This window comes from Micrococcus sp. iso_229, assembly GCF_058072725.1.
Map to the genome: position 1 here is coordinate 1592648 of NZ_CM176514.1, position 56170 is coordinate 1648817.

At 75.0% G+C, this 56170-nt stretch carries 50 protein-coding genes (2 of these 50 cut by a window edge); 23 read left to right on the forward strand and 27 right to left on the reverse strand.

Annotation, left to right across the window (positions count from 1 at the left end; all coding sequences use genetic code 11):
* Positions 1-922 carry the 5' portion of an NAD(+) diphosphatase gene (gene nudC, locus AC3RKA_RS07310; protein WP_396831511.1) on the reverse strand. Its footprint begins 68 nt before the window's first position, so 922 of the gene's 990 nt are visible here — the first part of the coding sequence; it begins with the start codon at positions 920-922; the stop codon falls past the left edge of the window.
* Positions 923-994: 72 nt separating this feature from the next.
* Here nudC and AC3RKA_RS07315 point away from each other — a divergent pair, with 72 nt between their 5' ends.
* Entirely contained in the window at positions 995-2101 is a 1107-nt protein-coding gene (locus AC3RKA_RS07315) for a phosphotransferase (RefSeq protein ID WP_489727044.1), read from the forward strand.
* Here AC3RKA_RS07315 and AC3RKA_RS07320 read toward each other — a convergent pair.
* From AC3RKA_RS07320 to AC3RKA_RS07330, 3 genes are read right to left on the reverse strand one after another with little or no spacing between them, the layout of a single operon-like run.
* Entirely contained in the window at positions 2076-5606 is a 3531-nt protein-coding gene (locus tag AC3RKA_RS07320; protein WP_489727045.1) for an ATP-dependent helicase, read from the reverse strand. The two genes, AC3RKA_RS07315 and AC3RKA_RS07320, sit on opposite strands and share 26 nt — an antisense overlap.
* A complete protein-coding gene (locus AC3RKA_RS07325) occupies positions 5594-9034 on the reverse strand; it encodes an ATP-dependent helicase (protein ID WP_489727046.1) in 3441 nt (1146 codons plus the stop codon). The genes AC3RKA_RS07320 and AC3RKA_RS07325 overlap by 13 nt, the downstream gene beginning before the upstream one ends.
* Positions 9031-9441, reverse strand: coding sequence for an MGMT family protein (locus AC3RKA_RS07330; RefSeq protein WP_002854936.1), 411 nt, complete (start codon positions 9439-9441; stop codon positions 9031-9033). The genes AC3RKA_RS07325 and AC3RKA_RS07330 overlap by 4 nt, the downstream gene beginning before the upstream one ends.
* A 44-nt stretch (positions 9442-9485) precedes the next feature.
* Here AC3RKA_RS07330 and AC3RKA_RS07335 point away from each other — a divergent pair, with 44 nt between their 5' ends.
* The gene (locus AC3RKA_RS07335) at positions 9486-10172 is read left to right on the forward strand and encodes a 3'-5' exonuclease (RefSeq protein ID WP_002854938.1); all 687 of its coding nucleotides are present in this window, start codon (positions 9486-9488) and stop codon (positions 10170-10172) included.
* A 28-nt stretch (positions 10173-10200) separates the two neighbouring features.
* On the opposite strand, the gene hemL is transcribed toward AC3RKA_RS07335, so the two are convergent.
* Together hemL and hemB are read right to left on the reverse strand one after the other, a co-directional pair.
* The gene (gene hemL / locus AC3RKA_RS07340) at positions 10201-11526 is read right to left on the reverse strand and encodes a glutamate-1-semialdehyde 2,1-aminomutase (RefSeq protein WP_002854940.1); all 1326 of its coding nucleotides are present in this window, start codon (positions 11524-11526) and stop codon (positions 10201-10203) included.
* The gene (gene hemB / locus AC3RKA_RS07345) at positions 11523-12509 is read right to left on the reverse strand and encodes a porphobilinogen synthase (protein WP_002854942.1); all 987 of its coding nucleotides are present in this window, start codon (positions 12507-12509) and stop codon (positions 11523-11525) included. Before hemB ends, hemL begins: the two co-directional genes overlap by 4 nt.
* A 203-nt stretch (positions 12510-12712) precedes the next feature.
* On the opposite strand from hemB, the gene AC3RKA_RS07350 reads away from it, so the two are divergent.
* The 4 genes from AC3RKA_RS07350 (at position 12713) to AC3RKA_RS07365 (ending at position 16145) form a co-directional block, all read left to right on the forward strand.
* Entirely contained in the window at positions 12713-13141 is a 429-nt protein-coding gene (locus AC3RKA_RS07350) for an organic hydroperoxide resistance protein (protein ID WP_002854944.1), read from the forward strand.
* Between the two features lie 57 nt (positions 13142-13198).
* On the forward strand, positions 13199-14590 hold the full coding sequence (locus AC3RKA_RS07355) for an aldehyde dehydrogenase family protein (protein WP_002854945.1): 1392 nt from the start codon (positions 13199-13201) through the stop codon (positions 14588-14590).
* Positions 14591-14681: 91 nt separating this feature from the next.
* A complete protein-coding gene (locus tag AC3RKA_RS07360; RefSeq protein ID WP_002854946.1) occupies positions 14682-15764 on the forward strand; it encodes an NYN domain-containing protein in 1083 nt (360 codons plus the stop codon).
* A 99-nt stretch (positions 15765-15863) separates the two neighbouring features.
* Entirely contained in the window at positions 15864-16145 is a 282-nt protein-coding gene (locus tag AC3RKA_RS07365) for a hypothetical protein (protein WP_002854949.1), read from the forward strand.
* A 27-nt stretch (positions 16146-16172) separates the two neighbouring features.
* Here the strand turns inward: AC3RKA_RS07365 and AC3RKA_RS07370 are convergent, their stop codons facing one another.
* From AC3RKA_RS07370 to hemE, 6 genes are read right to left on the reverse strand one after another with little or no spacing between them, the layout of a single operon-like run.
* The gene (locus AC3RKA_RS07370) at positions 16173-17012 is read right to left on the reverse strand and encodes a uroporphyrinogen-III synthase (RefSeq protein WP_002854951.1); all 840 of its coding nucleotides are present in this window, start codon (positions 17010-17012) and stop codon (positions 16173-16175) included.
* Between the two features lies 1 nt (position 17013).
* The gene (gene hemC, locus AC3RKA_RS07375) at positions 17014-18147 is read right to left on the reverse strand and encodes a hydroxymethylbilane synthase (RefSeq protein ID WP_002854953.1); all 1134 of its coding nucleotides are present in this window, start codon (positions 18145-18147) and stop codon (positions 17014-17016) included.
* Positions 18148-18151: 4 nt separating this feature from the next.
* Positions 18152-19501 carry a ferrochelatase gene (locus AC3RKA_RS07380; RefSeq protein WP_002854955.1) on the reverse strand — a complete coding sequence of 450 codons (1350 nt, stop codon included), beginning with the start codon at positions 19499-19501 and terminating at the stop codon, positions 18152-18154.
* Entirely contained in the window at positions 19501-20217 is a 717-nt protein-coding gene (gene hemQ, locus AC3RKA_RS07385; RefSeq protein WP_002854958.1) for a hydrogen peroxide-dependent heme synthase, read from the reverse strand. The genes AC3RKA_RS07380 and hemQ overlap by 1 nt, the downstream gene beginning before the upstream one ends.
* 50 nt (positions 20218-20267) lie before the next feature.
* Complete coding sequence (locus AC3RKA_RS07390) at positions 20268-21776, reverse strand: protoporphyrinogen/coproporphyrinogen oxidase (protein ID WP_002854959.1); 1509 nt, start codon at positions 21774-21776, stop codon at positions 20268-20270.
* Positions 21773-22996: a uroporphyrinogen decarboxylase gene (gene hemE, locus AC3RKA_RS07395; protein ID WP_002854961.1), complete on the reverse strand. Its 1224-nt coding sequence runs from the start codon at positions 22994-22996 to the stop codon at positions 21773-21775. Before hemE ends, AC3RKA_RS07390 begins: the two co-directional genes overlap by 4 nt.
* 137 nt (positions 22997-23133) lie before the next feature.
* Here hemE and AC3RKA_RS07400 point away from each other — a divergent pair, with 137 nt between their 5' ends.
* The 5 genes from AC3RKA_RS07400 to AC3RKA_RS07420 all read left to right on the forward strand — a co-directional run bounded on the left by AC3RKA_RS07400 (position 23134) and on the right by AC3RKA_RS07420 (position 29259).
* Positions 23134-24486 (forward strand): glutamyl-tRNA reductase, encoded by a 1353-nt coding sequence (locus AC3RKA_RS07400; RefSeq protein WP_002854963.1) that lies wholly within the window; start codon positions 23134-23136, stop codon positions 24484-24486.
* Positions 24487-24511: 25 nt separating this feature from the next.
* Entirely contained in the window at positions 24512-25168 is a 657-nt protein-coding gene (locus AC3RKA_RS07405; protein WP_002854964.1) for a TetR/AcrR family transcriptional regulator, read from the forward strand.
* Between the two features lie 120 nt (positions 25169-25288).
* Entirely contained in the window at positions 25289-25513 is a 225-nt protein-coding gene (locus AC3RKA_RS07410; RefSeq protein WP_002854967.1) for a DUF3107 domain-containing protein, read from the forward strand.
* A gap of 69 nt (positions 25514-25582) precedes the next feature.
* On the forward strand, positions 25583-27148 hold the full coding sequence (locus AC3RKA_RS07415; protein WP_002854969.1) for an RNB domain-containing ribonuclease: 1566 nt from the start codon (positions 25583-25585) through the stop codon (positions 27146-27148).
* 251 nt (positions 27149-27399) lie between these two features.
* On the forward strand, positions 27400-29259 hold the full coding sequence (locus tag AC3RKA_RS07420; RefSeq protein ID WP_489727047.1) for a DEAD/DEAH box helicase: 1860 nt from the start codon (positions 27400-27402) through the stop codon (positions 29257-29259).
* A gap of 118 nt (positions 29260-29377) precedes the next feature.
* On the opposite strand, the gene AC3RKA_RS07425 is transcribed toward AC3RKA_RS07420, so the two are convergent.
* Positions 29378-30238 carry a PHP domain-containing protein gene (locus AC3RKA_RS07425; protein WP_002854723.1) on the reverse strand — a complete coding sequence of 287 codons (861 nt, stop codon included), beginning with the start codon at positions 30236-30238 and terminating at the stop codon, positions 29378-29380.
* Positions 30239-30303: 65 nt separating this feature from the next.
* On the opposite strand from AC3RKA_RS07425, the gene AC3RKA_RS07430 reads away from it, so the two are divergent.
* Together AC3RKA_RS07430 and AC3RKA_RS07435 are read left to right on the forward strand one after the other, a co-directional pair.
* Positions 30304-31902: an aminopeptidase P family protein gene (locus AC3RKA_RS07430; RefSeq protein WP_002854725.1), complete on the forward strand. Its 1599-nt coding sequence runs from the start codon at positions 30304-30306 to the stop codon at positions 31900-31902.
* Positions 31903-31935: 33 nt separating this feature from the next.
* Positions 31936-33741, forward strand: coding sequence for a pyruvate kinase (locus tag AC3RKA_RS07435; protein ID WP_489727048.1), 1806 nt, complete (start codon positions 31936-31938; stop codon positions 33739-33741).
* Between the two features lie 6 nt (positions 33742-33747).
* On the opposite strand, the gene AC3RKA_RS07440 is transcribed toward AC3RKA_RS07435, so the two are convergent.
* Positions 33748-34524 carry a YflT domain-containing protein gene (locus AC3RKA_RS07440; protein ID WP_489727049.1) on the reverse strand — a complete coding sequence of 259 codons (777 nt, stop codon included), beginning with the start codon at positions 34522-34524 and terminating at the stop codon, positions 33748-33750.
* A 92-nt stretch (positions 34525-34616) separates the two neighbouring features.
* Between AC3RKA_RS07440 and AC3RKA_RS07445 the strand changes: the two genes are divergently transcribed.
* The 3 genes from AC3RKA_RS07445 to AC3RKA_RS07455 are packed head-to-tail and all read left to right on the forward strand — an operon-like array spanning position 34617 to position 37868.
* Positions 34617-35885, forward strand: coding sequence for a magnesium transporter MgtE N-terminal domain-containing protein (locus tag AC3RKA_RS07445; RefSeq protein WP_002854731.1), 1269 nt, complete (start codon positions 34617-34619; stop codon positions 35883-35885).
* A gap of 40 nt (positions 35886-35925) precedes the next feature.
* On the forward strand, positions 35926-36723 hold the full coding sequence (locus AC3RKA_RS07450) for a DUF1003 domain-containing protein (protein WP_489727050.1): 798 nt from the start codon (positions 35926-35928) through the stop codon (positions 36721-36723).
* The gene (locus AC3RKA_RS07455; protein ID WP_060775289.1) at positions 36720-37868 is read left to right on the forward strand and encodes an Mrp/NBP35 family ATP-binding protein; all 1149 of its coding nucleotides are present in this window, start codon (positions 36720-36722) and stop codon (positions 37866-37868) included. Before AC3RKA_RS07450 ends, AC3RKA_RS07455 begins: the two co-directional genes overlap by 4 nt.
* 48 nt (positions 37869-37916) lie before the next feature.
* Here the strand turns inward: AC3RKA_RS07455 and AC3RKA_RS07460 are convergent, their stop codons facing one another.
* Together AC3RKA_RS07460 and AC3RKA_RS07465 are read right to left on the reverse strand one after the other, a co-directional pair.
* Positions 37917-38528, reverse strand: a complete 612-nt coding sequence (locus AC3RKA_RS07460) for a twin-arginine translocase TatA/TatE family subunit (RefSeq protein ID WP_049158825.1) — start codon at positions 38526-38528, stop codon at positions 37917-37919.
* Positions 38529-38588: 60 nt separating this feature from the next.
* On the reverse strand, positions 38589-39461 hold the full coding sequence (locus AC3RKA_RS07465; RefSeq protein WP_002854737.1) for an anti-sigma factor family protein: 873 nt from the start codon (positions 39459-39461) through the stop codon (positions 38589-38591).
* Positions 39462-39657: 196 nt separating this feature from the next.
* On the opposite strand from AC3RKA_RS07465, the gene AC3RKA_RS07470 reads away from it, so the two are divergent.
* Positions 39658-40308 (forward strand): O-methyltransferase, encoded by a 651-nt coding sequence (locus AC3RKA_RS07470; RefSeq protein ID WP_036316483.1) that lies wholly within the window; start codon positions 39658-39660, stop codon positions 40306-40308.
* Between the two features lie 78 nt (positions 40309-40386).
* On the opposite strand, the gene AC3RKA_RS07475 is transcribed toward AC3RKA_RS07470, so the two are convergent.
* From AC3RKA_RS07475 to AC3RKA_RS07485, 3 genes are all read right to left on the reverse strand, one after another.
* Positions 40387-40557, reverse strand: a complete 171-nt coding sequence (locus AC3RKA_RS07475; protein WP_002855133.1) for a DUF3117 domain-containing protein — start codon at positions 40555-40557, stop codon at positions 40387-40389.
* A gap of 180 nt (positions 40558-40737) precedes the next feature.
* Positions 40738-41115 (reverse strand): cell division protein DivIVA, encoded by a 378-nt coding sequence (locus AC3RKA_RS07480; protein ID WP_489727051.1) that lies wholly within the window; start codon positions 41113-41115, stop codon positions 40738-40740.
* On the reverse strand, positions 41079-41882 hold the full coding sequence (locus AC3RKA_RS07485) for an LOG family protein (RefSeq protein ID WP_126860715.1): 804 nt from the start codon (positions 41880-41882) through the stop codon (positions 41079-41081). The genes AC3RKA_RS07480 and AC3RKA_RS07485 overlap by 37 nt, the downstream gene beginning before the upstream one ends.
* Positions 41883-42060: 178 nt before the next feature.
* On the opposite strand from AC3RKA_RS07485, the gene AC3RKA_RS07490 reads away from it, so the two are divergent.
* The 4 genes from AC3RKA_RS07490 to AC3RKA_RS07505 all read left to right on the forward strand — a co-directional run bounded on the left by AC3RKA_RS07490 (position 42061) and on the right by AC3RKA_RS07505 (position 45406).
* Positions 42061-42795: an amino acid ABC transporter ATP-binding protein gene (locus tag AC3RKA_RS07490; RefSeq protein ID WP_098471790.1), complete on the forward strand. Its 735-nt coding sequence runs from the start codon at positions 42061-42063 to the stop codon at positions 42793-42795.
* Between the two features lie 47 nt (positions 42796-42842).
* Positions 42843-43736: a glutamate ABC transporter substrate-binding protein gene (locus AC3RKA_RS07495; RefSeq protein WP_002855148.1), complete on the forward strand. Its 894-nt coding sequence runs from the start codon at positions 42843-42845 to the stop codon at positions 43734-43736.
* Between the two features lie 105 nt (positions 43737-43841).
* Positions 43842-44522, forward strand: a complete 681-nt coding sequence (locus tag AC3RKA_RS07500; RefSeq protein ID WP_136940287.1) for an amino acid ABC transporter permease — start codon at positions 43842-43844, stop codon at positions 44520-44522.
* Entirely contained in the window at positions 44519-45406 is an 888-nt protein-coding gene (locus tag AC3RKA_RS07505; protein WP_036334403.1) for an amino acid ABC transporter permease, read from the forward strand. Before AC3RKA_RS07500 ends, AC3RKA_RS07505 begins: the two co-directional genes overlap by 4 nt.
* A gap of 37 nt (positions 45407-45443) precedes the next feature.
* Here AC3RKA_RS07505 and dapE read toward each other — a convergent pair whose 3' ends face one another.
* Positions 45444-46580 carry a succinyl-diaminopimelate desuccinylase gene (gene dapE, locus AC3RKA_RS07510; RefSeq protein WP_002855155.1) on the reverse strand — a complete coding sequence of 379 codons (1137 nt, stop codon included), beginning with the start codon at positions 46578-46580 and terminating at the stop codon, positions 45444-45446.
* Positions 46581-46649: 69 nt separating this feature from the next.
* On the opposite strand from dapE, the gene dapD reads away from it, so the two are divergent.
* Together dapD and AC3RKA_RS07520 are read left to right on the forward strand one after the other, a co-directional pair.
* The gene (gene dapD, locus AC3RKA_RS07515) at positions 46650-47615 is read left to right on the forward strand and encodes a 2,3,4,5-tetrahydropyridine-2,6-dicarboxylate N-succinyltransferase (protein ID WP_002855156.1); all 966 of its coding nucleotides are present in this window, start codon (positions 46650-46652) and stop codon (positions 47613-47615) included.
* A 448-nt stretch (positions 47616-48063) separates the two neighbouring features.
* Entirely contained in the window at positions 48064-48621 is a 558-nt protein-coding gene (locus tag AC3RKA_RS07520; protein ID WP_002855157.1) for an endonuclease domain-containing protein, read from the forward strand.
* A gap of 96 nt (positions 48622-48717) precedes the next feature.
* Here AC3RKA_RS07520 and AC3RKA_RS07525 read toward each other — a convergent pair whose 3' ends face one another.
* From AC3RKA_RS07525 to AC3RKA_RS07555, 7 genes are all read right to left on the reverse strand, one after another.
* The gene (locus AC3RKA_RS07525) at positions 48718-50004 is read right to left on the reverse strand and encodes a citrate synthase (protein WP_002855158.1); all 1287 of its coding nucleotides are present in this window, start codon (positions 50002-50004) and stop codon (positions 48718-48720) included.
* Positions 50005-50152: 148 nt separating this feature from the next.
* Positions 50153-51304 carry a succinyldiaminopimelate transaminase gene (gene dapC, locus AC3RKA_RS07530; RefSeq protein ID WP_002855159.1) on the reverse strand — a complete coding sequence of 384 codons (1152 nt, stop codon included), beginning with the start codon at positions 51302-51304 and terminating at the stop codon, positions 50153-50155.
* 6 nt (positions 51305-51310) lie between these two features.
* The gene (gene fdxA, locus AC3RKA_RS07535) at positions 51311-51637 is read right to left on the reverse strand and encodes a ferredoxin (RefSeq protein ID WP_002855160.1); all 327 of its coding nucleotides are present in this window, start codon (positions 51635-51637) and stop codon (positions 51311-51313) included.
* A complete protein-coding gene (locus AC3RKA_RS07540; protein WP_002855161.1) occupies positions 51634-52200 on the reverse strand; it encodes a hypothetical protein in 567 nt (188 codons plus the stop codon). The genes fdxA and AC3RKA_RS07540 overlap by 4 nt, the downstream gene beginning before the upstream one ends.
* A complete protein-coding gene (typA, locus tag AC3RKA_RS07545; RefSeq protein ID WP_002855163.1) occupies positions 52193-54103 on the reverse strand; it encodes a translational GTPase TypA in 1911 nt (636 codons plus the stop codon). Before typA ends, AC3RKA_RS07540 begins: the two co-directional genes overlap by 8 nt.
* Before the next feature lie 114 nt (positions 54104-54217).
* Complete coding sequence (locus AC3RKA_RS07550; RefSeq protein WP_144824828.1) at positions 54218-56098, reverse strand: ABC transporter ATP-binding protein; 1881 nt, start codon at positions 56096-56098, stop codon at positions 54218-54220.
* Positions 56095-56170 carry the 3' portion of an ABC transporter permease gene (locus tag AC3RKA_RS07555; protein ID WP_144824875.1) on the reverse strand. The gene runs 1076 nt beyond the window's last position, so the window shows 76 of its 1152 coding nt (coding positions 1077-1152); its start codon lies beyond the right edge, outside the window; its stop codon occupies positions 56095-56097. Before AC3RKA_RS07555 ends, AC3RKA_RS07550 begins: the two co-directional genes overlap by 4 nt.

Consider the following 56170-nt stretch of genomic DNA (forward strand, 5'->3'; position numbering starts at 1 on the left):
TGGACACGGCCCCGGGCAGGGTGACGTCGCCCTCGCGGGCCAGATGCGCGAGCTCCTCCCGCTCGAACCAGCGCACGGAGAGGATCTCCTCGCCGTCCGGGACCGGCTCGGCGCCGGCCGGGGCCAGCGCGGTGAAACCGAGCATGAGCGAGCGTGGGAAGGGCCACGGCTGGGAGCCGCGGTAGCGCGGCTGCGTCACCGTGACCCCGGACTCCTCCGCGATCTCCCGGACCACCGCGTGCTCCAGGGACTCCCCCGGCTCCACGAACCCGGCCAGGCAGGAGTACAGCCCCTCGGGCCACGCCGCGTTGCGGCCCAGCAGGATCCGCCCGGCCGGGTCGGTGACGGCCACGATCACCGCCGGGTCCGTGCGCGGGAACTGCTCCCGGGAGCAGTCGCGGCAGCGGCGCACCCAGCCGGCCGCCTCGACGTCCGTGGCGCCGCCGCAGAACGCGCAGAAGCGGTGGGTGGCGTGCCAGTTGGCGTTCGCGACGGCGGCCACGAACAGCCCGGTGTCCGCGTCGCTGAGGGCGGCGGCCGCGTCGCGGAGGCCGACCCACACGGCGTCCGCGAGCGCGGTGGCCGCGTCCTCGGGCAGGGCCGCCGGCGGCTCGACGGGGACGGAGACCACCTCGCGCTCCCGCCCGTGCGGGCCCCGGTCCGCCGCGGTGCCGCGACCCAGATACGCCGCCTCGGCCGGCACGGGCCCGGAGGGTGCGGTGAAGACGAGCCGCCCGTCCGCGACCGGCGCGCGGCCGCCCTGCAGCCACAGGACCTCCGTCCCCTCGTGCGCCCAGGCCGCCGCCAGGTGGCCCGGGTCGAGGCGGGCCACGGCACCGCGGTCCAGCTCCTCGCGGGCCAGCGGCAGGGCCAGGGGTGGTGCGGCGGTGGGGTCGGACGACGACGGGGGGCAGGAAGCCATGCGTCCAGGCTAGCGACCCGTCTCCGGTGCGCCCGGCGACGGGGGCGGGCGTTCCGCGCCTAGGCTGGAGGGGTGGATCGTCAGCCCCTTCGTCTCGCAGCCCTGGCCGCCGCGGCCGTCCCCGGCCTCGCCCCCGTCTCCGTGGAGGCGAGCCCGGACGACCCCGCCGACTTCTCGACCGCCGTCGTCGTGGACGGTGAGGGCCAGCGGTGGCGTGTCCGCTCGCCCCGCACCCCGGAGGCGGGCATCCGTCTGGAGACGGAGCTGCAGGTGCTGGCGGGCCTGACCCCGGCGGTGCGCGCCGGCCTGCCGTTCCGCACGCCCTCCGTGGCGGGCGCGGTGCGGCTCGAGGGGCTGCGCACCTTCGTCTACCAGGACATGCCCGGGCGTCCCGTCACCCTGGACGGGCTGGCCCGGCTCGGCGAGCCCGCGGTGCAGGACGTGGGCCGCGTGCTGGCCGCGATCCACACGCTGCCCTCGGACGTCGTGGACCACGCGGACCTGCCCTCCTACACGGCGGAGCAGATCCGGCAGCGTCACCTCCACGCCCTCGACCAGGCGGCCACCTCCGGCCGCGTGCCGCCCCTGCTGCTGCGCCGCTGGGAGGAGGCCATGGAGGAGGAGGCCCTGTGGCGGTTCACCCCGGTGCCGGTGCACGGTGACCTGCACGAGGACAACCTGCTCCTCGAGCGCGGCCGCGTGGTGGGCGTGACGGGCTGGACGGACCTGCATGTGGGCGACCCGGCCGACGACGTCGCCTGGCTGGCCGCCGCCACGGACCCGGACCTGGCCGACCGCGTCCTCGACGCCTACGCGGCCCGGCGGGCCGACGCGGGGGCCGCCGACGACGGCGACGCGCACCTGATGCGCCGTGCGGCGCTGCTCGCCGAGTTCGCCCTCGCCCAGTGGCTCACGCGGGGCCTGGACCGGCACGACGAGGCAATGGTCGCCGAGGCGGAGGCCATGCTGGCCGAGCTCGCGAGCGACGTGCGCGCCGCGCAGGAGGCGGCCGCGCGCCAGGCGGAGGCCGACGCGGCCGCCGACGCCGCCGAGGACGCCCGGGATGCGGCGGAGGACGCCCGTGAGGCCGCGGCCGCGAGGACCGCGGACCCGGAGACGGGGCCGGTGCCCGCCGTCGAGGTGGTGCGGCCGATCAACGGCGGGCCAGGGCGTCCGTGATGTGACGCTCGAGCTCCTCCTCCCCCGGCAGGTCCGGGAAGGAGCGCTCCTGCCCGTGGGCCACGTACACGAAGCTGGCCCCGATCCGTTCCAGCGGGATCCCGTGCAGCCGTGACCAGGCGAGCCGGTAGACGGCCAGCTGCAGCGACTTGAGCTCGAGGTCGCGGCCCCGCGGCACGGCGCCGGTCTTCCAGTCGACGAGCTCCCAGTCGGCCTCGGGGTCGAAGGGCAGGCGGGGGTCGCCGCCGGAGCGGTAGATCGCGTCGACCCGGCCGCGCAGCGTGATCCCGCCGACCGTCGTCTCGACCGGGGCCTCGACGAAGGCCGGGGTGCGCTCCGCCCAGCGCGAGGAGCGGAACCACTCCTGCATGGGGCCGAGGTCGAGGGCCTCGTCGACCCACAGGTCCGCGGCGTCCTCGGCCGAGTCGATGTCCAGCATGCCGGTGGCCCCGAAGCGCTCCTCGAGCCACGCGTGGAACGCCGTGCCGCGCCGCGCCGCGTGCGCGGGCGGCCGGGGCAGGGGCCGGCGCAGCTGCTCGGCCACGGCCTGCGGGTCGGCGGCGAGCTCGCCGTAGAGGGACACGGAGACGTGCTCGGGCAGGGCGGTCTCCCCGCCCGTCCCGGCGACGTCCCGACGGCGCAGCAGCACCCAGTCCACCTGGCGGGCCAGCTCCGGGTCGTCCCCGAGCGCCGCCGGGTCCGCGGCGTGCACGGCCGCGGCGGCCGCCTCCACCCCGTGCCGGCGGGCCCGGGAGCGGCGCGGCAGCGGCTGCCAGCGTTCCTCGTCCTCGGGATCCTCCGGGTCGGCGACGAAGGCCTCCGGGCCGTCGAGGGGGTCGAAGGGCCAGCGGGCGACCAGCGTCCGGCCCGCGACCGGGTTGGCCTCGGGCAGGTCGTCCTCGGCCGGGACGGGGCCGAGCGCGACGCCGGGCACCTCCCCCGCCAGACCGGCCACCTCCTCGAGGAAGGCCGAGGCCGGCAGGGGCTCCTTGTTGACGCCCTTGAACAGGGAGGTGCTCAGCCACAGGGCGGATCGCGCGCGCGTGTACGCGACGTAGGCCAGGCGCCGCTCCTCGCGCTCGGCGTGGGCGGCCACGGCCACGGCATAGGGGTCCGGGTTGCCCTCCTGGGCGGCCTTGGAGCTGTATCCGGTGCCGGCCGACTGGACCCAGTCCCGCTGGTCCTGTGCCCACGAGCCGTCCCACTGCGGCAGCGACGCGCGGTCCCCGCGCAGGGGCCATGGCAGCGCGCCGGCCCGGGGGCTGGTCCAGCGGTCCGCCCGCGTGGACGGGAACGTGCCCTCCTGCAGGCCGGGGACCGCGACGACGTCCCACTCGAGCCCCTTCGAGGCGTGCGCGGTGAGCACCTGGACCAGGCCGGGGGTGGGTTCGGCGTTCTCGACGCCGAGGCCGTCCTCGTGCTCGAGGACGGACTCCGTCCAGGCCAGGAACGCCGTCAGGTCCGTCGCCGTGGTGCCGGCGCCGAAGTCGCGGGCCGCGTCCTGGAACGCGTTCAGGTGCCGCCGGGCCGCTGCCGCGGAGACGCCGGGCCGCAGGGCCACCTCGACGTCCAGCCCCGTCTCCCGGATCACCTCCGCGATGAGGTCGGCCGGGTCCTCCCCGGTGCGCGTGGAGAGCCGGCGCAGCTCGGCGTTGACGGCCCTCAGTCGGGCCAGGCCCTCGGGTGAGAAGCCGCGGCCGCGGGAGCCGACCCAGTCCGTCCCCTCCCCGGGCAGGGAGTCGAGGGCCTCCAGCAGGGCGGCGGCGTCGGCGTCCTCCTCGGGGCTCACGTCCCGGACCGGGGCCACGTCCGGGGCGTCCCCGGCGGTGTCCTCCCGCCCACCGGCGGCCCGTCGGGCCCGCAGCCGCGAGACGAACCGGGCGCGCTCCTGGAGCACCTCGAGGTCGGCCACACCGATGCGCCAGCGCGGGCCGGTGAGCAGGCGGATGAGCTGGTCGCTGCGCGTGGGGTCGGCCAGCACGTGGAGGACGGCGAGCACCTCGGCGACCTCCGGCAGCGCCAGCAGCCCGGAGAGCCCGAGCACCTCGTAGGGCAGGCCGGCGGCGTCGAGCGCGTCCAGCACGGGGCCGAACTGGGCGCGGGTGCGGCACAGGACGGCGCGGCTCGGGGTGGTCCCCCCGGGCCCGGACCCGGTGAGGGCGCCGAGGCGGGCGACGACGTCGGCGGCCTCCTCCTCCGCGGTGACGAACCGGTCCACCCGGACGACGCCCTCCCCCGCGCCCGGCCGGGGCCGCAGGGTGCGCACCTCCACCGGCGCGCCGCCCGTCGCGGCGGCGTGGGCGTTCAGCGGTGCGGCGACGGCGTTGGCGACCGCCAGGATCGACTCCTCGTTGCGCCACGCGATCGTCAGGTGCGAGACGTCCGCGTTCACACGCCGCGGGGCGCCGCCGGGGCCGGTCTCCAGCCGGGGGAAGGCGTGCGGGAAGGCGAAGAGCTGTCCGGCGGAGGCGCCGCGGAAGCCGTAGATCGACTGGTGGGGGTCACCCACCGCGGTGACGCAGTGCCCCAGCCCGGGCGCGTCGTCCTCGGGGCCGCGCGGGCCGAACAGCCCGGCGAAGATCCGCATCTGGGCGTGGGAGGTGTCCTGGAACTCGTCCAGCAGCACCACGGGGAACCGCGCGCGCTCCTGCTCGCCGGCCGCCGGCACCTCGACGGCGATGCGTGCCGCGTGGCGCAGCAGGTCACCGAAGTCCATCACGTCCTGCTCGCGCTTGACCTCGTCGTAGCGGGCCACGAGGTCCGCCATGAGGGCGCGGTCCGCCAGGCCGGTCAGGAACTCCTGGATCTCCTTCGAGGGGGTCTTGGCGCGCGGGGGCAGCGGCAGGGCGCTCCCCTGCTCGGCCAGCCGGGCGAGGAACTCGCGCACCTCGTCCGCGGTCACCAGGTGCTCGGCCATGTCCCCGGCCAGCCGCAACGCCTGCGTGATGAGCCGGGACGGGGCCACGCCGAGGGTGTCCGCGACCACCGGATGCGAACGCACGACGGCGCCCATGAGCCGGTGGGCGTCCGCGCCTCCGAGCAGCCGCGCCTCCGGTTCCACGCCGATCCGCAGGCCGTGGTCCCTGACGAGCGCGCCGGCGTAGGAGTGGTACGTGGACACCGAGGCGCGGCCCAGGTCCTCGGGCTCCCCGTCGAAGCCGGGGATCTCGAGGCCGGAGCGCAGCAGGGCGTCCACGCGCCCGTTGATCCGGTCGGCGAGCTCACCGGCCGCCTTCCGGGTGAACGTGACGCCGAGGACCTCGTCCGGGCGCACGAGCCCGTTGGCCACGAGCCAGACCACGCGGTCGGCCATGGTGGCGGTCTTGCCGGAGCCGGCGCCGGCCAGCACCAGGCGCGGAGTGAGCGGGGCGGTGACCACCTCGGCCTGCTCCTCGGTGGGCGGGGGCAGCCGCAGCCGCGCCGCGATGTCCTCCGGGGAGTGGACCGCGTCCTCGACGCGCGGACGATCGGTCGGGGCGGCGGGATCGCCGGTCAGCGGGGCCATTCGGTGACCTGCCTTCCTTCGGAGCAGAGCGGACAGACGGAGGGCAGCGCGCACCGGCGGGCGCCGGCCTCGTGGAGGGCGAGGAAGCGCGGCCCCGTGGTGCGGCGGGCCGCCGTGAACACCTGCTCGAGCGCCCAGGTGTCCTCGTCCTCGAGGGCCGGCTGGTCCTGCACCTTGGTCTTCTGGGTGCCGGCGCCGAGCTGGACGAGGGCCGCGCCGGCCGGTGTCGTGGGGTGCTCCAGGCCGGCGAGGGCGGCGCGCAGGGCGGGGTCGGTGGCGGGGTCGTCCCGGACCTGCTCCAGACCGCCGGCGCGGACGGCCACCTGGTAGGCGGCCAGCTGGGGCTGGCGCGCCATCTCCGCGCCGGTGGGGGCGCTGCGGCCGGTCTTGAGGTCGGCGATGAAGGGTCGGCCCTGCGCATCCGCCTCGAGCCGGTCCACGACGCCGGTGATCCGGACGGTGGTCCCGCCCCAGGTCAGGTCCGCGAGGAGCCGCACCTCCTGGGCCACGGGCCGACGCCCGGCCGCCCGGGCGATGCTCCAGTAGCCGATGTAGGCGTCCACCAGGCCGCGGGCCCGGTCGTGCTCGATCTCCGTGATCCAGCCCTCCGGCAGGCCGAGTTCGGGCAGGCGGCGTTCCAGTTCGGCGCGCACGTCCTCGGGCACGCCCTCGGGGTGGTGTTCGGCCACCGAGTGCACGAGCGTGCCCACGGACTGGGCGAGGGTTCCGCCCGCGTTCGCGCCGACGTGGTACAGCACCCAGTTCAGCGGATTGCGCAGGGCCGTCTCCACGCGGGAGGGCGAGAGCGCGACGACCTCGCGCTCCGGGTCGACGAGCGCGGCCTCGGTGGACAGCGGCAGCAGGCCCCACCAGCGTCGGGGGTCCGCGACGGTCACGCCGTCCTCGGCGAGGACCGCCAGGCCGGCGGCCGCCGCGGCCCGGGATGTCGCCCCGTCGGCCGCGTCCGCCTCGTCCCCGGCCTCCAGGACGCGGCGCAGCCGGCCGACGAGCGCGGACGCCGTGATCGGGTCGGGGACCGCGGTGAGCCGCCGGACGCCGGCGGCGTCGCGCGCCTCGGCGGGCAGCCGTTCGGGCGGGTCCACCAGGTCGAGGAAGTCGGAGGGGCCCTCATCCGGCGAGCGGACGGCCGTGACGACCACCTGACGCCGTGCCCGGGAGACCGCGGCCGCGAGCATGCGCAGCTCGTCCTGACGCACCTCGCGCAGCCGGGTGCGGTGATCCGTGGGCCACGGGGCGTCCGCGGGCAGGGTCACGAGGTCCACGAGGTCGGTGGCGCCGAGCAGCTGGCCGCGCAGCCGGGTGTTCGGCCACACGCCCTCCTGCAGGCCCACGACGATCACCGTGTCCCACTCCTGGCCGGCCGCCGCGGCGGGGGTGCGCACGTGCACGGCGTCACCGGACTCGGCACGGCGGGCCAGGGTGTCCACGGGCAGGTCCTGGGACTCCATGTAGACGGCGAACGACTCGGGCGACGCGCCCGGGAACTGGTCCACGAAGCGCTCGGCCACCTTGAACAGGGCGACGACGGCGTCGAGGTCCGCGTCCGCCCGGCGGGACTCGCGGCGGTCGTTCGCGTGCTCGGCGGGCCGCAGCGCGAGCGAACGCCACCGCTCGGCCCGACCGGAGGCGGACCACAGCGCCCACAGCACGGTCTCGGGCGAGGCCGAGGGGGCGCGGGCGGCCTCCAGGCCGTCCCGGAGCATCCAGTGGACCCGGCGCAGGGCGCGGTGCCGCTCGTGCTCGGGGCCGGCCAGGCTCGGGTCCAGCAGGGCCGCGGCGAGCAGCGCGTCCGAGGTGCGCCGGCCGCCCCGGCCCCGCTCGGCGGCCAGCAGGTCCTGGCGCAGCCGCCGCACGTGCAGCGCGCTGGCCATCCCGTACCGGCCGGTGAGCAGTCCCACGACCTCGTCCGGATCGAGCACGTCCTCGACCCCGGCCTCCGGATCCTCCGCGAGCGCCCCCGCCGCGTCCAGCAGGGTGAGCAGGGGCGCGACGGCGGGCTCCTCCTTCAGCACGAGCCCGGCGGCGTCCCGCAGCACGGGGACGCCCTCGGCCTCCAGGTGACGGGCGAGCGCGGCCACCCGGGAGCCCGAGCGGGCGACCACGAGGATCCGGTCCAGGGGCACCCCGTCCTCGTGGTGGACCCGCAGCACCCGTTCGAGGACGAGCTGGTCCTCGTGGGCGCGGGTGGGCACGACGTGCGCCCGGACGGCGCCGTCGCCGTCCGCCGGGACGGTCTCGGTGCGGGTCCGTTCGACGCCGGCGGTGCGCTGGCGGACCCGGCGGGCCACGCGCAGGTAGGCGTCCTGGACCTCGGCGCGCATGCGGTGCCCGCGCGTCAGCACCCGGACGCGTCCGTCCGGGGACGCGAGCGGGGCGGCCCCCGGCACGGGATCGGGGTCGAGGACCCCGGGGTACCGGGCGAGGAGGTCGGGCCGGGCGCCGCGGAAGCCCTCCACGGTGGTGTCCGGCGACGCGGTGAGCAGCACGTCCCGCCCGCGGCCGAGCACGCTGAGCAGGTCGTGCACGGCGGGGGTGGCCTCGTGGAGGTCCTCGACCACGAGCACGGCCAGGCGGTCCCGCTCCTCCGCCACGAACGCCTGCGCCGCGGCGTCGCGCTCCGGGTCCTCCGGATGCCGCTCGGTGAGCACGCGGACGGCGGCGGACAGCAGCCCGGCGGCGTCGAACGCCTCGGCCATGCCCAGGTCGATCCGGTCCCGGTAGTCCTGCAGCAGCACGGCCGCGGCCTCCCACTCGGGGCGCCCGTGGGCGGTGCCGAGCTCCTGCAGGCGGCCCGGCTCGAGGCCGAGCTCGCTCATGCGGTCCACGAGCTCGCGGACCTCACGGCGGAATCCCCTCGCCTCCACGGCGGGGGCGACGTCGGCCGGCCAGTCCGGCGCGGCGGCGAGGCCGGCGGCGTAGCCCTCGAGCAGCTCGGCGATGACCGTGTCCTGCTCGGCGCCGGTGAGCAGCCGGGGGGCGACCTCCAGATGCCTCAGCGGTCCCGTGACGCGGGCGCGGCGCAGCAGGTCGAACGCGTAGGAGGACCAGGTCCGCACGGGGGTGACGGCGCGGGTGCCCCGCCCGGCGGCGGCGAGCCGGCGGGTCAGGGCGTCGCGCAGCCGCGCCGCCGCGTCCCGGCTCGGGGCCAGCAGCAGGAGGGACTCGGGGTCCAGCCCCGCCTCGATCCGGCGGGCCGCGTACTCGACCGCCACGGTGGTGCGCCCCGTGCCGGGGGCGCCCAGCACGAGCACGGCGCCGTGCCCGGGGGCGAGCGAGGCGATCGCCTCCTGCTCGTCCGTCAGCGTGATCCGGTCCTCGGGTGCGGCGGCCGTGCGCACCAGCCGAGCGGCCCGTTCCGGCGCCGCCGCGTCGTCGTCGACGGGGTCCACCCCGTGTTCCCTGGTCATGGCCTCATCCTCGCACCGGGCCCGGACACGATACGGTCGGCGATCGCACGGATCGCCCGCGCGGCGCCGTCGTCGGGCTCCCAGCGGGCCCGGTGCAGGTCCACGCGCCCGGCCGGGGTGCGGGGCGTGGCCTCCCGCTCGTGCTCGACGGCGGCCCGCGCGGCCAGCTCCAGGGGCAGCGAGCCGTCGGCCCGGACCACGCGCCACCACGGCGTGCCGGGGCTCGACTCGGCCATCGCCCGGCCGGCCTGCCGCGGACCGCCGACCCCCAGCAGGCCGGCCAGCCCCCCGTAGCTGACGGCGCGTCCGGGCGGGACCAGACGGGCGAGCGCCTCGAGCCCCTCGCCGAGGGTGAGCGGTCCGTCGTCGCGGTGGCGAGCGGCGGGGAGCACAGGGTGATCGGTCACGACCCCATCCTGTCGTGTCCGCCGCTCCGGGTAGCGTGAGGCGCGTGACTTGGCATGAGAGCATCCGCGCCGGCTTCGACCTCGAGACCACCGGACGTGATCCGCGCACCGCGCTGATCGTGACCGCCACCCTGGTGATGGTGGACGAGCACGGCCGCGCCGCGTCGTCGGCCGAGTGGCTCGTGGACCCGGGCGTGCCCATCCCCGCCGAGGCGGCCGAGGTCCACGGCGTCACCACGGAGCGGGCGCAGGCGGAGGGCATGCCCGCCGCGCAGGGCGTCGCGGAGATCACCGAGACCCTGCGGGACCTGTTCGCCGCGGGCATCCCCGTGGTGGCGTTCAACGGCGTGTACGACTTCACGGTGATGGACCGGGAGGCGCGCCGCCACGGGCTGACGCCGCTCGAGGCCCGCCCCGTGATCGACCCGTTCGTGCTGGACAAGCAGGTGGACCGGTTCCGCAAGGGCAAGCGCACGCTCTCCGCGGTGTCCGAGCACTACGGGGTGACCCTGGAGAACGCGCACACCTCCGCGGCGGACGCCCTCGCCGCCGTCCAGGTGGCCGACGCCCTGGCCGCCCAGTACGAGCAGCTGCGCATGGCGCCGGCGGACCTGCACGAGCGGCAGGTGCGCTGGAAGGCCGAGCAGGCGGAGAGCTTCGAGCAGTACCTGCGACGCAAGGACCCGCAGGCCACCGTCTCGCGCCACTGGCCGGTCGAGGCCGAGCGCTGAGCACCCGGCCCCGACCCGCACCCGGGTCTCAGCCCTGGGGCGTCGCCGCCGCGGCCGCCTTCGCCGCGGCCGGCAGCGCGTCGAGCACCCGGGTGACCGCCGCGTCGTCGTGGGCGGCGGAGACGAACCAGGCCTCGAACACGGACGGCGGCAGGTACACGCCGGAGGCCAGCATCGACTGGAAGAACGGGGCGTAGCGGAAGACCTCCTGGCCCTGGGCGTCCCGGTAGTCCCGCACGCCGGTGCCGGAGGTGCCGAACGCCAGGGAGAACAGGGTGCCGGCCCGCTGGATCGAGTGGTCCACGCCCTCGGCGTCCAGGGCGGCCACGAGGCCCTCGCGCACGGCGTCCGAGGCGCGCGTCACGGCGGCGTAGACGGCCTCGTCGGCGCGGGAGAGCGTGGCGTGGCCGGCGGCCATGGCCACCGGATTCCCGGAGAGGGTGCCGGCCTGGTACACCGGACCGAGCGGGGCCAGGTGGTCCATGATCTCGGCGGAGCCGCCCAGGGCGGCCGCGGGCATGCCGCCGCCGATCACCTTGCCGAAGCACCAGATGTCCGGGGTCCAGCCCTCGGACTGTCCGGACAGGCCCCAGCCGCCCGTGGCGGTGGCGCGGAAGCCGGTGAGCACCTCGTCCCAGATCAGCAGCGCGCCGTGGCGGCGGGTGATCTCGCGCAGGAACGCGTTGAAGCCCTCGGCGGGCTCCACGACGCCCATGTTGCAGGGCACGGCCTCCGTGATGAGCGCGGCGATGCGCTCGCCGTGCTCGGCGAACACGGCCTCGACGGCGGCGCGGTCGTTGTAGTCCACCACGAGGGTCTCGGAGGCGGCGGCCTCGGTGACGCCCGCGGAGCCGGGCAGGGCGGCGGTCGCCACGCCCGAGCCGGCCGCGGCCAGCAGGCCGTCCGAGTGGCCGTGGTAGCAGCCGGCGAACTTCACGATCAGGTTGCGGCCGGTCACGCCGCGGGCCAGGCGCAGGGCCGTCATGGTGGCCTCGGTGCCGGTGGACACGAAGCGCACGCGCTCGACCGGGACCTTGGAGGCGATCAGCTCGGCCAGCGCGGTCTCCTCCAGCGTGGAGGTGCCGAAGCCGAGGCCGCGGTCCACGGCGGCGTGGACGGCCTCGACGACCTCGGGGTGCTGGTGGCCCAGCAGCATGGGGCCCCACGAGCAGACGAGGTCCACGTACTCGTTGCCCTCGACGTCGGTCAGGTACGGGCCGCGTGCGCCGGCCATGAACCGGGGCGTGCCGCCGACCGAGCCGAAGGCGCGCACGGGCGAGTCGACGCCGCCGGGGATGACGGCCTGGGCCGCGGCGAAGGCGGCGGCGTTGGTGGTCGGCTGGGACGCGGTCACAGGGACCCCTCCTTCATCCAGCGGCCGAGCTCGGCCGCCCAGTAGGTGAGCACGGAGTCGGCGCCGGCGCGCCGGATGGAGAGCACGGACTCGACGATCGAGGCCTTCCGGTCGATCCAGCCGCGTGCGGCGGCGGCCTCGATCATCGCGTACTCCCCCGAGATCTGGTACGCGGAGACGGGCACGTCCGCCATGTCCGCCACGTCGCGCACGATGTCCAGGTAGCTCATCGCGGGCTTGACCATCACCATGTCTGCGCCCTCCTCGAGGTCGAGGGCGACCTCGAGCAGGGCCTCGCTCCGGTTGGCGGCGTCCATCTGGTAGGTCTTGCGGTCGCCCGTGAGCTGGGAGTCGACGGCGTCGCGGAACGGCCCGTAGAACGCCGAGGAGTACTTCGCGGCGTAGGCGAGGATCGCGGTCTCGTGATGGCCGGCGCCCTCCAGGGCCTCCCGGATCACGCGGACCTGGCCGTCCATCATCCCGGAGGGGCCGAGCACGTCCGCACCGGCCTCGGCCTGCGCGACGCCCATCCGGGCGTAGATCTCCAGCGTCGCGTCGTTGTCCACGGCGCCCTCGGCGGTGAGCACGCCGCAGTGGCCGTGGTCGGTGAACTCGTCCAGGCACAGGTCGGACATCACGACGAGCCCGTCCCCCACCTCCGCCTTCACGTCCCGGATGGCCCGGTTCAGGACGCCGTCCGGGTCCAGGGCGGCGCTGCCGACGGCGTCGCGCGTGGCCGGCACGCCGAACAGCATGATGCCGCCTAGACCCAGCTCGGCGGCCTCGGCCGCGGCGGCCTTGAGCGAGTCCGTGGTGTGCTGCACGACGCCCGGCATCGAGGCGATCGGCACGGGCTCGGCGGCGCCCTCCTTGATGAAGGCCGGCAGGATCAGCTGGTTCGGGTGGATGCGGGTCTCGGCGACCAGCCGGCGCAGGGCGGCGGACTGGCGGAGCCGACGGGGACGCTGATGGGGGAAGGACATGGCCTCGAGTCTAGGCGCGGTGCGGCGGGACGCGCCGGTCGGCGCGGGGCGGCGGGGGGATCGGGGCACGGCCGTCCGACTCCCCGCGGCAATTCGGTTGCGCACAACCTGACCGCGGACTACGCTCGCTCGTGAGCGCGGAGACGCGCCACCCGCGCCTCGGGCCCGCCACCCGGACCCGTCACCGGCAAGGAAGGCACCGCATGATCGAGATCGGCCCCCTCTACACCGCCGAGGCCGTCGCCACCGGCGCCGGCCGCGACGGCCACGTCCAGACCGCGGACGGCCGCATCGCACTGGACCTCGCGGTCCCCGCGGAGATGGGCGGCAGCGGCGACGGCGCGAACCCCGAGCAGCTGTTCGCGGCCGGCTACGCCGCGTGCTTCCACTCCGCGCTGCAGAACGTGGCCCGTCAGGCCAAGAAGAAGCTCGGCGACTCCTCCGTGGGCGCACGCGTCGCCATCGGCAGGGCCGGCGAGGGCTTCGGCCTGGCCGTCGTGCTCGAGGTCGTGATCCCCGACCTGCCCCATGACGAGGCCCAGCAGCTCGCCGACGCGGCTCACCGGGTCTGCCCCTACTCCAACGCCACGCGCGGCAACATCCGCGTGGACGTGCAGGTCGTCGACGACTGACCCCCCACCCCGGCCCCGACCGGGGCCGGGCCACCCAGTATCGAAGGAGAACCACCCATGGCCGGTTTCCGCACCGAAGATCCCACCACCGGAGAGATCGTCCGCACCTGGGACGCGATGAGCGAGGAGCAGGTGGAGGACGCCCTCGCCGCCGCCCAGGACGCCTTCACCACCTGGCGGAGCACCGACCCCGTCCGGCGCGCCGAGGTCCTGCGGCGCACGGCGGACCTGCTCGCGCAGCACGCCGACGAGCTCGCCGACATCGCCGCCGAGGAGATGGGCAAGCCGCTCGCCCAGGGCGTCGGGGAGGCGCAGCTGTGCTCCCAGATCTTCCGCTACTACGCGGACAACGCCCAGCAGCTGCTGGCGGACGACGCCCTCCCCGCCCACGGCGCCAACTCGACGCGCGTGGAGAAGGAGCCGCTCGGCGTCCTCCTCGGCGTGATGCCGTGGAACTACCCCTACTACCAGCTGGCCCGGTTCATCGCCCCCAACCTGCTGCTGGGCAACACCCTGCTGCTCAAGCCCGCCTCCATCTGCGCGGCCTCCGCCCTGCGGCTCGAGGAGCTGCTCACCGAGGCCGGCCTCCCGGAGGGCGTCTACCAGACGCTGCTCGTGGGCTCGGACCGGATCGACGGCATCATCGCCGACCCGCGGGTCCAGGGCGTCTCCCTCACCGGCAGCGAGGGCGCGGGCGCCTCCGTGGCCGCCGCGGCCGGTCAGCACCTGAAGAAGGCCGTGCTGGAGCTGGGCGGCTCCGATCCGTTCATCGTCCTCGGCGGCGACCTCGACGCCGTGGCCGCGACGGCGGCAAAGGCGCGGCTGAGCAACGCCGGGCAGGCCTGCAACTCGCCCAAGCGGATGATCGTCCTCGACGAGCACTACGACGAGTTCGTGGAGAAGCTCACCGCCGCGTTCAAGGACGCGACCGTCGGCGACCCCCGCGAGGAGGGCACCCAGGTCGGCCCCATGTCCAGCACCTCCGCTCGGGAGGACCTGATGGAGCTGGTGGACGACGCCGTCTCCCACGGGGCGCAGGTGCGCACCGGCGGTCACGCCCGTGCCGGCGCCGGCGCCTTCATGGAGCCGACCGTGCTCACCGGGGTGACCCGCGAGATGCGCGCCTGGTCCGAGGAGCTCTTCGGCCCGGTCGCCGTCGTGCACCGGGCCGCGGACGTCGACGAGGCCGTCGCCCTGGCCAACGAGTCCGACTTCGGCCTCAGCGGCTCGGTGTGGTCCGACGACCTCGAGCTCGCCGAGGCCACGGCCCGCCGCCTCGACGTGGGCATGGCCTTCGTGAACGAGCACGGCACCACCCAGGCCGGGCTGCCCTTCGGCGGTGTCGGCCGCTCGGGCTTCGGCCGCGAGCTGGGCCCCTACGGCGTGGACGAGTTCGTGAACAAGCGCCTGGTCCGCGTCGCGGACCCCGTCACCAGCGCCTCCGCCTGACACCCGCCCTCGTCGGAGGGCCTTCGCCCCGGGGAGGGGCCGCGCACCGCCGCGGCCCCTCCCCGGGGCGTTCCCGACTAGTGTGGGTCCCATGCCCGATCCCACCCCCGCATCCCTGCGCATCGCCGTCCTGATGGACAGCGACAACGTCTCCCCCAAGTTCGCCCCCCTGATCCTCGAGGAGCTCGCCACCTACGGCACCCCCACGATCAAGCGCGCGTACGGCGACTGGACCACGACCAACCTGAACGGCTGGAAGAAGGCGCTGAACCACCACGCGATCCAGCCGGTCCAGCAGTTCGCCTACACCGTGGGCAAGAACTCCTCGGACTCCGCGCTCATCATCGACGCGATGGACCTGCTCTGGATGGGCAACGTGGACGCGTTCGCCCTCGTCTCCTCCGACTCCGACTTCACGCGCCTGGCCACCCGCCTGCGCGAGGGCGGCAAGCGGGTGATCGGCCTGGGCGCCCGCAAGACCCCCGCCTCGCTGCGCAACGCCGTGGACCAGTTCATCTACCTCGAGCTGCTCGGCACGGCCACGGACCACGACGTCGACGACGACGAGACCGGCGAGGACGCCCCCGCCAAGGAGGAGAACGCCAAGGCGTCCGAGGGCTCCGGCCGCTCGGGATCCCGCCGCGGCGGTCGAGGCCGCGGCCGCGGGTCCAAGACCACCGACGCCGCCGACACCCCCGAGGCCACGGACGCGGACGCCGAGGCCCCCGCTGCCGACGAGGCCCCCGCTGCCGACGAGGCGCCCGCCGGGGACGCCGCCGCCGGCAAGGACGGGAAGGGCCCGCAGGCGAAGTCCGGAGCCGGTCGGCGGGGCCGCCGTGCGTCGTCGTCGGACGTCACCGAGGACCCGACCCCGCCCGAGGTGCCGGTCGAGGCCGAGCCCGAGCACGACGAGGCCGACGCCGCCCCGCGCATCGACCTGCAGGCCGCGCTCACCAAGGCCGTCAACGCCACGAGCACCGACGACGGCTGGGCCACGCTGTCCCTGATCGGCCAGCACCTGAGCCGCACCCACGTGGACTTCGACCCGCGCGACTTCGGGCACTCCAAGCTCTCCACCCTCGTGGAGGACCAGCCGTACCTGCGCACCCGCACCGAGGGCCGGACCATGGAGGTCTCGCTGGTCCGCCGCCGCAGCCGCCGCGCCGAGGGCTGAGCGGCACGGCCGGTCGTCCCCCGCGGCCGGCGGGCCGGTCCACCGGCCGTTCACCCGCCGGCCACCCGCCCACCACGCCCGCCCGGTAGGCTCCCCGCCATGGGGAACACTCTGGGCTTCCTGCGCGGCGTCGACCGCCTGCACGCCTTCTACACGGAGAACGTGCGCATGCTCGCGCACGCGTACGACCTGACGGACGAGGAGGCCTCGGAGCTGCTCGCCAACACGGGCTTCACCAACGTCTCGGTCGCCATCCTGCGCGGCCCGCGGGTGGACATCATGGCCGCCGCCACCGGCGTGCCGCAGGACGAGAAGCACGATGCCGGCCCGGCGCCGACGGAGGACGACGCGACCGACCCGGACGGCGACCGCCCCGACTGAGCCTCGCCCCGAGTGCGGACGGGCGGCTCAGGCCGCAGCGCGCAGCACGGCCAGCACTCCGGCCGCATCCGGCGTGGGGGCCGTCCCGAGCAGGGGCAGACCCCGCCGCGCGCACGTGTCTCGGGTCGGCGCGCCGATCGCCACGAGCCGCACCCGCTCCCCCACCAGCGGCCTCAGACCCGCGGCCACGAACTCCTCCGCCGCGGAGGAGCTGGTGAGCACCACGGCGGTCCCCGCCGCGACCACGGCCAGCCGCGCGGGCGTCACGACGTCCCCCCGGTCCTCGTCCGCCGCCCCGTCGAGCAGCCGCCTGCCAGCCTGCGCCGGATACGGCACCGTCCGGTAGGCGAGCCCGGTCCGCACGTCCCAGCCCGCCGCGCGCAGGCCGTCGGCGAGGCGGGGCCGGGCCCGGTCGGACTGGGGCAGCCACGCGCGGGCGCCGCGGGGATGCAGGGCGGCGAGTCCGGCGATCAGGCCCTCGGCGGAGCGGTCCTCCGGCGGCAGCCACGGCGCCGCGTCGCAGCCCGCCTCGGTCAGCACCCGTGCCGTTCCCGGTCCGGTGGCCGCGATCCGCGCGCTCGCCGGGACATGGCCGTCCCAGCCGACGGCCCTGAGCGCGCGCACGGTGTTGGGGCTCGTCAGCACGAGCCAGCGGGACCCGTCCGAGCGCACCGGCCCGGCCGCATCACCGTCGGTCCCCGCCCAGTCCGCCAGCAGCGCGCGCAGGGGGCCGTCGTCGTCGGGCAGCGCGAAGTCGGTCAGCGGCAGGAAGCCGACCCGCAGCCGCCGCCCCGCCACCTCGGCGCCGGCGAGACCGGCCTCGAGGTCGCCGGCCTGGGCCGGCTGGCGGGTGAGCAGGACGCGCATCTCAGGCCGGGTCGTCGGGCCGCGGGGCGCCGTCGCCCCGGTCCACCCCGCGCACCGTGCCGGGCAGCAGGTCGGCGCCCTCGGCCACGAACTGCTCGGCCACGTGCACGCCGAGTGCCTCCGCGGCCACGAACAGGGTGTCCTCGAGCCACTCGTCGGCGGCCGCCGGGTCACCGGCCACGTCGGCCGGCACCGGGTCGAGCTGCACGGACGAGGTCCGGCGCAGCACGCGCGAGCCGTCGAGGGCGGCCACCATCGCGGTCATCTCGATGCGCGGCGCGCCGGCCTCGCCGTCGCTCACGCGGGCCACGGCCCCGATCGGCGCGGCGCAGCCGGCCTCGAGGCGACGCAGCAGGGCCCGCTCGGCGGTGACCGCCACGTGGGTGTCCCGATCGTCGACCAGCTCGAGGGCGGCGTGCAGCCTCCCGACCGGCGCCTGGGGGTCCAGGAGCGCGCGGCCGAGGAAGGACTCGTCCTCGGCCCGGATCTCCACGGCCAGGGCGCCCTGCCCGGGGGCGGGCACCATGACCTCCGGGTCGATCCGCTCGGTGATCACGTGGTCCAGGCCGAGCCGGTCGAGCCCGGCACAGGCCAGGATCACGGCGTCGAGGTCACCGCGGGGCGAGCCCGCGGCGGCCGGGGCGTGGTCGTCGTGCTGCTCCAGCCCGGGCACCCGGGCCAGGCGGGTCTGCACGTTGCCGCGGATGTCCACGAGCTCCAGATCCGGGCGCAGGGCCTTGAGCTGGGCCACGCGGCGCGGCGAGCCCGTGCCCACCCGGGCGCCCTCGGGCAGGGTCGCCAGGGTGAGGCCGTCGCGGGCGCACAGGGCGTCCCGCAGGTCGGCACGGGCCGGCACCGCGGCGATCTCGAGGGTCTCCGGCTGGGCGGCCGGCAGGTCCTTGAGCGAGTGCACGGCCGCGTCCACGGCGCCGTCGAGCACGGCGGCCCGCAGCGCCGAGGCGAACACGCCGGTGCCGCCCAGCGAGGCCAGCGAGCCGGTGGTGACGTCGCCCTCGGTGCGGATCACCACCAGCTCGTGGGCCAGGCCGGATCGCTCCGTGAGCGCCTCGGCCACGTGGGTGGTCTGCGTGGTCGCCAGGGCGGAGCCCCGGGTGCCGATGCGCAGGGGGGTCACGGTCTCAGGCCTCCTCGGCGGGGGCCGCGGCGCCCGCCTCGTGCTCGGCCAGCCCGCGCACGGCGGCGTCGACCGCGGACGTCGTCGGCCGCGTCGAGCCGTCCCGCATCACCTTGGCGCAGCAGTCCGGCCGGCACACGTCGTACCAGGCCGGGAAGCAGCCGGCCGCGGCGCGGCCCTCGCGCCGGCCCAGCCGCTCCTCCACGATGTCCACGAGCCCGGCCACGAACCGCGGGTCGGTGCCCGGGGTGGGGCTGCGACGGAACCCCACACCCAGCCCCTCGGCGGTCTCCTTGGCCTCGGTGTCGAGGTCCCAGACCACCTCCATGTGGTCCGAGACGAAGCCCAGCGGCACGACGACGAAGCCCGCCACGGCACGACCCTGCGCGTCCGTCTCGGCACCCTCGCCCGCGAGGTGCTCCATCGCGTCGTTGATGTCCGGCTCGAGCCACGGCACCGAGGGCGGGCCGGAGCGCGACTGGTACACGAGCGACCACGGCACGTCCGCGGCCTCGGGCACGCCGGCGAGGATCTCGCGGGCCACGTCGAGGTGCTGCGCCGAGTACACGTCCGCACCCTCGTCGCCCGGCTCCGCCCCCGCCTGCGCGCGCAGGTCTGCGGCGAGGCCGCGCGGGCCGGCGGCGGCGGCGTCGGAGGTGGGGATGGAGTGGGTCGCGAAGAGCACGTGGATCCGCGCGTCGTCCCCCAGCTCCGCGCGCAGCGAGGCCAGGTCCGCGCGCAGGCCGTCCCGGAACGGCTCGATGAAGCCGGGATGGTTGAAGTACTGGCGCGTCTTGTCCAGGTCCACCTTCCCGGTCAGGCCGGTCTGCTCCATGGCCATGCCCATGTCCTCCCGGTACTGGCGGCACGAGGAGTAGCAGGAGTACGCGGAGGTGGTGACCGTCAGGATGCGGCGGTGCCCGTCGGCGTGCATCCGCTCGAGGGTGTCCGGGAAGTAGGGCTCCCAGTTGCGGTTGCCCCAGTACACGGGCAGGTCCAGGCCGCGGGCGGCCAGCTCGGCCTCGATGGCCGCCTTCAGCGCGCGGTTCTGCGCGTTGATGGGGCTGACGCCGCCGTTGGCGCGGTAGTGGGTGGCGACCTCCTCGAGGCGCTCGTCCGGGATGCCGCGCCCGCGCGTGACGTTGCGCAGGAACGGGATCACGTCGTCCTGGCCCTCGGGCCCGCCGAAGGAGGCGAGCAGCAGGGCGTCGTAGTCCTTGGGGGCCATCACGCCGCACGCGTCGTAGTCGACGCCGGCGGCGGCCTTCTCGGGCGTCCGGAGGGCCGGGGCGACGCCGGCGTCCGGGCCGGTGTGGTCGGGCGCGTCGGCGCGGGGCTCGGGGGCGGCAGTCATCAGGCCAGCACCTCCGCGATCTCGGCGGTCTCCAGACGGCGTCCGGTGTAGAACGGCACCTCGCTGCGCACGTGCAGGCGGGTCTCGTTGTTGCGCAGGTGGCGCATCATGTCCACCAGGTCCGTCAGCTCGTCCGCCTCGAGGCCCAGCAGCCACTCCCAGTCGTTCAGGCCGAACGCGCTGGTGGTGTTCGCCCACACCTGCGGGAAGTCCTGGCCGAGCTGGCCGTGCTCGCGGAGCATGCGGGCCCGCTCCTTCGGGTCCAGCAGGTACCAGTCGTACGAGCGCACGAACGGGTAGAAGCACAGCCACTTCAGGGCCTTGCGGCCCATGGCGAAGGCGGGGACGTGGTCCTTGTTGAACTCGGCCATGCGATCTGCGCCCATGGCCGAGAGCACCATCGTGGTGCCCTCGAGCAGACGGGTGCGGCGCAGCTCGCGGATGGCGGCCTGCAGGTCCTCGGGCACCTGGCCGTACATCCACACCATGACGTCGCCGGCCTCGCGCATGCCCGAGACGTCGTAGACGCCGCGCACGGTCACGCCGGTCTGGGCCACCCGCGCGACGGCCTCGTCGAACTCCTTGGCGGCCTTCTTCGCGTCGCGGCCCTCCAGTCCCAGCCAGCCGGGCTCGCCCTGCGGGCGGGCGAACGCGGTGTAGGTGGTGAACCAGTCCTTGCCTGCCTCGGCAGGGGTGGTGGTGCTGTCCTTGGTCATGGTCCTCTTCCTTGGGATCCGATTGCGTCAGGGGTGGTCTGGGGGCGAGGTCAGCCGGCGGGCGGTGCGTCGGCGCCGAGGGTGCGGTCCACGCCGGCGACGACGGCGGCCAGCCCGGTGCCGTGCACCCAGCTGCCCACGAGGTCGAGGCCGGGCACGTCCCGTGCCCAGTCGATCAGCGTGTCCGCCTTCGCGCGGTCGGGGCCGGCCTGCGGCGGGATGGAGCGGCGCCAGCGGGTGACGGTGCGGGCGACGACGTCCTCCTCCGCCAGCGGCACCCCGGTGAGGGTCGCCGTGTCCACGAGCGCCTGCGCGAGCAGCTCCTCGTCCGCGCTGCGGTGGCCCAGGGCCTCGGGCCCACCGCCCTGGCGGCCGTAGGACAGGCGCAGCACATGGCGGTGGGGGTGACGGGCGACGCCGTCCTCCTGCGGCCGCGCGACGACCTCGCGCAGCCACGCCCACTTGGCGGTGGCGTGGGTCAGGGCCTTGGCGGCCACGTCCGTCCCGGCGCCGACCAGCACTCCGGTGCCGCGTGGCGCGTCGTCCAGGCCCGCGGCCTCGACGACGAGCGTGGCCAGCGCGATGCCCTCGCCGAGGGCGGGGCCGGCGTCAGGGTCCAGGGCGTCGGCCGAGAGCGGGGCCAGCAGGTCCCAGGCGGTGACGCCGTCCACGGCCAGCACGACCCGGTCCACGTCGAGCCCGCGGACGACCTCGTCGTCCCGGTCCGAGATCTGGGCCCACCAGCCGCCGGTGGCGGGCACGCGGGACAGGGCGGCCACTCGGACGCCGCGCAGGACGGTGGCCCCGTCCTCGCGCAGCGCCTCGACGAGCCGGCCGGTGAGGCGGACCATGCCGCCGTCCAGACCGGCCACGAGCGAGCCGGGGGTCCCGGCGGACCGCAGCGCGGCGACGCCCGCGGCCAGCCCGCCGTGCTCCACGGCGGCGGCGAGCAGGCCGGGGGCCACGCGCTCCAGCTCGACGACCGCGGGGTCGGCCGAGTGGACTCCGGCGACGACGGGGGCCACGAGGCGTTCGAGCACCTCGTCGCCGAGGCGGTCGGCCACGACCTGCGCGACGGTCACCGGCTCGCCGGCCGCGAGCGCGGCGGCCCAGCGATCCATGGGGGCCTCGGCGTCCTGCCGGGCGCGCTCCAGGCCGGCCGGCGTGAGGGCGGCGGCGAGGCCCTCGGCGTCGAGGTCGCCGGGGATGCCGACGATGCCGAGACGCGGGGCGGGCACGGGGCCGGCGGGACCGTGCAGCCACGAGCCGAGGGGCTCGGGCGCGACGATCTTCTCGCCCAGCCCGAGCTCCTCCACGAGCGCGCGCACGGCGGCGCCGCGGACGGCGAACGACTCGGCCCCACCGTCGAGTTCGAGGGTCTGGGTCTCGGGGGCCCCGGTCTCGCCGTGCGAGGGGACGTCGAGGAAGCGCGGGGAGACCGCGCCCCCGAGCACGGAGGTGGCCTCGGCGAGGGTCACGTCCCAGCCCGCCGTGGACAGTCGGTGGGCCGCGACGAGGCCGGCGATGCCGCCGCCGACCACGAGCGCCGTGCCGCTCATGCGCGCTCCTCCCGCTCGGCGGTCTCGACCCCCGGTGCCGGGTCCTGGCCCTCCCGCTCCGCCACGGGCAGGGAGTGGATCAGCTCGACCACGCGGGTCAGCACGGCCGCGTCCGTCTCCGGCGGCACGCCGTGGGCGAGGTTGACGACGTGGCCGGGCGCGACGGCGCCGGAGGCGACGACGTCGCGCACGTGGGCCTCGAGGACCTCCCACGGGGCGGCGAGCAGGGCCGGATCGATGTTGCCCTGCAGGGGCACGGCGCCGCGTCCGTCGGGGCCGGGGTTCGCGCTGAGACGACGGTGCGCCTCGGCGAGCGTGAGGCGGTGGTCCACGCCGACGGCGGTCGCGCCCGCGTCACGCATGTGGTGCAGGAACTCTCCCGTGCCCGTGCCGAAGTGCAGGAGCGGGGCGCCGTCGGGGACGCCGGGCCCGGCGAGGTCGGCGACATGGGCGAGGGCCGCCCTCGAGTGCGGCTGCACGTGCTCGAGGTAGTCGTCCGCCGAGAGCGAACCGGCCCACGAGTCGAACAGCTGCGCGGCGGAGGCGCCGGACTCGAGCTGGGCGCGCAGGAACTGGCCGGACACGGTGGCGGCCCAGTCGGCCAGGGCGGCCCAGGTCTCGGGGTCGGCGTGCATCATGCGTCGCGGGCCGAAGTGGTCGCGGGAGGGACGGCCCTCCACCATGTACGCCGCCAGCGTGAAGGGAGCGCCGGCGAAGCCGATCAGGGGGCGCGGGCCCAGCTCGGCGACGGTGGCCGCGACGGCCTCGCGGATGACGTCCAGGGCGGCGTCCTCGAGGACGGGCAGCGCGGCGACGTCGTCGGCGGTGCGGACGGCCCGGCCGAGCACGGGGCCCACGCCGGGCTGGATCTCCACGTCCACGCCCGCCAGGCGCAGGGGGACCACGATGTCCGAGAAGAAGATCGCCGCGTCGACGTCATGGCGGCGCACCGGCTGCATCGTGATCTCCCGGACCAGGTCCGGCATGAGGCAGGAGTCGAGCATCCCGATCCCCTCGCGCACCTGGCGGTACTCGGGCAGCGAACGGCCGGCCTGTCGCATGAACCACACGGGGTGGCGGTCGGGGCGCTGGCCGCGCAGCGCGCGAAGGAGCGGGCTGGCCGCGGTCGAGCGTGACGGATCCTCGGTGCGCAGCGGGTGCTCGGCGGGCAGCGCCGGGACGGCCGCGGGGGTCTCGGGGGTCTGGGACAGGGCGGACATGCCCCCCAGTGTCCCACCGGTCGTGTCGCGGTGGCACATCCGCGTCCTCCGTGAGCGTCGTCACACTGGCCGGCGGCGCCCGGGTCAGGTCCGCCTTCCCGGACGGGCGGGGCGGTCGGGGCTAGACTTGGCCCGCTGTGACTGTCTTCTCTCTCGTCGCCTCCCACCATGATCTGGACCTGGACACGGTCGCCCGCCTCAGCGCCGGCGCGACCGGGGTCGGGCCCGCCCTGCCCGGCAGCGGTGCGGCGGGCGCCGTCGTGCTGGCCACGTGCAACCGCGTGGAGATCTACGCCGAGGCCGACGGGGTCGGCGTCGAGGTCGCCCGCGCGGGGCTGCTGTCCGCCGTCGCCGCCTCCACCTCCCTGCCGGACGAGGACGTGCACACCGCGTTCCGCACGCTCGACGCCGACGCCACGGCCCGTCACCTCTTCGAGGTCGGCGCCGGGCTGGACTCCGCCGTGGTGGGCGAGCGCGAGATCGCCGGTCAGGTCCGGCGCGCCCTGACGGCGGCCCAGGAGGCGGGCACCGCCTCGGGCCCGCTCGTCCGCCTCTTCGAGTCCGCCACGCGCACGGCCAAAGACGTCGGCTCCCGCACGGCGCTCGGCGCGGCCGGCCGCTCGGTCGTCTCCGTCGCCCTGGACCTCGCGGAGGAGCTGCGCGGTCTCACCGACGCCGCGGCCCAGCGCGACTTCTGGGCCGGGGCCACCATCCTGCTGATCGGCACGGGCGCCTACGCCGGCACCACGCTCGCGCAGCTGGCAGACCGGGGTGCGACCACCGTCGGCGTGCACTCGGCCTCGGGCCGCGCGGAGCAGTTCGTCGCAGACCGCGGCGGCTGGGCCCTCGCGCTCGGCGGCGAGGCCGTGGCCGGCGCCGTCGCCGAGGCGGACGTGATCATCGGCTCCTCCGGTGGCGAGCGCCAGATCAGCCCCGAGCGCCTGCAGGAACTGCGCGAGGGCGCACGGCGCCCGCTCACGGTGGTCGACCTGGCCCTCTCGCGCGACTTCGACCCCGCAGTCGCGGACCTGCCGGACGTCGACCTCATCACCCTCGAGTCGGTGCGGCTGGCCGCCCCCGAGCAGGCCGAGGTCGCCGTCGCCGAGGCCCGCGCGCTCGTGGACGACGCCGTCGAGGAGTACCGCGCCGCGCAGCGCGGCCGCAGTGCCGACGCGGCGATCAAGGCCCTGCGCCGCCACACCCTCGGCGTGCTCGACCGGGAGCTCGAGCGGGTGCGCGCCCGCCACGGCTGCACGGCGGCCGCCGAGGAGGTGGAGTTCGCCCTGCGCCGCATGGTGAACCAGCTCCTGCACGAGCCCAGCGTGCGCGCCAAGCGGCTCGCCGCCGAGGGCCGGCTCGACCGCTATGAGGACGCCCTCGAGGCGGTCTTCGGGATCGAGGCCCCCGGCCGCCCCGCCCCCGCCGTGGGCACGGTCGAGGCGGTCTGCCCCGCGCATGAGGACGAGGGCGGCGCCGCGCGCGTCGCGTGAGACCGCCCCGCGCCAGGAGGACCCCGTGACCGACCACCCCGCCGCCACCGCGCCCGAGGAGCCCGGGCGAGGCCGTCGTCTGCCCCGGCACGAGCGCCGTCGTCAGCTGCTGGACTGCGCCCGCGCCGTCTTCGCCGCCGAGCGGTACGCGAGGGCCTCCATGGAGCAGATCGCCGAGCGGGCCGAGGTCTCCAAGCCGGTCCTCTACCAGCACTTCCCCAGCAAGCACGAGCTCTTCCTCGAGCTGCTGGACGCCGAGGTCGCGAGCCTGCGCGCGCTCCTCGAGGCGGCGATGGACACCCGCCGGGACAACCGCGAACGGGTGCGGGCCACCGTCGCCGCCGTGTTCGAGTACATGGCCTCCCCCGAGCGGACCCACCGCCTCATCTTCGACTCCGGCATCGACGGGGACCCGGAGGTGCGCATGCGCAGCGAGGCCGTCCACCGGCTGCTCTCCTCCGAGGTCGCGCGCACCATCCGCGCGGACACCACCGTGGCTGAGGCCGAGGCCGAGGTGCTCTCCCGCGGACTCGTCGGCTACCTCCTGGGCGCCGCCCGCCACTGGGCGGACCGGCTCGACGTCGACGCCCGCCCCGCCGCGGCCGAGATGGCCCGCACGGTGGACGCGCTCGTCTGGCGCGGCCTCGCCTCGCTGCCCTCCGCGGACGACGCCCCACGCTGACCCGGCCGTCCGGCCCGTTTCGCCCGCGGGTGAACCTCGGGGGCGCCCGTCCACCCCGCCGAGCGGTCCCGTAGGCTGACGGCGGACCGCACAGGACGCGACGAAGAGAAGAGGTTCCCCATGGAGATCCGCATCGGTGTGCAGCACGTCGGCCGCGAGGTCGTCATCGACAGCGAGCAGTCGGCGGACGAGGTCCGCTCCCTCGTGGACGCCGCCGTCGCCGACGGCACCCCGCTGGTCCTGGCGGACGCCAAGGGCCGCCAGGTGGTCGTCCCCGGCGACCGCATCGGCTTCGTGGAGATCGGCGCGAAGAAGTCGGGCCCGCTCGGGTTCGCCGCCTCCTGACCCGCCCGCACGCCCCGGTGATCCGCCGGGGCGTGCGTCGTCTCGGCCCCCTTGCCCAGGAGCATCGCCATGTCCCCTCACGCCCTCGGCCTCCGCGGCCCCGCCGACCCGGCCCTGCTCGAGCGCCTCGCCGCCCTGCGGACGGAGCTCGAGCTGCCGCCGGCCTTCCCCGCCCCCGTCCTGGCCGAGGCGGAGGCGGCCGCGCGCGAGGTGCAGGCGGGCCTGACCGGGAGCCCGGACCACGCGGACCGCACGGCCCTGCCGTTCGTCACCGTGGACCCCGCCGGCGCCACGGACCTGGACCAGGCCCTGCTCCTGACCCCCGTCGACGACGACGGCATCCTGGTCCGCTACGCGATCGCGGACGTGCCCGCCTTCGTGGCCCCGGGCGGCGCCGTGGACGCCGAGGCCCGCCGCCGCGGCCAGACCGTCTACCTGCCCGACGGCCGGGTCCCCCTGCACCCGGAGGTGCTGAGCGAGGACGCCGCCTCCCTGCTGCCGAGCCGCGAGCGCCCGGCGTTCGTGTGGACGTTCCTGCTGGACGCCGCGGGCGCCGTCGTCGAGACCGGCCTCGAACGCGCCCGCGTCCGCTCCCGGGCGCAGCTGACGTACGGGCAGGTGCAGGCCTTCCTCGACGCACAGCCGGGGGCGCAGGCGCCGGCGACGCCGCGTCCTGGGGTCACCGACGCGGACCGGGCCGCCGCCGAGGGGTGGCCGGCCGAGGTGCGCGACTCGCTGGCGCTGCTGCCAAAGGTGGGCCGACGGCGAGCCGCGCAGGAGGCCGCCCGCGGCGGCGCCTCCCTGAACATGCCGGACCAGGAGGTCCGTGTCACCGAGGACGGGGCGCACGAGCTCGTGCACCGGGCGCCGCTGCCGGCGGAGGAGCACAACGCCCAGCTCTCCCTGCTGACCGGCATGGCCGCGGCCGAGCTGATGCTGGCCGCCGGGGTCGGGATCCTGCGCACGATGCCGGCGCCGGACGCCGACGCCGTCGCCGCCTTCCGAGAGCGCACGCGCGCCCTGGGCGTCCCGTGGGACGAGGGCCAGGACTACGGCGCCTACCTGCGTTCCCTCGACCCGGCCGACGCGCGGCACCTGGCGGTGCTGCATGCGGCGACCGGGCTGTTCCGCGGCGCCGGGTACACGGTCTTCGACGCGCAGGCCGAGGACCCGGCCCTGCGCACGCCGCCCGCCGAACCGGCCCAGGCCGCGCTCGCCGCCCCCTACGCCCACGCCACCGCTCCCCTGCGCCGGCTCGTGGACCGCTTCGTCCTGGCGCTGTGCCACGCCCACGTCACCGGCGCCCCCGCCCCCGCGTGGGTCCGCAGCGCCCTGCCCGAGCTGCCCGCCCTCATGGCGGACTCGTCGCGCCGGGCCTCGGCCGCGAGCCGGACAGCGGCGGACCTCGTGGAGGCGGCGGCGCTCGAGTCCCGCGTCGGCGCGGAACTCGAGGGGATCGCGGTGCGCGAGGCGAAGGACGGCACGGAGGTGTGGCTGCTCGACCCGGCCGTGAGTCTGCGGGTGCCGGGCAGCGTTCCGGCGGGCACCCGGGTGCGCGTGCGGATCGAGGGCGTGGACCGCGCCTCGGGTGCGATCACGGCCGCGGGGGTAGACTGGCCGCACAGCTCACGCTGACCCAGGATGACCGGTCGCTCTCTGATCACCCTGACCCGCCGCCCGCGCCCCTGACGCCCGGGACGGCACCATGACCTGCCGGATCCGGCACGGCCCGCCTCGCACGGCGCGCCCGGCCCGGTTCCACGGGGCGCCGCCCGTCGGCCGCTCCGCGTGCTTGCCTCGCGATCGGCTTCCGCTTGAACCGCGCGCACGGCGGAGCCGGGCCTTCCGCCCGCCGTGACGACGCCCGACCAGGAACGCGAGTCGCCATGACCCAGAACTCCGAGCACACCCCCGCCCCCGCCGACGTCGACCCGACGGTCGCGGAGATCGCGGAGGACATCGTCACCGAGGACGCCGCGCCCGTGGCCCCCGAGCAGACCTTCGCCGACTTCGGGGTGCACCCCAAGATCGTCGAGGCCCTGGAGGCCAAGGGCATCGTCCACCCCTTCCCCATCCAGGCCATGACCCTGCCGGTCGCCCTCGGCGGCCACGACATCATCGGCCAGGCCAAGACCGGCACCGGCAAGACCCTCGGCTTCGGCATCCCCGCGCTGCAGCGCGCCATCGGCCCGGGTGAGCCCGGTTGGGACGCCCTCGAGGCCAAGGGCACCGCGGGCGCCCCGCAGGCCCTGATCGTCGCCCCGACGCGCGAGCTCGCCGTCCAGGTGGCCGGCGACCTCACGGCCGCCGCGGCCCGGCGCCCCCTGCGCATCGCCACCATCTACGGCGGCCGCGCCTACGAGCCGCAGATCGAGGAGCTGCAGCGCGGCGTCGAGATCGTCGTCGGCACCCCCGGCCGCCTCATCGACCTGATGCGCCAGCGCCACCTGCGCCTGGACCTGGTGAACACCGTGGTGCTGGACGAGGCCGACGAGATGCTGGACCTCGGCTTCCTCCCGGACGTCGAGACCCTGCTCGCCGCCGTCCCGGCCGTGCGCCAGACCATGCTGTTCTCGGCCACCATGCCGGGTCCCGTGGTCGCGATGGCGCGCCGCTACATGACGCAGCCCACCCACATCCGCGCGGCGGACCCGGAGGACGAGGGCCTGACGAAGAAGGACATCCGTCAGCTCGTCTACCGCGCCCACCACATGGACAAGGACGAGCTCGTGGCCCGCGCCCTGCAGGCCGAGGGCCGCGGCCGGACCATCATCTTCACGCGCACCAAGCGCACGGCCGCCCGCGTGGCGGACGAGCTGACGGCGCGCGGCTTCGCGGCCGGCGCGCTGCACGGCGACCTCGGCCAGGGCGCCCGCGAGCAGGCGCTGCGCGCGTTCCGCAACGGCAAGGTGGACATCCTCGTGGCCACCGACGTCGCGGCGCGCGGCATCGACGTCGACGACGTCACCCACGTGTTCAACTTCCAGGCGCCGGAGGACGAGAAGACCTACGTGCACCGCGTGGGCCGCACGGGCCGCGCCGGCAACAAGGGCGTGGCGGTGACCCTCGTGGACTGGGAGGACATGCCGCGCTGGTCCCTGATCGACAAGGCGCTCGGCCTCGGCCAGCCCGAGCCGGTGGAGACCTACTCCTCCTCCCCGCACCTGTTCTCCGACCTCGGCATCCCGAAGGGCACGAAGGGCCGCCTGCCCCAGGCCAAGCGCGTGCTCGAGGGCCTCGAGGGCGAGGTGCTCGAGGACCTCGGCGGCCCCGAGGCGAAGCAGCGCGACGGCGGTCGCGGACGGGGTCGCGCGGGCGGCCGGTCCCGCGACGGCGGCCGGTCCCGCGGCGGCCGTGAGGGCGGCCGGTCTCGCGACGGCGAGCGCGGCGGCCGGTCTCGCGACGGCGAGCGCGGCGGCCGGGGCCAGGGCGGCCGCTCCGGCGAGGGCCGTGACGCGGCGCGCGGCGGGGGCCGCGGCGAGCGCTCCGAGCGCTCGGGCCGGGGCCGTGGTGAGGCACCCGCCGAGCAGCGCGCCGAGGGCCGGGGCCGTGGTCGCGGCGAGGGCCGCGAGCGCACCGCCTCGCGCTCCGAGGCCCCCGCGGCCCGCACGCCGGCGCCGGTGGCCGGCGTCGAGCTCACCGAGGCCCGCCGGGCCGAGCGCGCCGAGGCCCGGGCCGAGGCCCGTCGTCGCCGGGGCGGCCGCACCCGCACGCGCCGCCGCAACGGCGAGGTCGTGGACGGCTGACCGTCCCTCCCGGGCTTCCGGGAGTCTTCTGCGCGAATGACCCTTCTGAGCGCCTGCACGGTGGCTGGAAGGGTCATTCGCGCAACGGATCCTCCGCCGTCGCCCGGGCCGTCCGAGCTCAGCCGCGGATGATCGCCGTGCCGGTGCCCTGCCGCTCGATCTCGGCGAGCACCTCCGCGCCCGTGGTGTGCTCGCCGATCGGATTGGGCTTGCCGGTGCCGTGGTAGTCGGACGAGCCGGTGACGAACAGCCCGTGCCGGTCCGCGAACGCGCGCAGCCAGGTGCGCTCCTCCGCCGGATTGTCCCGGTGCTCGACCTCGACCCCCGCCAGTCCGGCCTCGGCCATCTGCTCGAACACCTCGTCGCCCACCACGCGGCCGCGCATGCGCGCCCGGGGATGCGCGAACACCGGCACCCCGCCGGCGGCCCGGATGAGCGCGACCGCCTCGGCCGGGTCCGGGGCGAAGTGCGGCACGTAGTACTTGGACCGGCCGGCGAGGATCTCCGTGAACGCCGCGGAGCGGTCCGGGACGGCTCCGATCGTCACGAGGGCGTCGGCCAGGTGGGGCCGGCCGATCGTCGCGTTCTCCGCCGCGTGCTCCTGGACCAGCTCCCACGTGATCGGGAAGTCCGCTCCCAGGCGCCGCACCATCTCCTGCGCCCGGATCAGCCGCGCGTCGCGGGCCAGGCCGACCTCCCGCAGCAGGGCGGGGTCCTCGGGGTCGTGCAGGTAGCTGAGCACGTGCACGCTCACGCCGTCGGCGGAGGTGCAGGACATCTCCATGCCGGGCACGAGCGTCAGTCCGGTCTCCCGCGCGGCCTGGGCGGCCTCGGCCCAGCCGGCGGTCGTGTCGTGGTCGGTGAGCGCGAGGCCGTCCAGCCCGGCCCGCGCCGCCGCACGCACCACGTCGGCCGGCGGCTCGGTGCCGTCGGACTCGGTCGAGTGCGTGTGCAGGTCGTAGCGGGCCATGGCGGCCATGGTACCGAGACCCGCGCGCGGCGGCCCCCGACCTGCCCGCGCCCACCGGTGCCATGATGGAGGGCATGACCGATGCCGCACAGCACCCCGCCCAGACCACCCCCGACCAGCCCGCCGCCACCACCGAGGCGGGCGCCGACGGCACCGGCGCGGTGAACCCCCAGCCGCTGGCCGAGCGCGTCGACAACCGCTCGCAGCGCCCCGCCTCGAACGCCTTCCGCGACTTCATGGCCTCCGACTGGGCGCCGTCGTCGCAGGCCCTGCCCGACCCCGACGCCTCGGCCCCGTACGCCGCCCGGCGACGGGCCGCCGTCTCCGCGCGCTTCCCGGGCGAGCGGATCGTGGTGCCGGCCGGCCGCCTCAAGGTCCGTTCGAACGACACCGACTACCGCTTCCGCGCGCACTCCGCGTTCGCCCACCTGACGGGCCTCGGCGTGGACCACGAGCCGGACGCCGTGCTCGTGCTCGAGCCCACGGACCCGGGCGCCGGCGACGACGGCACGGACCACACCGCCACCCTGTACTTCCGTCCCCTGGCCGGCCGAGACACCGAGCAGTTCTACGCGGACTCGCGCTCGGGTGAGTTCTGGATCGGCCCCCGTCCGACCCTGGCCGGCCTGGCCGCCCGCACCGGCCTGCGCACGGCGGGGCTCGAGGAGCTCGAGTCCGCCGTCACCAAGAACGTGGCCGCCGACGGCACCACGGTCCGGCTGCTGGCCGAGACCGACCAGGACGTGGACGCCCTGCTGGCCGCCGTCCGGACCGAGGCCGGCGTGGACCTGGCCGCCGCGGCCGAGGCCGACGCCCAGACCGCCGAGTTCCTCTCCGAGCTGCGCCTGGTCAAGGACGCGTGGGAGGTCGAGCGGATGCGCGCCTCGGTGGCCGCCACGATCGCGGGCTTCGAGGACGTCGTGCGGGCCCTGCCGCGCGCCGTGGGCCACGACCGCGGCGAGCGCGTGGTCGAGGGCGCCTTCTTCGCCCGCGCCCGCCTCGAGGGCAACGACCTGGGCTACGACACCATCGCGGCCTCCGGCAACAACGCCACGATCCTGCACTGGATCCGCAACACGGGCGCCGTGCGCCCGGGTGAGCTGCTCCTGCTCGACGCCGGCGTCGAGGACGACTCCCTCTACACCGCGGACATCACCCGCACCCTGCCCGTGTCCGGCACGTTCACGGACGTGCAGCGTCGCATCTACCAGGCGGTCCTCGACGCCGCGGACGCCGCCTTCGCGATCGTGCGCCCCGGCATCCGGTTCCGCGAGCTCCACGCCGAGGCCATGCGGGTGCTCGTCGACCGCCTCGACGGCTGGGGCCTGCTGCCGGTCTCGGCCGAGGTCGCGCTCTCGGACGAGGGCCAGCACCACCGGCGCTGGATGCCCCACGGCACCTCGCACCACCTCGGCCTCGACGTGCACGACTGCGCGCAGGCCAAGCGCGAGCTCTACCTGGACGGCGTGCTCGAGCCGGGCATGGTCTTCACGATCGAGCCGGGTCTGTACTTCAAGGAGGAGGACCTGGCCGTGCCGGAGGAGTACCGCGGCATCGGCGTGCGCCTCGAGGACGACATCCTCGTGACCGAGGACGGGGCCGAGAACCTCTCCGCGGCCCTCCCCCGCACCCCGGACGAGATCGAGGCCTGGATGGCGCGGCTCCAGGCGTGATCCGGCGCGGAGGGCGCTCCTAGGGTTCGGACCATGGGTATCGACCTGACCACCGAGCTCACCGCCCTCCGCGACCGCCTCCTCTCCGCCGAGGCGGAGCACGCCGACCTCATCTCCCGCGTCCGGGACCGCCACCGGGCCTCGGCCCGGAACCTCGTGCACTACGTCGCCCTGCGCGGCACCGATCTGCGGCCCCTGCAGGAGGCGCTGAGCGACGCCGGCCTGTCCTCTCTGGGCCGCATGGAGGCCGGCGTGCTGGGGCACGTGGACGCGGTGCTGGCCGCCGCCCGCGCGCTCGACGGCGACCCCGCCCCCGCGCCCGAGGACGACGCCCTGACCTCCGCCGAGGGCCGCGCCATCCTCGCCCGCAACGCGGCGAGCCTGCTCGGTCCGGCCCGCGGCGACCGGGACGCGCGCATCATGGTGACGATGCCCTCCGAGGCCGCCACGGACCCGGAGCTCGTGGCCCGGATCGCCGAGGCCGGCATGGACCTGGCGCGCGTGAACTGCGCCCACGACGACGAGCAGGCGTGGGCCGCCATGATCGCGGCGGTCCGTCGGTGTGCCGGTGCGGGCCGGCCCGCGCCCCTGGTCGCGATGGACCTGGCCGGGCCGAAGGTGCGCACGGGCCCCATCGAGCCGGGCCCGCGCATCGTGAAGGTGAAGCCCGCCCGGGACCAATCCGGGACCGTCACCGAGCCCTCCCGTGTGTGGCTTACCGCCGGGCCCCACGACGCCGTGGCCGCGGCGGACGGGCCGGACGGCGCCGTCGTCGTGCCGCTGGCGCACCCGGAGGGGAAGACCCTGGCGGCCCTGCAGCGCGGCGACGAGATCGAGCTGACCGACGCGCGGGGTTCACACCGCAGGCTGGAGGTCGAGCGGGTGGACGGCGAGGGCGTGCTCGTGCGGGCGGACAAGACGGTCTACTGGGCGACGGGCACGGCACTGACGACGCCGCACGGTCCGCTCGAGGTCGGGCCGCTGCCCCCGCTCGAGCAGTCCATGCGCGTGCACGAGGGCGAGCAGATCGTGCTGACCCGCTCGCTCGAGCCGGTCCCCGCGGTCGACACGCCGCCCTACCGGATCGGCCTCACCCTGGCGCAGGCGTTCGCCGACGCGGAGGTCGGCGACCGGGTCTCCCTCGACGACGGACGGATCGGCGCGCGGATCACGGCGGTGTCCGACGACGAGATCACCCTCGAGGTGACCCAGGCCGGTCCGCGCGGGGCGAAGCTCAAGGCGGAGAAGGGCGTGAACTTCCCGGACACGCACCTGGACATCCCGGCCCTCACGGACGAGGACCTCGCCCACATCCCGTTCGCGGCCCGCCACGCGGACATGGTGAACATGTCCTTCGTCCGCTCGGCCGAGGACGTGGCCCAGCTGATCGACGCGCTCGAGGCCGAGGCCGCGCCGGACGTGGACATCACGCTGAAGATCGAGACGGTGGAGGCCTTCCGGCAGCTGCCGAGGATGCTGCTCGAGGCGATGCGCTGGCGGGACGTCGGGGTGATGATCGCCCGTGGCGACCTGGCGGTGGAGGCCGGCTTCGCACGGATGGCCGAGCTGCAGGAGGAGATCCTGTGGCTGTGCGAGGCCGCGCACGTGCCCGCGATCTGGGCCACCCAGGTCCTCGAGTCCCTCGCCAAGACCGGCCTGCCCTCACGGGCGGAGATCACGGACGCCGCGATGGCGCAGCGGGCTGAGGCCGCGATGCTGAACAAGGGCCCGTACATCGACCGCGCCGTCACCGTCCTCGGCGACATCCTGGGCCGGATGCACGGTCATGCGAGCAAGAAGCGCGACATGCTCCGGCGCCTCGAGTCCTGGTCCCTGTGACGGGGCTCAGCCGCGCGGCTCGTCCTGGGGCCGGGGCGGGTGGCCGCCGCGCGCCTCGATGAGCTTGGCGACCTCCTCCGGGGGCAGGGTCACGCCGTAGGAGCGGTCCAGGCCGGTGGGCGCGGGGTCCGCCTCCGGGGCGGGCCGGGCCGGCGCCTCGGCTCCGCCGGGGGCGGGCGCCGCGTGGGACCCGCCCGACGACGGCGCGGCGGCCGGGGTGGCCTGCACGGACCCGTCCTCGGCCTCCTCCGCGGCGGGCGCGGGCGCCGGCTGCGGGGCCGCGGGCGGCATCGGGGCCGCGGCACCGCCCAGGCCCAGCTCCTGGCGGGCGCGGGCGGCGTGGTCGAACGCGACCACGAGGTCGAAGGCCGTGGGCACGACGGCCTGCGAGGACGCGAAGCCGTGCTGGCCCCGACGCATCGCGAAGCCGATCACGCCGAAGATCAGCCACACCGCCAGGCCCAGCAGCATGGAGGTGAGGATCTGCCCCGGGCCGGCCTCGGGGGCCAGCAGGTAGAGGAACACGCCGATCAGTCCGCCGAAGAACACGCCGCGCACACCCGCGGACAACGCCACCTGGGCGTAGTTCAGCCGGCCGCGCACCCGCTCCACGACCCGCAGGTCCTTGCCCACGATCGACACGGCGCTCACGGGGAAGTCCGTGGCGGCGAGGCGGTCCACCTGCTCGCGCGCCCGCGCGTAGGTGGCGTAGGTGGCCAGGAGTTCGCCGCGGGGCAGGCCCTGCTCGGCGCCGGGCTGAGGGCTGGACATCATGAACGACATGGACCCATTGTGCCCGGCCCGGCGCCCGGGCGGGCGGGGGTCCGCCGTGCGCGGACACGGAGCCGCTCCCCGGTACGCCGTAGGCTGGGTCGGTGAGCTCCCCCAAGATCTTCGTGGCCCGCCTGCTGGGCCTGGACGTCTTCGACCCCCTCGGCGACCGCCTGGGACGGCTGCGCGACGTCGTCGTGCTGGACCGCGGCCCCGCCGCGGCCCCGTTCGCCACCGGCCTCGTGATCGAGGTCCCCGGCAAGAAGCGCGTCTTCGTCCCGATGACGCGGGTGACGTCCATGGACTCGGGCCAGATCATCACGACCGGGCTGATCAACCTGCGCCGGTTCTCACGCCGTGGCGCCGAGCAGACGGTGGCCGCCGACCTCTTCGACCGGAAGGTGCGCCTCTCCGACGGGTCGGGCGAGGCCTTCCTGGAGGACATCGGGCTGGAGCAGCAGCGCAACGGCGACTGGCTCGTCTCGGACCTGTACGTGCGCCGCATCGTCGGCCGCGGCCCCTTCGGCCGCGCCCAGCGGGGCGAGCACCTCCTGCTGAACTGGGACGAGGCCCGCTGGACGGCGCAGGCCGACCCGCAGGGGGCCACGAGCTTCCTCGCCGCGCACGAGGACCTCAAGCCCGCAGACCTGGCGGACATGCTCCACGACATGTCGGAGAAGCGACGCGTCGAGGTCGCCCGCGAGCTGCAGGACGAACGCCTCGCGGACGTGCTCCAGGAGCTGCCCGACGACGACCAGGTGCAGATCCTGTCCCAGCTGGACATCGACCGCGCCGCCGACGTCCTGGAGGAGATGGACCCGGACGACGCGGCGGACCTGCTCCACGAGCTGCCCGACTCCCAGCAGGAGCTGCTGCTCGAACGCATGGAGCCGGAGGACGCCGAGGACGTCCGGCGCCTGCTCGAGTACGAGGAGGGCACGGCGGGCTCGCTCATGACCCCCGTGCCGGTCATCCTCCCCCCGGAGGCGACCGTGGCCGAGGCCATGGCGACCATCCGACAGCAGGAGATCTCCCCCGCGTTGGCCTCGCTCGTGATCGTGGCCCGGCCGCCGCTGGAGACGCCGACGGGCCGGTTCCTCGGCGTCGTCCACTTCCAGCGCCTGCTGCGGTACCCGCCGCCGGAGGCGATCGGCAACATCATGGACAAGGATCTCGAGCCCGTCTCGGACCTCGCCCCCATCGCCCATGTGACCCGCGAGCTCGCGACCTACAACCTCACGTGCATCCCCGTGGTGAACGAGCAGGACCGCGTCGTCGGGGCCGTGAGCGTGGACGACCTGCTCGACCACATCCTGCCCGACGACTGGCGGGCCATGGACCTCGACGACGCCGAGACCCGCCCCGCAACCTGACCCCCGCGGCCCGCCGCCGCACGACACCGGAGGTGTGAGCATGACCCAGACCGCGCGAGACCTGCGCCCGGGCCGCGGCACCGGCCTGGACACCCCGCTGAGCTCCAGCGGGCGCCGCGTGCCCCGGCTGGCCCCGAACCCGGACGCCTTCGGCGAGGCCACCGAGGGCATCGCCCGCTTCATGGGCACCCCGCAGTTCCTCGTCTGGATGACGCTGTTCTGCGCCGCCTGGCTGGGCTGGAACACGTTCGGCCCGATGGAGTGGCGGTTCGACTCCGCCGAGCTCGGCTTCACCGCGCTCACGCTCATGCTCTCCCTCCAGGCGTCCTACGCCGCACCCCTGCTCCTGCTGGCGCAGAACCGCCAGGACGACCGGGACAAGGTCGCGCTGCGCGAGGACCGCGACCGCGCCGAGCGCAACCTCGCCGACACCGAGTTCCTCACCCGCGAGATCGCCGGTCTGCGGCTGGCCGTCCAGGAGGTCGCCACGCGCGACTTCGTGCGCGGCGAGCTGCGCGGCGTCCAGGACGACCTCAAGGACGACCTCCGCGAGGCGCTGCGCGCCGAGCTGCGGGAGGAGATCCGGGAGGAGATCCGCGCCGAGCTGCGCGCCGGTCTCCCGGGCGCCGAGGCCCAGCCCCGCAAGAACAAGAAGACCAAGGGCCGGGGCCGGGACGCGCGGCGCGGTGACGGCGGCGCCGAGCCCACGACCACCACGCTCGCCACCCTCGCGGCCCAGGAGGCCCGCGAGGCCCGGGAGGCCCGCGAGGCCGGGGGGTCCGGCCCGGTGACCGGTCCCGCCGACGGTGCGGGCCCGGTGGACGGGGGCGGCCGATGAGCGCCCTGGGCCTGTCCGTGCCCGAGGTCCGCACCGACCTCGAGCGCCGGGTGCTGGAACGGCTCGCCACGGTCCAGGACCCCGAGATCCGTCGCCCGATCACCGACCTCGGCATGGTGGAGTCGGTCGTGGAGACCGCCCCGGGCGTCGTCGAGGTCGCGGTGCTGCTCACGATCGCCGCGTGCCCCCTGCGCGGGACGATCCAGACGGACGTGGCCGCCGCCGTCGCCGACGTCCCCGGCTGCGGGTCCGTGGACGTCCGCGTCGGGGTGATGGAGCCCGAGCGCCGCCTGGCGCTGCAGGACGCCCTGCGCGCGACTCGGCCGACGAACCCGTTCGGGAAGGACACGCTCACGCGCGTCCTCGCGGTGGCCTCGGGCAAGGGCGGCGTGGGCAAGTCCTCGGTCACGGCCAACCTCGCGGTCGCGCTCGCCGCGCGCGGGCTCGCCGTCGGCCTGATCGACGCGGACGTGCACGGCTACTCGATCCCCGGGCTCCTGGGCGTGAGCGCCACCCCGACGAAGCTGGACCGGATGATCCTGCCCCCCGTGGTGCGGGACGTGAAGGTCATCTCGATCGGCATGTTCCTCGACGCGGACCGGCCGGTGGCCTGGCGCGGGCCGATGCTGCACCGCGCGCTCGAACAGTTCGTCACGGATGTGCACTGGGGCGACCTGGACGTCCTGCTCGTGGACCTGCCCCCGGGCACCGGTGACATCGCGATCTCGACGGCGCAGCTGCTGCCCGCCTCGGAGCTGCTCGTGGTGACCACGCCGCAGCACGCCGCCGCGCAGGTGGCCGCGCGCGCCGGTCAGCTGGCGGAGCAGACAGGCCAGACCGTGGCCGGCGTCGTGGAGAACATGGGGCCGATGACCCTGCCGGACGGCACCGTCCTGGATGTGTTCGGGACCGGCGGCGGCGCCGAGGTGGCGGAGCGGCTGTCCGGGGTGCTGGACACCCAGGTGCCGCTGCTGGGCACGGTTCCCCTGGACCCGGCGCTGCGCGCGGGCGGCGACGCCGGCGAACCCGTGGTGGTGTCTGCGCCGGAGAGCCCCGCGGGCCGGGCGCTGACGCAGATCGCGCAACGGGTGGCCGTGCGGCCGCGCGGGCTGGCCGGGCGGCGCCTGCCGGTCACCCCTCGCTGACCTCGGGTGCCGGCGCCCCGGTCGGGGCACCCGACGCGCGCGACGGCGTCAGGTCGCGTCGACGTCGAAGGGGGCGGGCGCCAGCCCGAGCAGCTCGAGCGGGTCCGGTTCGGTCTCGACGGCGGCCGGACGCTCCTCGACGAGGGCATCGGCCCGGCCGGAGGCCATCAGGGCTGCGGCGGCGCCGCCCACGGCGGCCGCCCCCGCGCCGGGCGTAGTCGACCGGGTCTGTGCGGCGGCGGCGCCGGACTCCGCGGAGGCGGTGCTGCCGGCCCCGGCGGGGCGGCGGAAGAGCGTGCGCGGATCCATGTCCGCCAGGTCCTGGCGGGTGAGGCCGCCGTGCACGTCCTCGGCGCTGATGCCCGTCGCCTGCGCCGCCCGGGACGCGGGCGTGGACGAGCCGCCGGCGGGCTCGCGGAGCGCGTCGCGGATGATGCGACGCGGGTCGTACTGGCGGGGGTCGTACTTGCGCCAGTCCACCTCGTCGAAGTCCGTGCCGGTCTCCTCCTTGAACTGCGCCTTGGCACCCTCGGCCTTGTCGCGCATGACGCGCAGCCAGTCGGTGAAGGCGCGCGTGTACTCGGGGAGCTTCTCCGGCCCGAGGATGACGATCGCGAGCACCGCCAAGATGATGAACTCGCTGCCGTTGATACCAAACACCCTCCGAACTCTACTAGAGGGGCACCGCCGCCCAGCCCGGAGCCGCGGGGGCGGGGCGGCTCAGCCGCGGAGGCGCGGCACGGCGTCCGCGATGCGTTCGAGGCCTCGCTCCAGGCGCTCCTCGACGGCGTCTCCGCCGCCCAGCTCGAGCACGCGTGCCCGCTCGGAGACCAGCAGGTGGGTGAGGACCGCGTCGGCGCGTTCGTCCGGCAGGGTGGCCTCCACGCGGTAGGCGGCCTGCGGCGTGGTCAGCTCGGCCGTCCAGCCGTCCTGCTCCCCCGCCGGGACGATCCGGTAGACGCCGCCGCCGGCCAGCCGACGCTCCTGCGCTCCCGTGCTCAGGGGCGCGGTCGAGGCACAGCCCTCCGGGGCGGCTCCCACGATCCGGGGTCGGCACTCGCGGACGGTCACGGTCGGCTCGTCCCGACCCCAGCCGACGACGACCTCCACGTCCTCGGCCGTCTGGGCGGTGTCCACGGTGAGCGGCTCCAGGCCGGCCCCCACGAGGGAGGGCACCGTCCAGCCCTGACCCCGCAGCTCCGCGACGGTTCCGCGCCGGTCCGTCGACGCGGTCCCGGCGGCCGGCAGGGCGACGGCGTCCGTCGGGGTCGGGGTCGTGCGCACGGCCGTGGTGCGGGGCGCGCCGGCCACCCAGACCGCGGTGAACAGCCCGCCGAGCAGGACGGCGAAGGTGAGCAGTCCCACCACGAGGCGGCCGGAGACGCCGCGGGCGCGCAGCACCGGGGCGACGACGGCGCCGGCCGGACGCTGGTGCACCGTGCGGGCGGCGTCGAGCACGCGGGCCCGGGCCTGAACCGTGGCGCTGCACTCGGGGCAACGGTCCAGATGGCGGGCGATGCGCGCCCGGGACGCGGCGGGGAGGGCGCCCTCGAGGTAGGCGTCCATGTGGCGCTGGGTGTGTCGACGTCCCATGCGGCCACCTCCTCGGTCCTCGCGTCCTCGGCCCGGCGAACGGCCTCCCGCACGGCGGGAGCCGGTTCGTGCCAGCTCCCATCATCGGCCCGCCTCCTGGGAGAACTCTGGGTCGCGGTCGCGTGCCGGCCCGTACACTGGCCCGCGTCGCCCGTGCCGCGGGCGAGGTCCCGCCGTCGTCGTCCCGGAGTCAGCCATGAGCGCCCTGCAGCCCCAGCCCACCGACAAGCACGCGTCCTGGGCCTGGTCGGAGAGCCGAGCCACCGAGGACGACGTCGTCCTGCGCGCCCGCGAGCGCGCCGCCGAGCTGGACGTGCCGCCGGTGAGCGAGGGGACGGCGGCCCTGTTGACGGTGCTGGCGGCCACGCGTGCCCCCGCGGCGGTCGTGGAGGTGGGCACGGGCGCCGGCGTCTCGGGTCTCGCCCTGATGCGCGGTCTGCCCGAGCGCACGGTCCTCACCACCGTCGACCCGGACGCGGAGGCACAGCGTGCGGCCCGCGAGGCGTTCTCGGAGGCCCGCCTGCCCACGAGCCGCACCCGCATGATCACGGGGCGCTCCCGGCTCGTCCTGCCCCGGCTCACGAGCGGCGCCTATGAGATGGTCCTGGTGGACGGGGACCCGGCCGCGCGTCAGTTCGACGTCGAGCAGGCCGCGCGCATGCTCGCCCCCGGCGGCGTGCTCGTCGTGGTGGACGCCCTCGACGGCGACCGCGTTCCCCGGCCCGCCGTGCGCGACGAGTCCACCGTGTCCGCCCGGGCGGTGGACCGCCTCATCCGGGAGGACGAGCACTGGCTGTCCGCCGTCGTCCCCTCCGGCACGGGCGTGCTGATCGCGGTGCGCCGCTGATCCGCGGCGTCGCCGGGGACGCGGACGCCCCGCGCACCGTGACGGTGCGCGGGGCGTCCGCGTCGAAGGGGTCCGGCCTCAGGCCTGGATGACGCCCTCGAGGCACTCCTTGAGCTCGCGGGCCTCGTCCGCGTTGATCTCCAGCACGAGACGGCCGCCGCCGTCGATCGGCACGCGCATGATCAGGCTGCGCCCCTCCTTGGTCACTTCCATGGGACCGTCCCCGGTGCGGGGCTTCATGGCGGCCATTGCGACTTCCCTTCTGGATGATGTTCCCGTCACGGCGTCGGGTGACCGCGGGAGCGGGCACTGTCCGGACGCCTCCGGCGCCCCCGCACGCGAGCGTGCGCGAGGCCGGTCACATCACCATTATCGCGGATTCCGCGTGTTCGCGCCAAACGATGGCCTGCACCGAGCCCGGCCCGCGGCTCAGGCACGCCCCGCCGGATCGCTCCGAGAGGGGTCGGCGGCCTCGAGCTCCGCCACCCGTGTCCGCAGTGCGGTCACCTCGTCCTCGCGCTGCGCCAGGGCGTCCCGCAGCCGCAGCAGGACGGCGTCCACCTGGTCCCGCTGGTAGCCGGGCACCGCGACGGCCAACCGCAGCAGGTCGACATCCGCCGCGCGCGGCCGCTCCGGCAGCAGCACGGGGTGTCCCGGCGTCCGCCCGGCCGGGTCGTCGGCCCGGAGCGTGAGCCGGCCCGCGAGGGCGGCGGCCAGGGCCGCCAGCACGACGACGAGCACGGCCACCAGGACGATCCACTGCGGCCCGCTCACGCGTCGGCCCTCCCCGCCGAGCGGAGCACGCACGCGACGGCCTCCTCGGCCGTGTCCACGAGGTGGAACAGGTCCGGGTCCTCGGGCGAGATCATGCCGCGTTCCACGAGCGTGCCGCGGATCCAGTCCACGAGCGGGCTCCAGAAGCCGCGGTCCACGAGGACCACGGGGAAGCGGGTGACGGTGCCGGTCTGCACGAGGGTGAGGGCCTCGAAGAGCTCGTCCAGGGTGCCGAGGCCGCCGGGCAGCACGATGAACCCCTGCGCGTACTTGAGGAACATGACCTTGCGGACGAAGAAGTAGCGGAAGTCCACGCCCACGTGCACCCAGGGGTTCAGGCCGGTCTCGAACGGCAGCTCGATGCCCAGGCCCACGGACTCTCCACCGGCCTCGTGGGCGCCCCGGTTGGCGGCCGCCATGGTGCCTGGCCCCCCGCCGGTGATGACCGTGTACCCGGCCTGGGCCAAGCGGCTGCCGACCTCGTGGGCCAGGGCGTACTCGGCGCTGCCCTCGGGCGTGCGCGCCGAGCCGAACACGGAGACCGCGGGACCCAGCCTCGCGAGGGTGCCGAAGCCCTCGACGAACTCCGCCTGGATGCGCAGGACACGCCAGGCCTCGGACGTCGTCGAGGTGACGTCGGCGGCGGGGCGTGCGGCGTCGCCGGGCCGCCTGCCGTCGAGGAGGAGCTGGTCGAACGTGGGGGTGTGCGCCGCCTCCCCGCGCAGGATCTGCCCGCCGCGGCGGACGCGCGGGGGCGCGGCGGCGACGTCGCCGCCCGAGGGGTGCTCATGTGAGGCCATGGCGTCAGCCTAACGAGCCGGCGGGCCGCCAGGGCCGGCGTCGCACGGCGCACCGCGCCGGGTGTGGCGTGCGCTATATTCCACTGGCATGACGCAGATCACGCCTGAGCAGCCCCACGGCGCCCACCTCCCCGACGAGGCCGGCACGCGGCGCCGTCGCGGTGCCGCGGGCGATGACCTGATCGTCCTCGAGGGCGTCAACAAGCACTTCGGCGACTTCCACGCCCTCCGCCAGATCGACCTGCGGATCCCGCGCGGCCAGGTGGCGATCGTCCTCGGCCCCTCGGGCTCCGGCAAGTCGACGCTGTGCCGCACGATCAACCGGCTCGAGACCATCGACGACGACGGCGGCCGCATCCTGATCGACGGGCGGCCGCTGCCCACCGAGGGCAGGCAGCTCGCTCAGCTGCGCGCCGAGATCGGCATGGTCTTCCAGTCGTTCAACCTCTTCGCGCACAAGTCGATCCTGGAGAACGTGACCCTCGGGCCCATCAAGGTGAAGGGCAAGCGCCGGGCGGACGCCGAGCGGCACGCCATGGAGCTGCTCGAGCGCGTGGGCGTGGCCCAGCAGGCCAAGAAGATGCCGGCCCAGCTCTCCGGCGGGCAGCAGCAGCGCGTGGCCATCGCCCGCGCCCTGGCGATGGAGCCGAAGGCCCTGCTCTTCGACGAGCCGACCTCCGCCCTCGACCCCGAGATGGTGCAGGAGGTCCTCGACGTCATGGTCCAGCTCGCCGAGGGCGGCATGACCATGGTCGTGGTCACCCACGAGATGGGCTTCGCCCGCAAGGCCGGGGACCGCGTGGTCTTCATGGCCGACGGCGCCATCCTCGAGGACACCGACCCCGACACCTTCTTCACGAACCCCCGACACGAGCGCGCCCAGGACTTCCTGGGCAAGATCCTCGCGCACTGACCCCGTCCCCCGTCGTACCCCACCGCACCGAACCAGAGGAGAGCACCATGCTCCGCACGAAGCTCCTGACCCTGTCCGCCGTCACCGCCGCGGCCGCCCTGTCCCTCACAGCCTGCGCCCCCTCCTCGTCGCAGGGCGGCGGTGGCGACGCCGCCGGCTCGTCCTCGGCCGGCGAGGCGACGTCGTCCGGCTCCGGCGAGAGCCTGCGCATCGGCATCAAGTTCGACCAGCCGGGCCTGGGCTACCGCGAGGGCTCGGCCCAGCCCACCGGCTTCGACACGGACGTGGCCCGCTACGTGGCGGACAAGCTCGGCGTGGCCGAGAAGGACATCGAGTGGGTCCAGACCCCGTCCGCGAACCGGGAGAACGCCCTGGAGAACGGCGAGGTCGACATGATCTTCGCGACGTACTCCATCACGGACGCCCGCAAGGAGCGCGTCGACTTCGCGGGCCCGTACTTCGTGGCCGGCCAGGACCTGCTGGTCCGCGCGGACGACACCGCGATCACCGGCCCCGAGTCCCTCGACGGGAAGAACCTCTGCTCCGTCACCGGCTCCACCTCGGCCCAGAAGATCAAGGACCAGTTCGCCTCCGGCGTGAACCTGGTGGAGCAGGGCGGCTACGCCGAATGCGTGACCTACCTCGAGTCCGGCCAGGTGGACGCCGTGACCACGGACGACATCATCCTCGCGGGCCTGGCCGCCGCCGACGCCAACAAGGGCAAGTTCAAGGTCGTCGGCAACACCTTCACCACGGAGCGCTACGGCGTCGGCCTGCCGAAGGACTCGGAGCGCTGCGAGGACATCAACGGGGCCATCAAGGAGATGAAGGACTCCGGCGAGTGGAAGAAGGCCCTCGAGTCCAACACCGAGGGCACGGGCTACACCTACGACGAGACGCTGAACTCCGGCGAGGACGCCGAGTTCGAGCCCTGCGCCTGACGACCTGCGCCGCCGGGCGGGCCGAGGACGTGACCTGAACAGTCACCCTCGGCCCGTCCGGCGGCTCCCCTGCCCGTCAGCCCCGTCCCGACCCTCGGAGAAGACATGGAATCGATCTCCTCGCTCCTCGCGGACTACGGCGCGGACATCCCGCTCGCGTTCTGGACGAACATCAGGCTCGCGTTCCTCGCGACCCTCGGCTCGTTCGTCCTCGGCGTGGTGCTCGCCCTGTTCCGCATCTCGCCCGTCCCCTCGCTGCGCGTCCTCGGCACCGGCTACGTCAACGTGGTCCGCAACACCCCGCTGACGATCATCATGCTGCTCGGCGTGCTCGCCGTCTGGGGGCAGCTGAAGATCAGCTTCTCGTCCGACTTCACGCTGAACTTCTTCATCTACGCCGTGATCGCGCTCTCGCTCTACCACGCGGCGTTCATGTGCGAGGCGATCCGCTCCGGCGTCAACACCGTCCCGCTCGGGCAGGCCGAGGCCGCCCGCTCCATCGGCCTGGGCTTCCTGCCCGCGGCCCGCCACGTGATCCTGCCCCAGGCGCTGCGTGGGGCCATCACCCCGCTGGGCAACACCGTGATCGCGCTGACCAAGAACACCACCGTCGCCGCCGCGGCGTCGGTGGCGGAGGCCTCCGGCCTGATGAAGCGCATGATCGAGTTCAGCCCGGACGTGATGGTGGCGATCTTCCTGACCTTCGCGATCGGCTTCTGCCTGATCGTCATCCCCATCGGCCTGCTGACCACATGGGCCTCGGAGAGATGGGCGGTGGCCCGATGAGCGCCCAGGCCTCCGTCCTCTTCGACGCCCCGGGTCCGATCGCCCGCCGCCGGATCCTCCTCGCCAACCTGGTCGCCCTCGCCGCGGTGCTGGCCGTGGCGGTCATCGTCCTGATCCAGATGAACGCCACCGGTCAGCTCTCCGGCCGCCGTTGGCTGGCCGCCGTCGACGGCGACGCGTGGCGGAACTACTACCTGCCGGGCCTGCAGTTCACCCTGCAGTCCGCCGGCATCGCCGTGGTCTCCTCCGTGGTGTTCGGCCTGGTGTTCGGCTTCCTGCGGCTCGCCCCGTTCGGCCCGGTGCGCTGGCTGGCCGCCGTCGTCGTGGAGTTCTTCCGGGCCGTGCCGGTGCTCGTGATGATGGTGTTCTTCTACCAGCTGTTCGCGCAGGTCGCGCGCACCGGGGCGATCCAGCCCCAGGACGGCCCGTACTACGCGGTGATCGCGGCGCTGACCCTGTACAACGGGTCCGTGATCGCGGAGCTGGTGCGCTCCGGGGTGCGCTCGCTGCCGCGCGGCCAGCGCGAGGCGGCCGCGGCGGTGGGCATGACGAGCACCCAGTCCCTGCGGCTCGTGGAGGTGCCCCAGGCCCTCATCGCCATGCTGCCCTCGCTGCTGAGCCAGTTCGTGGTGATCCTCAAGGACTCGGCGCTGGGCTACCTCATCGGCTTCTTCGAACTCCTGCAGTACGCCCGCCAGCTCGGCTCCGGCAACGGCAACATCCTGCAGTCCCTCGTGGTGGCCGCGGTGATCTTCATCGTGATCAACTTCCTCCTCACCTGGGCGGCCACCCGGCTCTCGCGGCGGCTGTCGTCGCGGACGGCCGGCGACGCCAGCGCCCCCGCGACCCCGCTCGTCGGGGCGCCCACGGACAAGGCGGCCTGACCGGGCGGCGGCCGACGGGGTCGGCCGACGTCGTGGGTCAGCCGGCCAGCCAGGCCGCGAGCGCCGCGAGGCACGCGCGGACCGCCTCGCGGGACACGTGCTCGTCGTCCGTGTGGGCCAGGAGGGCGTCGCCGGGGCCGAAGTTGACCGCGGGCACGCCCAGCTGGGAGAACCGCGCCACGTCCGTCCACCCGTACTTGGGCTGGGGCTCTCCCCCGACGGCGGCGACGAACGCGGCGGCGGCCGGCCGGTCCAGACCGGGGCGGGCGGCGGGCGAGGCGTCGTCGATCCGCACCTGGGCGTCCCAGTCCACGCCTGCCCCCTCCAGCACCGCGCGCACGTGCGCGTGGGCCTGCTCGAGGGTCTTGTCCGGAGCGAACCGGTAGTTCAGGTCCACGGACGCCTCGTCCGGGATGACGTTGCCCGCGACGCCGCCGGCCACGCGGATCGCGTGCAGCCCCTCGCGGTAGTCCAGGCCCTCCACCGTGACCGTGGCCGGTTCGTACGCCGCCAGGGCGGTGAGCACGGGGGCCAGCTTGTGGATCGCGTTGTCACCGCGCCAGGCGCGGCCCGAGTGCGCCGCGACACCGGGAAAGGTGACGCGGTACCGGCACGTGCCGTTGCAGCCGCCCTCCACGACGCCGTCGGTCGGCTCGAGCAGCACCGCGAAGTCGCCCTCCAGCAGCTCGGGGGCCTGGCGGGCCACGCGGGCGAGGCCCGAGAGGTCCGAGGAGACCTCTTCGTGGTCGTAGAACACCCACGTGACGTCGTGCACGGGCGTGGGGCCGTCCGCGCGGCCGAAGCGGCCGGCCAGGGCCAGCTGCACGGCGACGCCGGACTTCATGTCCACGGCTCCGCGGCCGTACAGCACGTCCCCGTCCCACACCGAGGGCACGGTCCCGCGCGAGCCCGGCACGGTGGGCAGGGGCACCGTGTCCAGGTGCCCGGCCAGGATCACGCGGGTCGGCCGCCCCAGAGCGGTGCGGGCGACGACGGCGTCCCCGAACCTCCGCACCTCGAGGCCACCGAGGGCGCGCAGGGCCTGCTCGACGGCGTCGGCCAGCGGCCCCTCCTCCCCCGAGACGGAGCGCACGTCCAGCAGGGTGGCGGTGAGCGCCGCGACGTCGAGGTCCGGATCGGCGAGGTCGGGCAGGGGTACGGGGGTGAGACTCATGTGTCCAGTCTACGGACGCGCCTCTCGCCGCCCTGCAGCGTGCCCCGGCCGCTCAGTAGGCTGAGGCACATGACCCAGACCGCCGCACAGCAGCCCTCCCCCCGTCTCGTCTCCGGCCACGGCCTGGCCACCACGGCCGCCGACGGCGCCGTCCTGGACGTGTGGTTCCCCGCCCCCGTGGCCGGCCCGCTCTCCGCCGCGGACGCCTCGCTGCGCGACACCCTGCGCGCCCTCGCCGCGGACGACGCGGACCGCGGGACCACGCAGGCCGTCGTCGAGCTGGAGGTCGACCTGGACGCCGCCCCGGCCTCCACCGCGGACGCGTGGCTGCGCCTGCACGCCCTCTCGCACCGCCTGGCGCGGCCGAACGAGCTCAACCTCGACGGCGTCTTCGGGCTGCTCACCAACGTGGTGTGGACGAACCACGGACCCTGTGCGGTCGCCGACTTCGAGCTGACGCGGGCGAGGCTGCGTGCCCGCGGCGCCGTGCAGGTGTACGGCGTGGACAAGTTCCCGCGCATGACGGACTACGTCGTGCCCTCCGGGGTGCGCATCGGCGACGCGGACCGGGTGCGCCTGGGCGCCCACCTGGCCGAGGGGACGACCGTGATGCACGAGGGCTTCGTGAACTTCAACGCGGGCACCCTGGGGCACTCGATGGTGGAGGGCCGGATCTCGGCCGGCGTCGTGGTGGGCGACGGGTCCGACGTCGGAGGCGGCGCGTCCATCATGGGCACGCTCTCCGGCGGCGGCACCCAGCGGATCGTGATCGGCGAGCACGTGCTGCTCGGCGCGAACTCCGGCGTGGGCATCTCCGTCGGCGACGACTGCGTGGTCGAGGCCGGTCTGTACGTCACCGCGGGCACGCGCGTGAGCGTGCTGCAGGACGGCGAGGCGGCGCGGACCGTGAAGGCCGTGGACCTCTCCGGCGTGCCGAACCTGCTGTTCCGCCGCAACTCCACCACGGGCGGGGTCGAGGCCCTCCCCCGCGCCGGCCGGACCGTCGAACTGAACGCGGCGCTGCACGCGAACTGACCCGGCGCGCTCGCCCCGCGCCCCGTCCCTCCCCGCTCCCCGCCGCGTCTTGGGGGCGATTTCCGGTGGTATCCCGCCGGGATAACGCCCACTATCGCCCCCGGAACTCCCCGGCGGCCCGGGGCGGGGCGACGACGACGGCACGCGGCGCGGGCCGTCGGCTCCTGCACAGCAGCGCCCGCCTCGCGCGTCGTCCCCGTGCCGCGGCCAGCGCGCCCCGGACCTAGCCCGGCTGGGGCTGCCACCCGACCGCGCCCGCCGGTCGGACCTGGAGCGGGTCGGGCAGTGCATCCACCGGCAGCGGGCGCACCCTGGCACGGTCTGGGCCGACCTGGGCCTGCCCGAGCCCGGGCACGGCTTCTCCCCCGATCACCTCGCCGCGCTCCTGCGCCGACGCCCGGATGCCGTCCTCTCCCACGAGACGGCGGCCCACCTGCACGGCCTGCCGATGCCCGCGCGAGCCTGGCGGCGGCGCGACCCGGCGACGGGCGAGCTCGAGGCCGACCCGCCGGTGCACCTCACCGTGGCCCGGGGGACGCGACGCGTCCGGCGGGCCGGACTGTTGGACCACCGCCGGCCGCTGGCGCCCGAGTTCGTCACGCACGTGCACGGCCTGCGCGCGTCCGGGCGCTTCCATGGCCGCCCGGCCGCCCGGGAGGCGCTGGATTCCGTGCGCGTCGGGGCGGACTCGCCGCCCGGGACCCGCCTGCGCCTGGCCCTCGTGGCCGGCGGGCTTCCGGAGCCGGAGCTGCAGGCCGCGCTCGAGCCCGGGGACCCCTTCTCCCCCGTGGCCGACCTGGCCTACCGTCACGTGCGCCTGGCCCTGCAGGACGACGGTGCGGGGCACCGCACGCGGGAGCAGCAGGCGCGCGACGCCCGCCGGGACCGCTACGGCCAGGCGCGCGGCTGGACGACGCTCCGCGTCACCTGGGCGGATGGGCGCGAGGACTTCCGTGGCGTCGTCGCGGTGGTCCGATGCCGCCTCGGCCCCTCCGCCTCGACATGACCACGCTCCGGCGAACGCATGGGGGGCGGTGTCGGGTGGTATTCCGTCGGAATACCACCCGAAACCGCCCCCGAACGCAGGGTCGGCGCCCCCGGGTCAGCGCTGCGGGTACTGGCGCAACGTCTCGCCCACGTAGATCTGGCGCGGGCGGCCGATCTTGGTGGCCGGGTCCTCCATGAGCTCGCGCCACTGGGCGATCCAGCCGGGCAGGCGGCCCAGGGCGAAGAGGACGGTGAACATCTTCTCCGGGAAGCCCATGGCCTTGTAGATCACGCCGGTGTAGAAGTCGACGTTCGGGTAGAGCTTGCGCTCCACGAAGTAGTCGTCGGCGAGGGCCTTCTCCTCGAGGCGCTGGGCGATCTCGAGCAGCTCGTCGTTGCCGCCCATCTTGCCCAGGATGTCCTCGGCGGTCTTCTTGATGATCTTGGCCCGCGGGTCGTAGTTCTTGTACACGCGGTGGCCGAAGCCCATCAGGCGGACGCCGTCCTCCTTGTTCTTCACCTTCTCCATGAAGTCCTCGGGCGTGATGCCCTCCGACTTGATCCTCCGGAGCATGTTCAGCACGGCCTCGTTGGCGCCGCCGTGCAGCGGGCCGTAGAGGGCGTTGATGCCGGCGGACACCGAGGCGAACAGGTTGGCCTGGGTGGAGCCGACCAGGCGCACCGTGGAGGTGGAGGCGTTCTGCTCGTGGTCGGCATGCAGCATGAGCAGCAGGTCGAGTGCCTTGACCACGTCCGGGTCGATGTCGTATTCCTCGGCCGGCACGCCGAAGCACAGGCGGAGGAAGTTCTCCACGTAGTTCAGCGAGTTGTGCGGGTACATGAACGGCTGGCCCAGCGACTTCTTGAACGCGTAGGAGGCCAGCACCGGCAGCTTGCCCAGCAGACGCACGGTGGAGATGTGGACCTGCTCCGGATCGTGCGGGTCCAGGGAGTCCGGGTAGAACGTGGACAGCCCGGACACGGAGGAGGACAGCACCGGCATGGGGTGCGCGTCCCGCGGGAAGCCGTTGAAGAACAGCTTGAGGTCCTCGTGCACCATGTTGTGGCGCAGGATGTTGGTCTCCCAGGCCTCCAGGGTCTCCTTGGACTCGGGCAGCTCGCCGTAGATCAGCAGGTAGGCCACCTCCATGAAGGAGGAGTGCTCGGCGAGGTCCTCGATGGCGTAGCCGCGGTAGCGCAGGATGCCCTGGTCGCCGTCGATGAACGTGACGGCCGACTTGGCGTTCGCCGTGTTCATGAAGCCCGGGTCGTAGGTGACGTCGCCGGTCTCCTTCAGGAGCGGGGCGATGTTGATGCCGTTGTTGCCCTCTGTGGCGTGCTCGACGCCCAGGTCCAGGCTCTGCTCGCCGACGGTCAGCCGGACGGACTCGTGATGGGTCACGGGTGTGCTCCCTCGTCTTCTCTTCTCGATGGCCCGGGTTCGCGCGCCGGCGTGGGCGCGCCCACACGGGGACGACTCTGCTCCAAACTATCAAGGACCGGCCCGGGGCGCGCGGTCGCTTCCCCCGACGACGGCCCTCGGCCCCGGCTCAGCCGGTCCGCGGCCCGCGGGCGGTGAGTCTCGCCGCGGCCCGGGCGACCGCCTCGTCCGTGGCGGTGATCGCGACGCGGACGTAGCCGTCGCCGCCGGCACCGTAGAACACGCCGGGCCCGGCGATGATGCCCAGGTCCGCCAGGTCGCCCAGCAGGTCCCACGAGTCCTGCGCCGTGGCGTGGGCCGGGTCCAGGTCCGCCCGCCGGGTCCACAGGTACAGCCCCGCCTCGGAGTGGTCCACCGTGTGGCCGGAGGCCTCCAGCGCGGTGCGCAGCGCGTCCCGACGGCGGCGGTAGCGGTCCTTCTGCTCTGCGACGTGCCCGTCGTCGGCCAGGGCCACGGCCATCGCGTGCTGCACCGGGGCGGGCACGATCATGCCCGCGTGCTTGCGGGTGTTGACCAGGGTCGCCACGAGCTCCGGATCCCCCGCGGCGAACGCGGCGCGGTAGCCGGCGAGGTTGGACTGCTTGGACAGCGAGTAGACGCTCAGCAGGCCCGTCAGGTCGCCGCCGGAGACCTCGTCGGACAGGATGCAGGGCACGACGGCCCCGTCCCACGCGTCCCAGCCGAGCTCGGCGTAGCACTCGTCCCCGCACACCACGGCCCCCACGGCACGGGCGGCGTCGACCGTGCGGCGCAGCGCCGCCGCGTCCAGCACGGCGCCGGTGGGGTTGGCCGGCGAGTTGGTCCACACGAGGCGCACCCGCTCCCGCACCTCGAGCGCCAGCGCGTCGAGGTCGTCCGCGGCCACGGCCTCCGCCCCGGCCAGCAGCGCGCCCACCGCATAGGTGGGGTAGGCGGCCTCGGGGTGGACGACGACGTCGCCTGCGCCCAGCCCGAGCAGCGTGGGCAGCCACGCGATGAACTCCTTGGACCCGACCGTGGGCACCACGGCCGCCGGGTCCAGCCCGGACACCCCGCGGCGCCGGGCGTACCAGTCGACGACCGCGCGGCGCAGGGCGTCCGTGCCGTGCGTCGTCGGGTAGCCGTGCGCGTCGGCGGCCTCGGTCAGGGCCCGGCGGATCAGCGCCGGCGTCGGATCCACGGGCGTGCCGATGGACAGGTCCGCGACGCCGTCCGGGTGGGCGGCGGCACGCTCACGGTAGGGGGTGAGCGTGTCCCACGGGTAGTCCGGCAGCGTCAGCATGGGGGCTCAGGCGTCCGCGTTCTGCAGGGGCAGGGCGGAGATGATCGGGTGGTCCTTGGCGATCATGCCCAGCTTGGCGGCGCCGCCCGGGGAGCCCAGGTCGTCGAAGAACTCGACGTTGGCCTTGTAGTACTCGGCCCACTCGTCGGGGGTGTCGTCCTCGTAGTAGATGGCCTCGACGGGGCACACCGGCTCGCACGCACCGCAGTCGACGCATTCGTCCGGGTGGATGTAGAGCATGCGCTCACCCTCGTAGATGCAGTCCACGGGGCATTCGTCGATGCACGCCTTGTCCTTGACGTCCACACACGGCAACGCGATCACGTAGGTCATGGCTGACCGTCCACCTCTCTCTGGGCACGGGGTTGCGGGGCTGCGGTCCAGGGTACTCGCTCCCCCGGACGCGTTGCGCGGGCGGTCACAGTAGCCCGGCGGGGGCGCGTGGCGCCGTCGGCGGCCTCCGCGGGTCGGCGGTCCAGCCGCCGGCCCGCGGCCAACAGGACCAGGCCGAGCACCGGCTGGCCGGCGTTCCAGGCCACGGAGGCGACGACGGCGCCCGGCGCCGCCGCCCACAGGCCGGCCGTCCAGGACACCCCCAGGGCGTCGTCCAGCGGCAGGCGCTGCAGGGCCAGGACGGCGGTGAACGCACCGGCGACGACCGCGGCCCCCGCCGGCAGGGCGCGCCCGCCGCGGACCGCGCGTCGGACCATCCACCAGCGCTGTGTCGAGCCGACGAGCACGAGCGCCAGCACCGCACCCCAGGGCAGGGTCCAGCCGCCCGGCAGGGAGGCCAGGTTCAGATGGACGGCGGTGCCGAGCGCGCCGGCGACGACGCCGAGCAGCGCCCCGCCCACCACGTCGGCGGGCCGGGCGCGGCGGCGGGGACGGTCAGGCACGGGCGCGGGCGCGCGCGGCCTTCAGGCGCTCGTTGGCGTCCAGGACGACCTTGCGGATGCGGATGTCCTCGGGGGTGATCTCCACGCACTCGTCCTCGCGGGCGAACTCGAGGGACTCCTCGAGGGTGAGCCGGCGCGGGGGCGTCAGGCCCTCGAACGACTCGGAGGAGGCCGCACGCATGTTGGTGAGCTTCTTCTCCTTGGTGATGTTCACGTCCATGTCGTCGGCGCGCGAGTTCTCGCCCACGATCATGCCCTCGTACACCTCGGCGCCGGGCTGCACGAAGAAGGTGCCGCGCTCCTGCAGGTTGATCATGGCGAACGGCGTGGCGGAGCCCGCCCGGTCGGCCACGAGGGAGCCGTTGGTGCGGTACTCGATCTCACCGGTCCACGGCTCGTAGCCGGCCGCGTAGGAGGAGGCGATGCCTGCGCCGCGGGTCTCGGTGAGGAAGCGGGTGCGGAAGCCGATCAGGCCGCGGGCCGGGACCAGGAACTCCATGCGGATCCAGCCCGTGCCGTGGTTGGACATCTCCTGCATGCGGCCCTTGCGGGCGGCCATGAGCTGCGTGACCGCGCCCATGAACTCCTCGGGGATGTCGATGGTCATGCGCTCCATCGGCTCGTGGACCTTGCCGTCCACGGTCCGGGTGACCACCTGCGGCTTGCCCACGGTGAGCTCGAAGCCCTCGCGGCGCATCTGCTCCACGAGGATGGCCAGGGCGAGCTCGCCGCGGCCCTGCACCTCCCACGCATCCGGGCGCTCGGTGGGGAGCACCTTGAGCGAGACGTTGCCGATCAGCTCCTTGTCCAGGCGGTCCTTCACCTGGCGGGCCGTGACCTTGGCGCCCTTGACGCGGCCGGCCAGCGGGGAGGTGTTGATGCCCACGGTCATGGAGATGGCCGGGTCGTCCACCGTGATCAGCGGCAGCGGCTTCGGGTTCTCCGCGTCGGTGAGGGTCTCGCCGATCATGATGTCCTCGATGCCGGCGACGGCGACGATCTCGCCCGGGCCGGCCTCCTCCGCGGGCACGCGCTCGAGGCCCTTGGTGGCCAGCAGCTCGGTGATCTTCACGGTCTTCAGGGCGCCGTCCTGGCGGGCCCACGCGACCTGCTGGCCCTTGCGGAGGGTGCCGTTGAAGATGCGCAGCAGCGCGAGGCGGCCGAGGAACGGGGAGGCGTCCAGGTTGGTGACGTGCGCCTGGAGGACCTCGCCCTCGGTGTAGGACGGGGCCGGGATGTGCTCCATGATCACGTTGAAGAGGGCCTCGAGGTCCTCGGCCTCCGGCAGGGCGCCGTCGGCGGGCTGGGTCAGGGAGGCGCGGCCGGCCTTGCCTGAGGCGTAGACGACCGGGACGTCCAGCACCGAGTCGAGGTCCAGGTCCGGATCCTCCTCGGCCAGGTCCGAGGCCAGGCCGAGCAGCAGGTCCATGGAGTCGGAGACGACCCCGTCGATGCGCGCGTCCGGGCGGTCCGTCTTGTTGACCACGAGGATCACGGGCAGCTTGGCGGCGAGGGCCTTGCGGAGCACGAAGCGGGTCTGGGGCAGCGGGCCCTCGGAGGAGTCCACGAGCAGCACGACGCCGTCCACCATGGACAGGCCGCGCTCCACCTCGCCGCCGAAGTCGGCGTGGCCGGGGGTGTCGATCACGTTGATGGTGACGGTCTCACCCTCGGGGGCGGACGGGCCGGAGTAGAACACCGTGGTGTTCTTCGCGAGGATCGTGATCCCCTTCTCCTTCTCCAGGTCCCCGGAGTCCATGACCCGCTCGGCGACGTCGCCGTGCGTGTTGAAGGCACCGGTCTGGCGCAGCATGGCATCCACCATCGTGGTCTTGCCATGGTCCACGTGGGCCACGATGGCCACGTTGCGCAGATCGGAGCGGCGGGTTTCGGTCGAGGTCATGGGCGTCCTGTCCGGTTCGACATCAAAGGGGTGGAGGCACACGACGACGGCGGCCCCCGTGCGATTGTACGCGCAGGGGCCGCCGTGGACGGGCGGGCCGGTAGGCCCGAACGGTCAGTAGACGCCCTCGCCGAGGGAGGCGAGGAATTCGCGGCGCTCCTGGCGACGCTCCGCCTGCTGGTCCGGATCCGGCACGGGCGCCGCCGCCAGGAGGCGACGGGTGTACTCCTCCTTCGGACGGTGGAGCACCTCCTCCGTGGGGCCCTGCTCCACCTGGCGGCCGTCCTTGAGGACGAGCACCTTGTGGGCCAGCATGTCCACCACCGCGAGGTCGTGGGACACGAACAGGCACGCGAACTCGTAGCGCTGCTGCAGCTCCGCGAACATGTCCAGCACGGCGGCCTGGACGGACACGTCCAGGGCCGAGGTCGGCTCGTCCGCGATGAGCACCTGGGGGTCCAGGGTCAGGGCGCGGGCGATCGAGATGCGCTGGCGCTGACCGCCGGAGAGCTCGTGCGGGTACCGGTTCACCACGGAGCGCGGCAGACGCACCGCGTCCAGCAGCTCCTCGGCGCGGGCCAGGCGCGAGCGCCGGTCTCCCACCTTGTGCACGACCATCGGCTCGGCGATGATGTCGCCGATCGGGAACCGCGGGTCCAGTGAGGCCGCCGGGTCCTGGAAGACCACGCCGATGTTCTTGCGCAGGGCGCGCTGTTCAGCCTTGGGCATCGTCGCCAGGTCGTGGCCCTGGATGCGCAGAGAGCCCTCCGCGATGGTGAGCAGACCGAGCACCGACTTGGCGATGGTGGACTTGCCCGAGCCGGACTCGCCCACCAGGCCCAGGATCTCGCCCGGGGCCACCTGGAAGCTGACGTCGTGGACCACGCGGTTCTTCTTGCCGCGGTGGTCGTACTCGAGGTGGAGGTTCTCCGCCTCGATCGCGTACCGGGCCTGCGTCTGCGTGGCCGTGACCGGCTCCGGCTCCGCCACCTCGAGGGGCTCGCCGAGGCGCGGCACCGCCGAGAGCAGCTTCTGGGTGTAGGGGTGCCGGGCGTGCTGGAGCACCTGGTGCACCGAGCCCTGCTCCACGAGCTCCCCGTGGAGCATCACGCACACGCGGTCCGCCATGTCCGCGACCACGCCCATGTTGTGCGTGATGAGCAGGATGCCGGTGTTCATCTTGTTCTTCAGGGAGCGCAGCAGCTCCAGGATCTCGGCCTGGACCGTCACGTCGAGCGCCGTGGTGGGCTCGTCCGCGATGATCACCTTCGGCGAGCAGCTGATCGCCATCGCGATGACGATGCGCTGGCGCTGGCCGCCCGAGAACTGGTGGGGGTACTGCTTGAGGCGGGTGGCGGCGTCGGGGATGCCCACCATGGTGAGCAGCTCGACGGCGCGCTTGTCCGCCTCGGTGCCGTAGGCGATGCCGTGCAGCTCGAGGGCCTCCGTGAGCTGGTCGCCCACGGTGAGGACGGGGTTCAGGGCCGTCATGGGCTCCTGGAACACCATCGCCACCTCGTCGCCGCGGATGTCGCGCAGCTGCCCCGGGGTCATCGTGAGCACGTCGCGGCCGGCCAGCTGCACCGAGCCGGTGATGTCCGCGTTGCCCGGGAGCAGGCCCATGGCGGTGGCGCTCGTGACGGACTTGCCGGAGCCGGACTCGCCCACGAGGGCGACGACCTCGCCGGGCTTGACGTCGAACGTCACGCCCTTGACCGCGTGCACCTCGCCGAACTCGGTCGCGAACTTCACGTCCACGTCGCGGAAGGCGAGCACTGGCTCGCCGCCCAGGTCGTCGTGGCGGGCCACGACGCCCATCGCGCTCGTCGCGGGGCCCGGAGTCACGCCGCCGGCGCCGGAGGAGCCGGGCACGGCGGCGCCGCGCGCCTCGAGGTCCGCCGACGACGCCGCGTGCGAGCCCTGCCCGCCGGCGGTCACGTCGTTCTCGTTCTTCTTGCCGAACATGGATCGGCCTTTCTTGTCGTTCGCGCTCATCGCTGACCGTCCTCGTCCGCGTCGGAGATCCGGCCTGCCGTCGGGGCGGCCTCCAGGCCGCCCGCCGTCGTC

Bases quoted from the DNA above. Each gene is read 5' to 3' on its own strand.
- AC3RKA_RS07320 (WP_489727045.1), bottom strand. From the start codon at position 5,606: ATGGCCCCGCTGACCGGCGATCCCGCCGCCCCGACCGATCGTCCGCGC.
- AC3RKA_RS07325 (WP_489727046.1), bottom strand. From the start codon at position 9,034: ATGACCAGGGAACACGGGGTGGACCCCGTCGACGACGACGCGGCGGCG.
- hemB (WP_002854942.1), bottom strand. From the start codon at position 12,509: ATGTCCTTCCCCCATCAGCGTCCCCGTCGGCTCCGCCAGTCCGCCGCC.
- AC3RKA_RS07350 (WP_002854944.1), top strand. From the start codon at position 12,713: ATGATCGAGATCGGCCCCCTCTACACCGCCGAGGCCGTCGCCACCGGC.
- AC3RKA_RS07355 (WP_002854945.1), top strand. From the start codon at position 13,199: ATGGCCGGTTTCCGCACCGAAGATCCCACCACCGGAGAGATCGTCCGC.
- AC3RKA_RS07360 (WP_002854946.1), top strand. From the start codon at position 14,682: ATGCCCGATCCCACCCCCGCATCCCTGCGCATCGCCGTCCTGATGGAC.
- AC3RKA_RS07365 (WP_002854949.1), top strand. From the start codon at position 15,864: ATGGGGAACACTCTGGGCTTCCTGCGCGGCGTCGACCGCCTGCACGCC.
- AC3RKA_RS07370 (WP_002854951.1), bottom strand. From the start codon at position 17,012: ATGCGCGTCCTGCTCACCCGCCAGCCGGCCCAGGCCGGCGACCTCGAG.
- AC3RKA_RS07380 (WP_002854955.1), bottom strand. From the start codon at position 19,501: ATGACTGCCGCCCCCGAGCCCCGCGCCGACGCGCCCGACCACACCGGC.
- hemQ (WP_002854958.1), bottom strand. From the start codon at position 20,217: ATGACCAAGGACAGCACCACCACCCCTGCCGAGGCAGGCAAGGACTGG.
- AC3RKA_RS07390 (WP_002854959.1), bottom strand. From the start codon at position 21,776: ATGAGCGGCACGGCGCTCGTGGTCGGCGGCGGCATCGCCGGCCTCGTC.
- hemE (WP_002854961.1), bottom strand. From the start codon at position 22,996: ATGTCCGCCCTGTCCCAGACCCCCGAGACCCCCGCGGCCGTCCCGGCG.
- AC3RKA_RS07410 (WP_002854967.1), top strand. From the start codon at position 25,289: ATGGAGATCCGCATCGGTGTGCAGCACGTCGGCCGCGAGGTCGTCATC.
- AC3RKA_RS07415 (WP_002854969.1), top strand. From the start codon at position 25,583: ATGTCCCCTCACGCCCTCGGCCTCCGCGGCCCCGCCGACCCGGCCCTG.
- AC3RKA_RS07420 (WP_489727047.1), top strand. From the start codon at position 27,400: ATGACCCAGAACTCCGAGCACACCCCCGCCCCCGCCGACGTCGACCCG.
- AC3RKA_RS07425 (WP_002854723.1), bottom strand. From the start codon at position 30,238: ATGGCCGCCATGGCCCGCTACGACCTGCACACGCACTCGACCGAGTCC.
- AC3RKA_RS07430 (WP_002854725.1), top strand. From the start codon at position 30,304: ATGACCGATGCCGCACAGCACCCCGCCCAGACCACCCCCGACCAGCCC.
- AC3RKA_RS07435 (WP_489727048.1), top strand. From the start codon at position 31,936: ATGGGTATCGACCTGACCACCGAGCTCACCGCCCTCCGCGACCGCCTC.
- AC3RKA_RS07440 (WP_489727049.1), bottom strand. From the start codon at position 34,524: ATGTCGTTCATGATGTCCAGCCCTCAGCCCGGCGCCGAGCAGGGCCTG.
- AC3RKA_RS07450 (WP_489727050.1), top strand. From the start codon at position 35,926: ATGACCCAGACCGCGCGAGACCTGCGCCCGGGCCGCGGCACCGGCCTG.
- AC3RKA_RS07455 (WP_060775289.1), top strand. From the start codon at position 36,720: ATGAGCGCCCTGGGCCTGTCCGTGCCCGAGGTCCGCACCGACCTCGAG.
- AC3RKA_RS07465 (WP_002854737.1), bottom strand. From the start codon at position 39,461: ATGGGACGTCGACACACCCAGCGCCACATGGACGCCTACCTCGAGGGC.
- AC3RKA_RS07470 (WP_036316483.1), top strand. From the start codon at position 39,658: ATGAGCGCCCTGCAGCCCCAGCCCACCGACAAGCACGCGTCCTGGGCC.
- AC3RKA_RS07475 (WP_002855133.1), bottom strand. From the start codon at position 40,557: ATGGCCGCCATGAAGCCCCGCACCGGGGACGGTCCCATGGAAGTGACC.
- AC3RKA_RS07485 (WP_126860715.1), bottom strand. From the start codon at position 41,882: ATGGCCTCACATGAGCACCCCTCGGGCGGCGACGTCGCCGCCGCGCCC.
- AC3RKA_RS07495 (WP_002855148.1), top strand. From the start codon at position 42,843: ATGCTCCGCACGAAGCTCCTGACCCTGTCCGCCGTCACCGCCGCGGCC.
- AC3RKA_RS07500 (WP_136940287.1), top strand. From the start codon at position 43,842: ATGGAATCGATCTCCTCGCTCCTCGCGGACTACGGCGCGGACATCCCG.
- AC3RKA_RS07505 (WP_036334403.1), top strand. From the start codon at position 44,519: ATGAGCGCCCAGGCCTCCGTCCTCTTCGACGCCCCGGGTCCGATCGCC.
- dapE (WP_002855155.1), bottom strand. From the start codon at position 46,580: ATGAGTCTCACCCCCGTACCCCTGCCCGACCTCGCCGATCCGGACCTC.
- dapD (WP_002855156.1), top strand. From the start codon at position 46,650: ATGACCCAGACCGCCGCACAGCAGCCCTCCCCCCGTCTCGTCTCCGGC.
- AC3RKA_RS07520 (WP_002855157.1), top strand. From the start codon at position 48,064: ATGCCCGCGCGAGCCTGGCGGCGGCGCGACCCGGCGACGGGCGAGCTC.
- dapC (WP_002855159.1), bottom strand. From the start codon at position 51,304: ATGCTGACGCTGCCGGACTACCCGTGGGACACGCTCACCCCCTACCGT.
- fdxA (WP_002855160.1), bottom strand. From the start codon at position 51,637: ATGACCTACGTGATCGCGTTGCCGTGTGTGGACGTCAAGGACAAGGCG.
- typA (WP_002855163.1), bottom strand. From the start codon at position 54,103: ATGACCTCGACCGAAACCCGCCGCTCCGATCTGCGCAACGTGGCCATC.
- AC3RKA_RS07550 (WP_144824828.1), bottom strand. From the start codon at position 56,098: ATGAGCGCGAACGACAAGAAAGGCCGATCCATGTTCGGCAAGAAGAAC.